The organism is Flavobacterium sp. CSZ (genome assembly GCF_015350725.1).
Taxonomy (GTDB): Bacteria; Bacteroidota; Bacteroidia; order Flavobacteriales; family Flavobacteriaceae; genus Flavobacterium.
This window is the reverse complement of sequence record NZ_JADKPQ010000021.1, coordinates 57,672-115,342: the sequence shown is the minus strand read 5'-3', so window position 1 is coordinate 115,342 and position 57,671 is coordinate 57,672. Positions and strand designations below refer to the sequence as shown.

At 34.2% G+C, this 57,671-nt stretch carries 50 protein-coding genes (1 of these 50 only partly in view); 29 read left to right on the top strand and 21 right to left on the bottom strand.

Features of this window, described 5'->3' with window-relative positions; translation table 11 throughout:
- Together IRZ78_RS21280 and IRZ78_RS21275 are read right to left on the bottom strand one after the other, a co-directional pair.
- Positions 1–548, bottom strand: partial view of a glycosyltransferase gene (locus IRZ78_RS21280; protein WP_194618553.1) — the beginning only. Its footprint begins 907 nt before the window's first position; the window shows 548 of its 1,455 coding nt (coding positions 1–548); it begins with the start codon at positions 546–548; its stop codon lies beyond the left edge, outside the window.
- A 569-nt stretch (positions 549–1,117) separates the two neighbouring features.
- The gene (locus IRZ78_RS21275) at positions 1,118–2,719 is read right to left on the bottom strand and encodes a Na+/H+ antiporter (RefSeq protein WP_194618551.1); all 1,602 of its coding nucleotides are present in this window, start codon (positions 2,717–2,719) and stop codon (positions 1,118–1,120) included.
- Positions 2,720–3,280: 561 nt separating this feature from the next.
- Between IRZ78_RS21275 and IRZ78_RS21270 the strand changes: the two genes are divergently transcribed.
- The 3 genes from IRZ78_RS21270 (at position 3,281) to IRZ78_RS21260 (ending at position 10,520) form a co-directional block, all read left to right on the top strand.
- Entirely contained in the window at positions 3,281–5,671 is a 2,391-nt protein-coding gene (locus tag IRZ78_RS21270; protein WP_194618549.1) for a mechanosensitive ion channel domain-containing protein, read from the top strand.
- A gap of 406 nt (positions 5,672–6,077) precedes the next feature.
- A complete protein-coding gene (locus tag IRZ78_RS21265; protein WP_194618540.1) occupies positions 6,078–6,527 on the top strand; it encodes a response regulator in 450 nt (149 codons plus the stop codon).
- 12 nt (positions 6,528–6,539) lie between these two features.
- On the top strand, positions 6,540–10,520 hold the full coding sequence (locus IRZ78_RS21260; RefSeq protein WP_194618538.1) for a PAS domain S-box protein: 3,981 nt from the start codon (positions 6,540–6,542) through the stop codon (positions 10,518–10,520).
- Between the two features lie 102 nt (positions 10,521–10,622).
- Here IRZ78_RS21260 and IRZ78_RS21255 read toward each other — a convergent pair whose 3' ends face one another.
- Entirely contained in the window at positions 10,623–11,039 is a 417-nt protein-coding gene (locus IRZ78_RS21255; protein WP_194618536.1) for a lipocalin family protein, read from the bottom strand.
- A gap of 217 nt (positions 11,040–11,256) precedes the next feature.
- Positions 11,257–12,285 carry a hypothetical protein gene (locus IRZ78_RS21250; protein ID WP_194618534.1) on the bottom strand — a complete coding sequence of 343 codons (1,029 nt, stop codon included), beginning with the start codon at positions 12,283–12,285 and terminating at the stop codon, positions 11,257–11,259.
- Between the two features lie 356 nt (positions 12,286–12,641).
- Here IRZ78_RS21250 and IRZ78_RS21245 point away from each other — a divergent pair, with 356 nt between their 5' ends.
- From IRZ78_RS21245 to IRZ78_RS21190, 11 genes are all read left to right on the top strand, one after another.
- Positions 12,642–12,815: a hypothetical protein gene (locus tag IRZ78_RS21245; protein ID WP_194618531.1), complete on the top strand. Its 174-nt coding sequence runs from the start codon at positions 12,642–12,644 to the stop codon at positions 12,813–12,815.
- 161 nt (positions 12,816–12,976) lie between these two features.
- Positions 12,977–14,569, top strand: coding sequence for an ATP-binding protein (locus IRZ78_RS21240; RefSeq protein ID WP_347349840.1), 1,593 nt, complete (start codon positions 12,977–12,979; stop codon positions 14,567–14,569).
- 6 nt (positions 14,570–14,575) lie between these two features.
- Positions 14,576–15,244 (top strand): response regulator, encoded by a 669-nt coding sequence (locus IRZ78_RS21235; RefSeq protein ID WP_194618527.1) that lies wholly within the window; start codon positions 14,576–14,578, stop codon positions 15,242–15,244.
- 162 nt (positions 15,245–15,406) lie between these two features.
- Entirely contained in the window at positions 15,407–15,613 is a 207-nt protein-coding gene (locus IRZ78_RS21230) for a hypothetical protein (protein WP_194618525.1), read from the top strand.
- A 238-nt stretch (positions 15,614–15,851) separates the two neighbouring features.
- Complete coding sequence (locus IRZ78_RS26260; RefSeq protein WP_228520554.1) at positions 15,852–16,178, top strand: excalibur calcium-binding domain-containing protein; 327 nt, start codon at positions 15,852–15,854, stop codon at positions 16,176–16,178.
- Positions 16,175–16,570: a hypothetical protein gene (locus tag IRZ78_RS21215; RefSeq protein WP_194618521.1), complete on the top strand. Its 396-nt coding sequence runs from the start codon at positions 16,175–16,177 to the stop codon at positions 16,568–16,570. Before IRZ78_RS26260 ends, IRZ78_RS21215 begins: the two co-directional genes overlap by 4 nt.
- 3 nt (positions 16,571–16,573) lie before the next feature.
- Positions 16,574–17,842 (top strand): ABC transporter permease, encoded by a 1,269-nt coding sequence (locus tag IRZ78_RS21210; RefSeq protein ID WP_194618519.1) that lies wholly within the window; start codon positions 16,574–16,576, stop codon positions 17,840–17,842.
- 5 nt (positions 17,843–17,847) lie between these two features.
- Positions 17,848–18,747 (top strand): hypothetical protein, encoded by a 900-nt coding sequence (locus IRZ78_RS21205; protein WP_194618517.1) that lies wholly within the window; start codon positions 17,848–17,850, stop codon positions 18,745–18,747.
- Between the two features lie 189 nt (positions 18,748–18,936).
- Positions 18,937–19,227: a DUF3892 domain-containing protein gene (locus IRZ78_RS21200; RefSeq protein WP_194618515.1), complete on the top strand. Its 291-nt coding sequence runs from the start codon at positions 18,937–18,939 to the stop codon at positions 19,225–19,227.
- A gap of 296 nt (positions 19,228–19,523) precedes the next feature.
- Positions 19,524–19,934, top strand: coding sequence for a hypothetical protein (locus tag IRZ78_RS21195; RefSeq protein ID WP_194618513.1), 411 nt, complete (start codon positions 19,524–19,526; stop codon positions 19,932–19,934).
- Positions 19,935–20,358: 424 nt separating this feature from the next.
- A complete protein-coding gene (locus IRZ78_RS21190) occupies positions 20,359–21,711 on the top strand; it encodes a GH1 family beta-glucosidase (protein ID WP_194618511.1) in 1,353 nt (450 codons plus the stop codon).
- 75 nt (positions 21,712–21,786) lie between these two features.
- Here IRZ78_RS21190 and IRZ78_RS21185 read toward each other — a convergent pair whose 3' ends face one another.
- Positions 21,787–22,155, bottom strand: coding sequence for a hypothetical protein (locus tag IRZ78_RS21185; RefSeq protein WP_194618509.1), 369 nt, complete (start codon positions 22,153–22,155; stop codon positions 21,787–21,789).
- 1,096 nt (positions 22,156–23,251) lie between these two features.
- Between IRZ78_RS21185 and IRZ78_RS21180 the strand changes: the two genes are divergently transcribed.
- Positions 23,252–23,440: a hypothetical protein gene (locus IRZ78_RS21180; protein WP_194618507.1), complete on the top strand. Its 189-nt coding sequence runs from the start codon at positions 23,252–23,254 to the stop codon at positions 23,438–23,440.
- A gap of 143 nt (positions 23,441–23,583) precedes the next feature.
- The gene (locus tag IRZ78_RS21175; RefSeq protein ID WP_347349839.1) at positions 23,584–25,221 is read left to right on the top strand and encodes an ATP-binding protein; all 1,638 of its coding nucleotides are present in this window, start codon (positions 23,584–23,586) and stop codon (positions 25,219–25,221) included.
- Between the two features lie 89 nt (positions 25,222–25,310).
- Here IRZ78_RS21175 and IRZ78_RS21170 read toward each other — a convergent pair whose 3' ends face one another.
- The 5 genes from IRZ78_RS21170 to IRZ78_RS21150 all read right to left on the bottom strand — a co-directional run bounded on the left by IRZ78_RS21170 (position 25,311) and on the right by IRZ78_RS21150 (position 32,253).
- On the bottom strand, positions 25,311–26,762 hold the full coding sequence (locus IRZ78_RS21170) for a TolC family protein (protein ID WP_194618502.1): 1,452 nt from the start codon (positions 26,760–26,762) through the stop codon (positions 25,311–25,313).
- Positions 26,755–29,922, bottom strand: a complete 3,168-nt coding sequence (locus IRZ78_RS21165; RefSeq protein ID WP_194618500.1) for an efflux RND transporter permease subunit — start codon at positions 29,920–29,922, stop codon at positions 26,755–26,757. Before IRZ78_RS21165 ends, IRZ78_RS21170 begins: the two co-directional genes overlap by 8 nt.
- 25 nt (positions 29,923–29,947) lie before the next feature.
- Positions 29,948–31,030 carry an efflux RND transporter periplasmic adaptor subunit gene (locus IRZ78_RS21160; protein WP_194618498.1) on the bottom strand — a complete coding sequence of 361 codons (1,083 nt, stop codon included), beginning with the start codon at positions 31,028–31,030 and terminating at the stop codon, positions 29,948–29,950.
- Positions 31,031–31,206: 176 nt separating this feature from the next.
- Entirely contained in the window at positions 31,207–31,590 is a 384-nt protein-coding gene (locus IRZ78_RS21155; protein WP_228520553.1) for a hypothetical protein, read from the bottom strand.
- A gap of 258 nt (positions 31,591–31,848) precedes the next feature.
- Positions 31,849–32,253, bottom strand: coding sequence for a GNAT family N-acetyltransferase (locus IRZ78_RS21150; protein WP_194618496.1), 405 nt, complete (start codon positions 32,251–32,253; stop codon positions 31,849–31,851).
- A 177-nt stretch (positions 32,254–32,430) separates the two neighbouring features.
- Here IRZ78_RS21150 and IRZ78_RS21145 point away from each other — a divergent pair, with 177 nt between their 5' ends.
- Together IRZ78_RS21145 and IRZ78_RS21140 are read left to right on the top strand one after the other, a co-directional pair.
- Positions 32,431–32,598, top strand: coding sequence for a hypothetical protein (locus tag IRZ78_RS21145; RefSeq protein WP_194618494.1), 168 nt, complete (start codon positions 32,431–32,433; stop codon positions 32,596–32,598).
- A gap of 156 nt (positions 32,599–32,754) precedes the next feature.
- Positions 32,755–32,994 carry a hypothetical protein gene (locus tag IRZ78_RS21140; RefSeq protein WP_194618492.1) on the top strand — a complete coding sequence of 80 codons (240 nt, stop codon included), beginning with the start codon at positions 32,755–32,757 and terminating at the stop codon, positions 32,992–32,994.
- 171 nt (positions 32,995–33,165) lie between these two features.
- On the opposite strand, the gene IRZ78_RS21135 is transcribed toward IRZ78_RS21140, so the two are convergent.
- From IRZ78_RS21135 to IRZ78_RS21115, 5 genes are all read right to left on the bottom strand, one after another.
- A complete protein-coding gene (locus IRZ78_RS21135; protein WP_228520552.1) occupies positions 33,166–34,416 on the bottom strand; it encodes an alpha/beta hydrolase-fold protein in 1,251 nt (416 codons plus the stop codon).
- A 90-nt stretch (positions 34,417–34,506) separates the two neighbouring features.
- Positions 34,507–36,378: a M1 family metallopeptidase gene (locus IRZ78_RS21130; protein ID WP_194618490.1), complete on the bottom strand. Its 1,872-nt coding sequence runs from the start codon at positions 36,376–36,378 to the stop codon at positions 34,507–34,509.
- Between the two features lie 362 nt (positions 36,379–36,740).
- Complete coding sequence (locus IRZ78_RS21125; protein ID WP_194618488.1) at positions 36,741–37,061, bottom strand: hypothetical protein; 321 nt, start codon at positions 37,059–37,061, stop codon at positions 36,741–36,743.
- Between the two features lie 248 nt (positions 37,062–37,309).
- Positions 37,310–38,890, bottom strand: coding sequence for an NADP-dependent glyceraldehyde-3-phosphate dehydrogenase (locus IRZ78_RS21120; protein WP_194618486.1), 1,581 nt, complete (start codon positions 38,888–38,890; stop codon positions 37,310–37,312).
- A gap of 78 nt (positions 38,891–38,968) precedes the next feature.
- The gene (locus tag IRZ78_RS21115; protein WP_072963814.1) at positions 38,969–39,280 is read right to left on the bottom strand and encodes a rhodanese-like domain-containing protein; all 312 of its coding nucleotides are present in this window, start codon (positions 39,278–39,280) and stop codon (positions 38,969–38,971) included.
- A 727-nt stretch (positions 39,281–40,007) separates the two neighbouring features.
- Here IRZ78_RS21115 and IRZ78_RS21110 point away from each other — a divergent pair.
- Positions 40,008–40,640, top strand: a complete 633-nt coding sequence (locus IRZ78_RS21110) for a Crp/Fnr family transcriptional regulator (protein ID WP_194618484.1) — start codon at positions 40,008–40,010, stop codon at positions 40,638–40,640.
- 417 nt (positions 40,641–41,057) lie between these two features.
- The gene (locus tag IRZ78_RS21105; RefSeq protein ID WP_194618482.1) at positions 41,058–41,843 is read left to right on the top strand and encodes a sulfite exporter TauE/SafE family protein; all 786 of its coding nucleotides are present in this window, start codon (positions 41,058–41,060) and stop codon (positions 41,841–41,843) included.
- Positions 41,844–41,955: 112 nt separating this feature from the next.
- On the opposite strand, the gene IRZ78_RS21100 is transcribed toward IRZ78_RS21105, so the two are convergent.
- The 5 genes from IRZ78_RS21100 to IRZ78_RS21080 form a co-directional block, all read right to left on the bottom strand.
- Complete coding sequence (locus IRZ78_RS21100; protein WP_194618480.1) at positions 41,956–42,402, bottom strand: GNAT family N-acetyltransferase; 447 nt, start codon at positions 42,400–42,402, stop codon at positions 41,956–41,958.
- A 381-nt stretch (positions 42,403–42,783) separates the two neighbouring features.
- On the bottom strand, positions 42,784–43,767 hold the full coding sequence (locus IRZ78_RS21095) for a DUF6438 domain-containing protein (RefSeq protein WP_194618478.1): 984 nt from the start codon (positions 43,765–43,767) through the stop codon (positions 42,784–42,786).
- A gap of 47 nt (positions 43,768–43,814) precedes the next feature.
- Positions 43,815–44,891: a cytochrome d ubiquinol oxidase subunit II gene (gene cydB / locus IRZ78_RS21090; protein WP_194618476.1), complete on the bottom strand. Its 1,077-nt coding sequence runs from the start codon at positions 44,889–44,891 to the stop codon at positions 43,815–43,817.
- A 2-nt stretch (positions 44,892–44,893) separates the two neighbouring features.
- Entirely contained in the window at positions 44,894–46,240 is a 1,347-nt protein-coding gene (locus IRZ78_RS21085) for a cytochrome ubiquinol oxidase subunit I (RefSeq protein ID WP_194618474.1), read from the bottom strand.
- Positions 46,241–46,505: 265 nt separating this feature from the next.
- Positions 46,506–47,099 (bottom strand): HD domain-containing protein, encoded by a 594-nt coding sequence (locus IRZ78_RS21080; RefSeq protein ID WP_194618472.1) that lies wholly within the window; start codon positions 47,097–47,099, stop codon positions 46,506–46,508.
- A 310-nt stretch (positions 47,100–47,409) separates the two neighbouring features.
- On the opposite strand from IRZ78_RS21080, the gene IRZ78_RS21075 reads away from it, so the two are divergent.
- From IRZ78_RS21075 to IRZ78_RS21055, 5 genes are all read left to right on the top strand, one after another.
- Entirely contained in the window at positions 47,410–48,828 is a 1,419-nt protein-coding gene (locus tag IRZ78_RS21075) for an MBL fold metallo-hydrolase (protein WP_194618470.1), read from the top strand.
- 175 nt (positions 48,829–49,003) lie between these two features.
- On the top strand, positions 49,004–49,573 hold the full coding sequence (locus tag IRZ78_RS21070; protein ID WP_194618444.1) for a YeeE/YedE thiosulfate transporter family protein: 570 nt from the start codon (positions 49,004–49,006) through the stop codon (positions 49,571–49,573).
- Between the two features lie 10 nt (positions 49,574–49,583).
- Positions 49,584–50,063: a DUF6691 family protein gene (locus IRZ78_RS21065; protein WP_194618441.1), complete on the top strand. Its 480-nt coding sequence runs from the start codon at positions 49,584–49,586 to the stop codon at positions 50,061–50,063.
- 17 nt (positions 50,064–50,080) lie between these two features.
- The gene (locus IRZ78_RS21060) at positions 50,081–50,602 is read left to right on the top strand and encodes a GNAT family N-acetyltransferase (RefSeq protein ID WP_194618439.1); all 522 of its coding nucleotides are present in this window, start codon (positions 50,081–50,083) and stop codon (positions 50,600–50,602) included.
- An 85-nt stretch (positions 50,603–50,687) separates the two neighbouring features.
- On the top strand, positions 50,688–51,461 hold the full coding sequence (locus tag IRZ78_RS21055) for an alpha/beta hydrolase (protein ID WP_194618437.1): 774 nt from the start codon (positions 50,688–50,690) through the stop codon (positions 51,459–51,461).
- A gap of 203 nt (positions 51,462–51,664) precedes the next feature.
- On the opposite strand, the gene IRZ78_RS21050 is transcribed toward IRZ78_RS21055, so the two are convergent.
- Entirely contained in the window at positions 51,665–52,435 is a 771-nt protein-coding gene (locus IRZ78_RS21050) for a DeoR/GlpR family DNA-binding transcription regulator (protein WP_194618435.1), read from the bottom strand.
- A 155-nt stretch (positions 52,436–52,590) separates the two neighbouring features.
- On the opposite strand from IRZ78_RS21050, the gene IRZ78_RS21045 reads away from it, so the two are divergent.
- From IRZ78_RS21045 to IRZ78_RS21030, 4 genes are read left to right on the top strand one after another with little or no spacing between them, the layout of a single operon-like run.
- Positions 52,591–54,168 (top strand): glycerol-3-phosphate dehydrogenase/oxidase, encoded by a 1,578-nt coding sequence (locus IRZ78_RS21045; RefSeq protein ID WP_194618433.1) that lies wholly within the window; start codon positions 52,591–52,593, stop codon positions 54,166–54,168.
- Between the two features lie 52 nt (positions 54,169–54,220).
- Entirely contained in the window at positions 54,221–55,717 is a 1,497-nt protein-coding gene (gene glpK, locus IRZ78_RS21040; protein WP_194618431.1) for a glycerol kinase GlpK, read from the top strand.
- 12 nt (positions 55,718–55,729) lie between these two features.
- Positions 55,730–56,461, top strand: a complete 732-nt coding sequence (locus IRZ78_RS21035; RefSeq protein WP_194618428.1) for an MIP/aquaporin family protein — start codon at positions 55,730–55,732, stop codon at positions 56,459–56,461.
- Between the two features lie 28 nt (positions 56,462–56,489).
- The gene (locus IRZ78_RS21030) at positions 56,490–57,257 is read left to right on the top strand and encodes a hypothetical protein (RefSeq protein ID WP_194618426.1); all 768 of its coding nucleotides are present in this window, start codon (positions 56,490–56,492) and stop codon (positions 57,255–57,257) included.
- The last annotated feature ends 414 nt before the right edge of the window (positions 57,258–57,671 follow it).

The following is a 57,671-nucleotide window of genomic DNA, read 5'->3' as shown; positions in this document are numbered from 1 at the left end:
TTTATTTTGGCTTGTTGCATCCAGTACCAGGTATCATCTTTACTTCCGTCATCTACGGCTAGTATTTCAAGTTTATGTGCCGGGAAATCACTGTCGGCTAAACTTAATAAAGTATCCCAAACCAGTTTTCCTTCGTTATACGCAGGAACGATTACAGTAACGGTTGGCAACATTTCATCCGAAACGGATTCGATTGGCTTGTATTTAAAAAACAAGTATAAATTGTACAGGAAAACTCCTGTCTGAAAGAAAAATAATAATCCGGCAACAATCAGGAATGGTAATCCCCAGGAAGAGTTTAATCGCTCAATTTGAAACTGATCGAAGTCGTCCTGCAAATGATATACAGAATACGCTCCCACAAACATTAAGATAAAAGTACTCACTAGCACAAATAACCCAAACTTACTTTTGGTGCGCTCGCTTACTTTTTTTGTTGCTGCATTTGAATTGTTAATACGAAAAATGGAACTGTTTAAAGCTTGTTCGTTGTTAAGATCCGGGTTCGAGGTATAAAATCGTTCTGTTGTTAAGGTTTCACTTTTCATATGACACTACTTTTGATTTGCTTTATATGGCTTTTATTTTATTTACTTTCCTCCCGATTCGTTATTTTCATTTATCGACAGGAATTTACATTATCCCATTTTGCAAGCGTTGTGCCATTATCAGTTTTTACTGGTTTTGAGTTGTTTAGGTGTTTTCATTGCTTTTGACGTGTGTAATTATTATACGGTTTTAGGATACAGTATACAGTTTTACAGCGGTTTTGGGAGGTTTTTTGAGTTGAGGTTTTGTGATCTTTGAAGATGACGAAGTTTAATAAAACGCTTTTTGGAATTTATTATTGTTATGCTGAGAGAAGTCGGAATTTTTGAATTTTAAAAATTTTGGATTTTAATTTTCAGGAACTCTTTCCTGCTGTCCGATTCTAATTCCGACACGGGTAGTAGCGAAATTGATGTTTTTTTAATTAGAAAACAGATCATTTCCCAATTAAAATTAGCTCTTCCTAATTTATTGAAAAATAAACCGCAATTTCTAAATTCCTTTGTATCTCTCATATGACATCATCATCGCATATCGCAATATGCGATGTTAAATACAAACAACTTAATTACTCCTCATACATCTCCATCCACAACCTGGTCTCCTCCAAATCCAGTTCTTTCTCAATCTTCCTGAAAATCTCTTCATTGACAGAACCGGATTTATGCATCGATTCTAGTTTTGCGCGTTCTACGTTTAGGAGATCGATTTGAAGTTTGGTGAAGTCGTTGAAGATCTCGCCGCCCATTAGATTTCCTTTTCCAAAGAAGTTGGCCGGGAGTTCGGTTTTTTGGAGGCGATTGAATTTTACTTCATACTTGCTCTTTATGTTATGAAGTAAGTCGTCGTTGAGTAACGAGAAATTATCTTCGATGTGGGTAATGGTTTGCGAAACAATTACGTTTCTTATTTCGTATTCTTCGGCCAGGATCGAATATTTTTCTATTTTTAGTTTTTTGATTAACCATGGTAATGTCAATCCCTGAATGACCAAAGTCGAAAGAATTACGCAAAATACGAGGTAAATGATGAGGTTTCGTAACGGAAAAGCCTCTGTTTCGTTCATCATTAGCGGAAGCGCCAGAGCCGCAGCCATCGACACTACGCCACGCATTCCGGACCAGCCGAAAACAATCATGTTTCGGAAATCGAATTCTTCCTGCAAACGGATTTTTTTACTGATATATCTTGGCAGTAAAGTCGCGGGAATCACCCATAAAAAACGCACCAGAATCACGACAATACTTACCGAAGCGCCCCAAATAAACAAAGACCAACCCGAGTAATCCCCAATTCCTTCGATAATTTGTCGCAACTGCAATCCGATTAAGATAAAGATCAATCCGTTTAGGATATTGGTCAGAACACTCCAGATGGTTCCCGTCATGATTCGGCTTTCGTGGGTGAAAATCGTTCCTGACCTTGCCGAAAGAAAAAGTCCGGTTGCCACTACGGCCAAAACTCCCGAAGCTTCAAAATGTTCGGCAATTAAGTACGAAGCAAAAGGCGTTAGTAAAGTTAAGGTCGCTTCAATCACCTCATCGCAGACAAACTTTTTATGAATAAAACTCATGATATATCCTACTCCTAAACCAATGGCGATTCCTAAAACCGACATGATAACAAAGTTCAGTCCGGCTTGCCAGAGGACAAAATTTCCTGCGGTAATGGCAGTCAAAGCATATTTGTAAGCGACCAGACCACTGGCATCATTTACCAGACTTTCGCCTTCGAGAATCGCAATTAACCTTGGGTGCAACCCCAAACCTTTTGTAATAGAAGTTGCCGAAACCGCATCAGGCGGCGAAACAATCGCGCCCAGTAAAAAAGCTAACGGCCAGGAGATATCATCTATCAGCATATGTGCGGCAACAGCTACGGCCACGGTGGTAAAAAGTACCAAACCTACAGCGGCCAAAGTAATTGGTCTTATAGTCTGTTTAAAATCTGACCAGCTGGTATACCACGCCGCGTGATATAAAAGTGGCGGCAAGAAGACAATAAATACCACTTCGGGACTTAACGCAATAACCGGAAGCCCCGGAATTACACTAATAATGACTCCGCAAAGCACCAGCACAATCGGAATGGGGAAATTGTACTTTTTACTGATAAGGCTCAAAAAAGCAACCCCGAAAAGTAACATGATAATTACTGTAATATTTTCCATTTTATGATTGTTTTTGTAATTCTGGTATTTAGAGTACGAATATAATAGTTTTTAAACTTTCTTGTAGCTATGCTTTTTATGTGTTCTTTTTTTTGACACTGATTAAAAGTATTAAAAAAGATTTGAAGTAAATGTTTTAACACAAAGTAACCAAGATCATTGTCATTCACAAGGGATGACAAAAATCAGCATAATCGTTGAACGCAAATATTAGGCAAAGTGCTGATGTTCTCATTCGAAAACGACAAACTAGACAAAAATACTATTATAAAAACAATTGCCCTAGCCCCGATAGAAGTGGAAATCCTTTTGTGGTGGGGTTCGCCAGTTCGCACTTTCAGGCTCGGGTGCGGGATTAGCTCCTAAAGAAACTTAGTTTTATCATTTTACCCAAAAATCATAATCATTCTAATCCTTTTAATCATTGGCAAAAAAAATTACACACATAACACAATTAAACTCAAGCCCGCAAAACCTCTTTTAACCAAATTTTATCATACTTTCCATCATAAATAGCCTAAAAAAAATTACATTTGACCCTTAAATTCATTGCCTTACATTATGATTCAGAAAAGAAATTTTATTGGTTTACTGACCTTATTAGCCGTCTTTTTTTACGCGCCGTTAACCTATTCACAAACCAAAGCAGCTACAACTGAAACTGCACCGGTTAAAGCTGATACTACTCCGCCTAAAACCCAAACCAAATCAAAACTTTTTGAAGAAAGTGCTACCGACAGCGATTATTTGATGGCTATCGAAAAAGCGGGTGAGGTTTTGGAATCTGCTCATAATGACACTGAGTTTGATGGAAACAGCCATCATTTGTTTGGAGAAATTAAACGAACGCAAGGCAAACTCGATCTTATTCTGGCGAGTTTAAAAGGGGCGAATCCTAATGTGCGCAACCAGCAAATGTATCGTATTGTCCTGAAAGAAATCGAACAGGAACTGGATGAACAAAACACGGCCATTAATTCCCGAAATCTGGAGCTTGAAAAAATCAAAGGCAGGGTAATTGAGCTGCGCAAGGACAAAACCCTAATGGGTCTTTTGACAGATACCATTAAACGCAAACAATTTAAAAAAGAATTTGCCAACCTAAAAAACAGATACCTGAGTACGGACAGTTTAATGACCAAAAATCAGGGGATTTTAAATACAAATAAAAGACTAACCGTAGAACGAAAAATTGCCGTTTCGAATGCTTTAATTACTGTAGAAAGTAAACTAGAACAGTCCGGAATAAGCATGCTGAAAAAAGAATATCCGGCTTTATGGAGCACCAGCGATTCTACGGCTAAAAAAATAGTCGGAAAAAATATCAAGGCCAAAATCATCATCGAGGAAAATGTGGCTTCCTACTATTTGAGTTATAAAGCAGGCGCATTAATCTTTTTGGTGTTATTAATGGGATTATTGGGCTGGTACATTTTACGCAATTTAAAATACCTTAAAAATAATGGTCATGAAGAACATTTATCTGAGTTTAACTTTAAATATTTAAATCGCGGCATTATCGTTCCGGTAGCTGTAGTGGGCCTTAACATTGCCGTGGTGAGTAATTTATATGCTCCGGCGATGTTTATAGAACTGATTCAGCTGGCTCTTTTGGGACTTATTACTCTACTGTTCAAAAATAATTGGTCAAAAGTGGCGATGCGCAACTGGCTGCTTCTTTTAGTTTTATTTTTTGTATTGTGTTTCCTTGACTTATTTATTGCCGTTGGTTTTATACAACGCTGCGCCTTTATTATCATCAATATTTTGGGCGTTCGTTATGGATTTGTTCAGATTAAAACCCTGAAAGACCAGCTTTACTACAAAGGTTTTTTTAAATGGGCTACGATCATTTTTATTGGTCTGAATGTTCTGGCGATTCTTAATAATCTCTTCGGAAGGGTGTCGCTGGCCAACATGTTAAGTATAACTGCTTTTATATCGCTTACACAAATTGTTGCCTTAAGCGTTCTTTTAAAAATAATTTTAGAGATTATTCTTTTACAAATTTATACCACTCGTGTAAAGCGCGGTATCGAAAAGATTTTTGATTACGAAAGCCTGTCTGAAACACTCAAAAAACCTTTCATCATCGTAATTAGTTATATGTGGATTGTGGTAATCGCCGCCAATTTAAACATATGGGAATCTTTGCGTACCAGTTTAAATTCATTATTAAGTCATCCTAATACCATAGGAAGCATCACTTTTACGTTAGGAAACATCGTTCTGTTTTTTATCATTATCTGGCTTGCGCATTTATTACAGAATTATGTGGCATATTTCTTTGGTGAAGTTGATGATGAAAACGAAGAAAACATCAACAAAAAACAACATTCTAAATTACTGATCACAAGATTGGTGGTTTTAATTTGTGGTTACCTTTTGGCCGTTGCCGCATCCGGAATGCCATTGGATAAACTAAGCATTTTATTAGGAGCGTTGGGTGTTGGTGTTGGACTTGGTCTTCAGAGTGTGGTGAACAATTTCGTTTCGGGTATTATCCTGATTTTTGATAAACCGATACAAATTGGGGACGTAATCAATATTGCTTCAGAATCTGGTCGTGTAAAATCGATGGGATTGCGTACGACGAAAATCAACTCGGCAAACGGTGCCGAAATCATTATACCAAATGGTAATTTATTATCGCAAAACATTACCAACTGGACCTATACAGACAATTATAAACTGGTAGAAACTGCTGTAGAAGTTAGCGGAGATATCATGCCCGACGAGATTAATACCTTAATCTTAGAATCTCTTGAAAGCATGGATTTAGTCAATAACACTAAACCTCCACAAATCTATTACACTGCAATTGCCGATGGAAAATTCAAACTGCAAATAAAATTCTGGTGCAGTATTTACCGTACCGAAGAAACCATTAGTAGTGCGCGTCAGGTACTTTTTAGTAATTTTAAAGCGAAGGGTTTAACCTTATCAACATAAAAAAATATTAGATTATATCTTAAAATCCGTCAAATCAAGTTTTGGCGGATTTTTTTTTGAAGTTGATTTCAGAAATAAAAAAGACATTAACAATTGTTCTAGAAAGCGAAACCAATTTTTTATTTTTAAAATTCATTAAAAAAGAACCCTTTAAAAAACTCTAAACCGTTAATTTTAAAAACAATAACTCCAAATTACAAATTATTGAATTAGAATCTAAAGCGTTAAATTTATCCGTATATTACTGATTAATAGTAATAAAATTAGTTCTATCTTAGCAGAATCAAATCGATTTTGAATTAAATATCAACTTTAATAAAGAGAAAATCAATTCAAAACAGATACAATTAGGAAATCTAAAGGCGAATTTAATTGCTAAAAAAGTAAAAAATTTATAATACTCAAAATGATTAAACAGAATTACAATTTATTGCTGGCAGATGACGATGAAGATGATTGCGATTTTTTTAAAGAAGTACTGGATGAATTATCGCTTCCCGTATCTCTTGTGACTGTTAATGATGGCGTACAGCTTATGGATTTTTTAGCAGATCATTCCGGAGACAATTTACCGGACCTGCTTTTTCTGGATCTTAATATGCCCCGCAAAAATGGTTCTGAATGCCTGAAAGAAATAAAAGAAAGCGAAGCACTCAAAAACCTTCCTGTTATTATTTTTTCGACTTCGCTCGACAATGAGATTGTTGACCTGATGTATGCAAAAGGGGCAACGTATTATATTCGTAAACCGGGCGAATTTTCTAAATTAAAAAAAGTAATCGAAAATGCTCTTACAGCAGTATCCGAAAATAATTTTAAGCAACCTATAAGAGCGCAATTTATCCTCCAACCCTAATTCGTTTCCAGAATGAGCTTTACAGATCATAAACATTATTTTCTATCCGATGGTGGCGAAATGGGCAAATTGATACGCTCAAAAGATTGGAGTAAAACACCTTTAGGCGATCCTGACAACTGGCCTCAAAGTCTTAAAACCATTGTTGCCCTAATGCTCAACAACCCCTTTGGAATGTTAGTGGTATGGGGTAACGATTATACGCAAATATACAACGATACTTACAGCCAGATTCTGGGTTCCAAACATCCTAAAGCCTTAGGAATTAGTTCTCAAATTACATTTTCAGAAGTTTGGGATATCCTTGCTCCTATGTTTCATGATGTTATGAAAGGAAGCTCAGTGAGTTTTCCGGATTTTAAATTAACATTAGACCGAAATGGATATGATGAGGATTGTTATTTCGATTTCTCGTACAGCCACATAAAAAAAGAAGATGGCGTAGTTGGCGGGCTTTTGGTTACGGTGATCGAAACCACAGAAAAAGTGCGGGCAACTGCAGCGCTAAAAGAAAGTAATCTAAGATTTAGAAATAACATCATGCAGGCTCCTGTGGCGATGTGCGTTATGAGAGGAAAAGATCATGTTGTAGAAATTGCCAACGATCAAATGATTCAGTTATGGGGAGTCGAAGCCAGCGAAATTCTTAATAAACCCGTTTTTGATGCTTTACCGGAAACAAGAAATCAATATCTTGAAGATGTACTCAATAATGTATACAAAACCGGTATAAAGTTTGTTGCCAACGAACAGCTGGTTAAGCTGCCTCGTAACGGTAAAATAGAAGATACGTATTTAAATTTTGTTTACGAAGCCCTGAGAGAAACTGATGGTACTATTTCAGGAGTGGTAGGAATTGCTATAGAAGTAACTTCACAGGTACTTTCGCGTTCGAAAGTGGTAGAAAGTGAGCAAAAAGTAAGAGAGTTGGTCGAAAATGCGCCTTTCCCGATTGCATTGTATGCCGGAAAGGAAATGATCGTTGAACTGGCCAATGATTCTATTATAAAAATATGGGGAAAAGGTAATGATGTTATCGGAAAATCATTCAAAGATGTCGTTCCGGAGCTCGATAACCAATTGGTTTTTGAGCAAATTAGTGAAGTCTTAAACAGCGGAAAATCTTTTCATACCCAAAATACGCCTCTTGATCTTACTGTTAATGGAAAATTAGGCACGTATTATTTTAATTACAGCCTAACTCCAATATATGACATAAACGGTAATATATATGGTGTAATGAATACAGGAGTCGATTTGACTGATCTGAATTTAGCCAAGAAAAAAATAGAGGAAAGCGAACAGAATTTGCGCAGTATGGTATCGCAATCTCCCATTGGTATTTGCGTATTGGATGCAGAAACTTTAATAACGGAAATCGTAAATGACAGTTTTATTGAAGTTGCAGGAAAAAAATATGAGGAAATTGCAGGAAAAAACTATTGGGATGCTTTTGCCGAGGTACGATCTGCTTACGAAGTTCCGCTGCAAAGAGTAATCTCCGAAGGAAATCCGTTTTATGCTAATGAGGTCGAAATGCCGCTCATCAGACACGGAAAAAAAGAAACAATTTATGTGACTTTTGTTTATGCTCCGCTAAAAAATATAGAAGGAAAAGTAACCAAAATTGCTATTTGGGTGCTGGACAATACACCGCAGGTAAATGCAAGACGAAAAATTGAGGAGGCCGATAAACGTTTCAGAAACACAGTGAAACAAGCTCCTGTTGGAATTACTATTTTGCGTGGACCTAACCATGTAGCAGAAATGGCCAATGAAGCTTATTTAAAATTGGTAGGCAGAGAAGAAAGTACCTTTATTGGTAAACCTTTGTTCGATTCTTTGCCTGAAGTAAGAGGAACAGTTGGCGAACTTTTGGATACTGTTTACTCCACCGGTGTTGCGTATCACGGAAACGAATTGCCTGTACCCATAAATAGATTTGGAAATCCGGAAATCTTCTATTTTGATTTCTTATACCATCCTTTAAAAGAAGAAAATGGAGAAATTTCAGGTATTATTGTCACCGTAACTGAAGTTACTGAAAAAGTGGAAGCCAGAAAGAAAACAGAACTCAACGAAGAAAGGCTTAATATTATAGTCGAAGCGAGTGAATTGGGTACCTGGGAATTGTATGTAAAGGCAAAAGATCTTCAATATTCTAACCGATATCTGGAAATTGTTACAGGTTATAAAGATGCAGAACATTTAACGCATGCCCAGCTTCTTAGCCATGTTCATCCTGATGACCTGCACATTCGCGAAAAAGCCTTTAAAGAAGCAATTTCTTTAGGAAACATTCATTATGAGGCCAGGGTAATATGGGACGATCAGTCGATTCATTGGGTCGAAGCCAAAGGAAAAGTATTTTACGATTCAGAAAACAATCCTGAAAGATTGTTAGGAACTGTAAGAGATATTACCGACGAAAAAAATCACCAGCAGGAACTTGAAGCAAGCGAAAAAAGATTCCGTAAACTAGTGATGGAATCTCCTGTTCCTAAAGCGATTCTAAAAGGCAAAGACATGGTGATTGAAATGGTCAATGCTGCCATGTTAAAAAATATATGGAGAAAAAATGAAAGTGATGTTCAGGGTAAAAGTATACTAGAAGTATTCCCGGAGCTTAAAAAACAAAAATATGCCAGACTTTTAAATGAAGTCTACAGTACCGGAAACGTACATTCAGAATCTGAATCTTTATTTTATATCATGATCAATAGTATCGAGCATAAAATGTATATTGATTTTGAATTTGCACCTCAACGTGAGTTAGACGATACTATTTCAGGAATAAAAATCACCATGATTGATGTTACCGAAAAAGTAGAAGCAAGAAAAAAAATAGAAGAAAGCGAAAAAAGATTTCGTTCCCTGACCGAAAGTATTCCGCAGCTTATTTGGGAAACAGACGATAAAGGCAATGCATTGTTTACCTCAGGCAAATGGTTCGAATATACTGGAGTAGTTCCTAACGGCGAAGCAGCTTGGAAAGCCATGATTCATCCTGACGATTTTGATGAAAACTCCAGAATATGGAACAAAAGCCTGACAACCGGCACAATATACAAAGCCGATGTGAGGGTTTTAAGAAAAGACGGAACCTATAGATGGCATTCTGTTATTGGTGAACCCGTTTTGAATAAAGACAATAAAATCATTAAATGGGTAGGTGCTTTTACCGATATCCAGACAGAAAAAGCTTTTACCCAGGAATTAGAGAAACAGGTTACAGCACGTACCAAAGAACTGGAGCAAAAAAATGTAGAGCTGGAGCAAATGAACAAAGAGCTTCAGTCGTTTGCTTATATTTCGAGCCATGATTTGCAGGAACCGCTGCGAAAAATTCAAACTTTTGCAACGCAGATTATCGAGAAAGAATCTGAGAATTTATCAGATTCCGGAAAAGATAAATTTCAGCGCATGCAAAATGCAGCACAGCGCATGCAAACGCTTATCAATGATCTGCTCTCTTACTCTAGAACGAATATTCAGGAAAGAAAATTTGAAAAAATTAATCTTTCTAAAATTATCGATGAGGTAAAAGAAGACCTGAAGGAAGAACTGGAGCAAAAAGGAGCCATAATAGAAATTGACAATACCTGCGAAGCGAGTATTATTCCGTTTCAGTTCAGACAATTATTGTATAATCTGGCTAGTAATTCACTAAAATTTGCCAATCCGGATATTCCTACTATCATAAAAATAAACTGTGAATTTACCAAAGGCGAAAATTTAAATAATGAGTCTTTGGCTAAAGAAGCAAATTATTGCCACATTAGTATATCTGATAACGGTATTGGTTTTGAACCACAGTACAGCAAAAAGATATTCGAAGTTTTTCAGCGTTTACACGGAAAACTCGAATACACCGGAACAGGAATTGGACTTGCGATCGTGAAAAAAATTGTAGAAAACCACAACGGAACGATTACCGCAAAAGGCGAAAAAAATAAGGGAGCTACTTTTGATATTTATATCCCGGTAGTTTAAGTTTAAATCTAAAACAATAAAAAACGGAAATAACTTTTAGAAAGTCATTTCCGTTTTCGTTTTTAATCCGTTTAAGGAATTAAAAAATTTACTTCTGATTGATTATCTTGTATAAACAGTAATAATACCAGTAGTTTTGTTTTTAATTTTCAACTCTTTATTAGTAAGATTCATGATATCACTAGTTGAACTTAAAGCACCAATAGTAAGCGTTAAATCATTATGAGATCTTACGTAAGTTCCTGTAGTTTCTACTAAGGCACAATCACTTCCATCATAATCCCCAATAACTGCTGTATTACTTAATCTTAGATCTAAATAATCTCTACTGCATCCAGCTTGGTTTTGTGGAGCATCAAATAAGACCTCTTTCCCATCAACAATTGATCCTGTTTGGCTTAAATTGTATTTACCTTGGATAGGAACGATTGTTTCCCCATCATTGTCATCGCTGCTACAAGATGCTGCAAATAAACCGATGCTCAATAATAATCCGAATAATATTCTTTTAGTTTTCATGTTTGATTTCTTTAAAATTATTTTATGCTAAATTAGTTTTAAAGTCCTCCAACCATGTTCTATAATTTTCGGTTTGATTTACATAATTTCATTTCAGTTTAAAGAATTTATTTACGGGATATTATTTTCGAAACAAATACAGCAGTATTTATCTTATAAAAACATCATACAAACTATTTTTAACGATACATATATAGCTAATTATCTTTACTATGTACTACTCACAAGATTTACCTTTTAAATATCTTTTAAAAATATATTGACTAACTGGTCGCAGCGATTTTTTACATTCCGGATGTCTTCCATTTCCATTATCATTAAAAAAATCTATTCCGTTAGACGTTTTGGCATACCAAACAAAAGCCTCTCCATTTTTCTTAAAACAAGTAGTTGTATCACAAGCATTCAACTTTTTAAAATCAAGAAGATTTTTATCTAATGGGATAATGTCATTTGTGTTTCCATTTTCTGAAGAACAATCTACTACTTCATAATGATCTTGTGACCACTGCATACAATGATTCTTAAAAAAGGCAAAATAGATTACTGCACTAATTAACCCAAAAACAAATACAGTAGCAATTACAGTATTTTTTAATCTATTTAGAAAATTGTGTAAAACTTTTTCTTTAATTTTTTTAAATAAGCTCAATCGCTGTTGCTCTGGGATGTCAGGTGTTATTTCAGAATTACCGAATGTTTTTCCTTTTTCTCCTTCATCCAAATTTGCTGTCTGCGTTGTAAAACTTCCTTTTTCTATTCCTTTTTCTCTTTCCTTTTCATCCAAAAAACCCCCTAAATCTCCTGAACTTTCACTTTGTCTTCTTGGTTGATTTTCTAAGATTATGTCATCATCACTTTTAATTTGATCGGGGTATAAATTGTGAATTCTAAATTTATTAAAAGGTCGTGATTCAAAACCTACTAAAATTGCAGCCATATCTACTACTTCAATACTTAATGGTTCTGTCTCTCCTTTTAAAAAAGTTTCAATTGGTCTAAATTCATTACTATGCTTTTTAAAATTATTTTTTGCATTAATATCAAAAGGAAATCCAAGTAAAGAATTAAAAACAATCAAATCATCAGAACGCATATTTTGTGTTTCAAATAACTCCCAACACAAAGTGCGGAGTTTTCCTCTAGTAGGAGAATTCAAAAAATTAAAATTCACCCCATTTTTAACTTCTTCATATTTTTTTCTAACAGCTTTTTTATAATAATCTTCTACAGTATTGTTACACATAGGCATATTTTTTTTTTTGGAATTTCAAGGAATTTCAAGGACATCAAAGGAAGACTAAGGATTGTAAAAAACTAAATCGGAATTCCCGGAATTCCCTCTCTATTCAGGCTCAAAGCCGTTGTTACTTTGCCTCAGAATTAGTTCTTATTCGATATCGGATTAAAACAAAAATACAAAACTAGTTCAATTAAAAGTACGGAAAACCGTAAGACAAGATTTATCCGGGAAGTATAAATCAACCTCTTACAGTTCTACGCACTTCACTTCCCAAAAAAACAATTTGGTATTGCATTAAATCAACCTCCGGAAAAGTTCCGGACAGCAATACCCATGTCCAATTTTTAATTCATAAAATCATGAAAAAAATATTTATTTTGGGTGCGTTTGCACTATTGACAACGACTGTAATTTCTTGCACTTCTGACGATTTCGAAGATACTAAAGCAAATATTAAACCCGAAGTACCAGCGTACGCTGAAGGTCCTGGAGATCTACCAATAACAGTTCCACCACCACCAATAAAAAATTAATTCTAGTAAATATCTATAATTAATTAGTAAATTCGGGGAAAGTATCTTTTATGTTACGGTCCCCGTTTTTTTTATTTATTATATTCCTTTTTTTTGTTTCGTGTAAAGAAACAACAACTCCTTCTATAAAGTCTAAATCGACTTCAAATGAAGCTGGTGTTTTGAGATCTAAAGGAATAAACCACTTTCAATCAAAAAACTTTAATAGTGCTTTTTACTACTTTAACAAATCCAAAATAGCATTTGAGTTCACAAAAGACAGCAGTAATATTGTATACAATCTTATTCAAATGGCCTCTATTCAGCAAATAAACGGCGATTATTATGGAAGTAAAGAAACACTAACAGAAGCTTTGCCTTATCTTAAAAAGAAAGATATATACAGCGCTGCTATAAATAACTTCTTTGGAATTGCGGATAAAGAACTTTCTCTGTATAATGATGCGATCTATTATTACAACGAAGCTATCGCAGATTGTACCGATGAAGTATCAAAACAATCTCCTTTAAATAACATTGCAACTGTTTTTATTCATCAAAAAAAATACGATGAAGCCATTCAAATTTTAGAATCTATACTTGATAAAAAACTTCTTGATAAAGACCTGCAAAAAAAAGCGGGGATATTTGACAACCTAGGTTTTGCTTATTTTAAAAAGGGACAGATTGAAAAGGGACTTTCATTAATGAACGAAGGTTATCAATTAAGAAAACAAATAGATGATTTTTACGGAAGCATCGAAAGCAATTTACACCTCGCAGAATATTTTTTAAAAACCGATTCTAAAAAATCGAATCAATATGCACAATCAGCCTATGAAATCGCTACAAGATTTAATAGTGTTGATGAACGCTTGAAAGCTTTGTCATTTTTAATTTCGAATGATTCGGGAAATAAGAATGTACAATATGCTCAAAAGTATATTACTATAAATGATAGTATTATAAAGGTTCGCAACAACTTTAAAAACAAGTTTGCCAAAATTAAATACGATTCTAAAAAAGAAAAAGACGAAAACCAAAAACTGCGTTTACAAAAAGCGGAGAATGAATTATCGCTGCAGGAAGCAAGATATCAAAGGTTATTTTTTATAATTGGTATCGTTTCATTGTTTCTTTTATTACTGTATTTGAGAAAGTTTTATCAAAATAGAAATCGGATCGAAAAAATAAAAACTGCCTACGATACCGAAACCAGAATTGCCAAAGACATTCATGATGAACTGGCAAATGACGTTTTTTATGCCATAACTTATACACAAACGCAATCTTTGACTAAAGAAGAGGTAAAAGAAAATTTATTACAAAAACTGAATCATATTTATACCCGAGTTCGCGGAATTTCGAGAGAAAACAATAGTATCGATACCGGAATAAATTATGCCGCTAATCTAAAGGAAATGCTTTCGACCTATAATAGTAATGAAACCAATGTTAGTATTACCAACATCGATAAAGTAAATTGGGAAAGCATCGACGAAATTAAAAAAGTGACTATCCAGAGAGTATTACAGGAATTAATGGTCAACATGAAAAAACACAGTAGTGCACACGTAGTGGTTTTAAAGTTCGAAAGTACCACAAATACTATCATAATCAATTATTCAGATAACGGAAAAGGATGTAAAATAGATCAAATTGTAAAAAATGGCTTGCAAAGTATGGAAAACCGTATTTTATCTATAAAAGGAACTATTACTTTTGACTCTGAACCGGAAAAAAGTTTCAAAGTAAAAATAACGCTGCCTAAATAAAAGCCTATGTTTAAAAAAATAATAATAGCCGAAGATCTTGATGCTATCAGTTTAGGAATTGAACAAGTTTTAAAAGATTTAAATATTGTCGATTTTCAACATTCAAAATATTGTGATGATGCGTTTTTAAAAATACGTGCTGCTATTCATAAAAATGAACCGTATGATTTATTAATTAGTGATCTCTCATTCAAAACAGATCATCGGGAAGTAAAAATTGCCAGTGGTGATGAGCTGGTTCAAAAAGTTAGAGAATTACAGCCTGATATTAAAATTATAGCGTATTCTGTAGAAGATAAAAGTTACCGCATAAAATCTCTTTTTGATAATGCTGATATTGATGGTTTTGTATTAAAAGGTTTGACCAGCATTGAAGAATTAAAAAAAGCAATACATCTTATTTCGACCTCTGAAGGAAAATATATTTCTCCTGAAGTTGCTTCGGCATTGCAGGAAAAAAACAATTACGAGATTGACGATATCGATATTAAAATCTTAAAACATTTGTCTGACGGTACTTCGCAGGATGAGATTGTAGAGATTTTTAAAAACTCCGATGTCAAAGCCAACAGCAAAAGTGCAATGGAAAAAAGACTTTCTAAACTAAAAGATTTTTTTAAAGCAAACAATACTGTTCATCTCGTTTCTATTGCAAAAGATATGGGTATTATTTAAAGTTTCGTTATAATATTATTAATTCTATAAAGCTCCTTCGGGGGCTTTTTTTATGGCTTAAAATTAAAAAAAGGTGATTATGGATTTCCGTAAAATACTGATTTCAAATAGGTTTAAGTTTGAATTGTTAAAAATCATAATGTAACATTAAAACTTAAAATCATGAAAAATTATTATGTAAACAACACTGCACAATCAAGTGGAGATCATGAAGTTCATACTGATGTATGCCAATATTTTCAAAGCATCATAAGTAAGAAATTCTTAGGGAGTTTTGCAAGCTGTGAACCTGCAGTCGAAGAAGCAAAAAAAACATACTCTAAATCAGATGGTTGCAAAAATTGTTGCAACGAATGCCATAAAAGCTAAAATTAATGGGCTTTCGATTTCAAAAAAGAATAAAACTCGGAGGAGGACTTGGATTTAATATCAGTAAATCAGGGATTTCTCCGAGTTTACGAACAAAGATGGGTTCATTTAGTAAAAACGGCTATTCTGTAAAAACTGGTATATCAGGAGTACGATATCAAAATAGCGGCTGTCTTGTACTATTTGGATTTATAGGAATCACCGCATTCTTAATCTTTACAATAAAACATTTATAATCATGGGATACAGAAAAGGATACTTTAAAAAAGACGGAACATATGTTCAACCACATTTTACCAAAACCGGATCTAAATCGTATTCAGGCAAGAATAACGGATGCTTGGTACTGATACTAATAACAATGACAATCGGTTTCGCTATTTCCTGCTCAGACTCATCAGATTCATCCAATTCAAATTGTCCAACTAAAACTTGTGGCGATTTTAAAACACAGGGACAAGTTCAGTCAACGTTTGACAGTAATAGAAGCTGTTACAAAAATCTGGACAATGATAATGACGGAATCGCATGCGAAAATTTACCTAAAAATAACCAAAACCAATGATAACACTAGAACTAAAAAGCCATTTTTTAAGATTATATCAAATGGCATTATCTGATGATCAATTTGATGTTTTAGAACTTCAAATGCTGTATCACTTTGCAGATGAGCGCGGAATTCCGAGAGAGGAACTCGATAAACTTTTTCTGAATCCTATAAATACGGAATTGATTATACCGGAAAACTTAACTATCAAAATCGAATACCTGTACGATTTTACAAGAATTATTTGGGCAGATGGTAAAATTACCGATGACGAAGAAAATATGCTGAAAAAGTATTGCAGGAAATTTAATTTTCTGGATGAAAACATCAATGATTTATCCAGTTATCTTATTGATTGCGTTCAGAAAAATGTTCAGAAAGAAGAAATTATTAGTCAATTAAATTCCTAAGTTATGAAACCACTAGCACATCTATTTAGTTTAAAGAAAACGGAGGATTCTCACATCAAAACTTTAGACGAGAATGAAGATGACAGAGAACAAATCAGAATAACCTATTATCAAAGCGGTTTTGCTGCATCGATAAAAGCAACCGGAAAACCTATTGTTTTAAAAGCCTGTCTGCAAAATTTATACATGAGTTTTGAAGATCAATGCCGAAAACAAAAGTTAGAGCAAGACCGACTCAAACAACCTTATAAAGAAGAGCAGGAAAAAAACAGAACTGAACTTAAAAAATCTGAAGCTGCCATAGGTATTTATGAAAAGAAAGAACAGGATATTAATACTGAAATCGACGAGATTAAAAACGAAATCATCGAAGTAAAACGCAATCCTGATAAGTACGGCATCGAAGATGGTAAAGGTTTAAAAGCGCAGTTTTATATTGGTTTGTTCTTATTATTACCAATAACGCTTTATGTCTTAGTGTTTTATATTTCAGCATCTTATTCAGCATTTTTCAAAGAGTTTGCGAATGACAGTTTAACTGCTGCCATTTTTGATGCCAATGCATTAACGAATTCTTTTAAGGCAAGCTGGCTTGAAGGCGTTTTGGTAACGACGATTCCGTTTGTATTTATGGGACTAGGTTATGTCATTCATATGGTGCAAAAAGGAAAAGGAGTTAAAAATGTTTTCAGGATGATTGCTCTTTTTGTAACCACCTTTTTATTCGATGCTTTATTGGCCTATCAAATCGAAAAGAAAATATATGAGTTTAATAAAACTACAGATTCTGCACCTTACAACTTAAATATTGCTTTAGGCGAAGCTGAATTTTGGATGATTATTTTCGCCGGATTTGTAGTCTATATTATTTGGGGACTTGTTTTTGATTTTGTGATGAAAGAGTTTGAAAACATCGATAAAATAAGAGCATTTATAAGAGGCAAAAGAGAAAACCTCATCGATTTAGAAAAACTAAAAACAGATTATGTAAATAAAGTCAATGATTTCAAACAACAAATAGTTACCATAAACGGAAAGATCTCTGAGCTTCAGTCTAAAATTGATGGTTTTGTATTTCCTGTAAAAGAATATCTGCATTATCATCATCAATATAAAGAAGGATGGTTTCAGGCTATTAATACAGAAATCGCTCTGCCCTACACAGAAAAAACCGAATTACTGGAAAGTTGTGATCTTTCGTCAGAAGAACATTTAAGTAAATTAAACCTGGTTGATCCTGATTTTCAACATTTAGTATATTCTAAAAATTAATGGCTATGAAAAATATTTTTACCATAATGGCGATGTCTTTCTTAGTCGTCTCTACTTTTTCATGCAAGAAAGAATCTTATAAAGAAGAAACAGAAGTTCCTGTAAAAAGTACTGTTTCTGAAGATTATAACATTAGTATACTCCTTGATTTGTCGGATCGAATTAGCCTTGAAAAAAATCCGAACCCCACTATGGAATATTACCAAAGGGATTTAGGCTATATAAAATCAGTTTCTGAAGCTTTTACCCAACATCTAAAATCAAAAAGAATCCGACAGATCAATGATAAGATGCAATTGTTTTTTAACCCGGAACCTCTTGATGCCGCAATTAATACAATTGCACAGAATTTGAGAATTAGTATCGATAAAAATAATGCTTCAAAAGAATTATTAAATTCTATAAATTCAGATTATGCTTCGCAGACATCCAAAATTTATGAGTCGGCCATAAAAGATAATAAATATGTAGGATCAGACATTTGGAGTTTTTTTGACAGTAAAGTAAAGGATCAATGTATTGAAAACAAATACAGAAATATTCTTATCATATTGACTGATGGTTATATGTTTTATGAGACTACTGTAATGAAAGAAGGAAACCGAACCACTTATATTACTCCTGAACTTATTCGAAAAAACGGCTTAAATACAAAAGATTGGGATAAAAAATTTGATGAGCAGGATTTTGGTTTTATTAAAGCCAATGATGATTTATCGAATCTCGAAGTTTTAGTTTTAGGAATAAATCCGGACAAAAAAAATCCATACGAAGAAAAAGTAATCAGAGCGTATTGGTCGAAATGGTTTACTGAAATGAAAATAACCAATTTTGAAATTAAAAATGCTGATTTGCCATCCAATATGGAGAAAATTATTAAAGATTTTATTCTAAATAAAGAATAAGCGCTACCCAAAACTAACGAATTGAAAGAGGAATTTTATTGTCCTCTTTTTTCTATTTATAAAATCTTCAAAAATTATTTCCAAATCTTATCTGATTACGGATTTCCATAAAATACTGGTTTTTATTGGTTTTACATTTGTATAAAAGTTTGATACATAAATAAATTAACTAATTAAAATTAAGAAAAAATGGCAGATTTACATGAAATAAAGTGTATAAATAAATCAGATAGATATAATATACATGAACGTATTTTAAGCATTGGAGGAATAAATTTTAATGGAACAAGATGGAAATTATCTTTAACTGATGCAATTGTGGGCATAGAAAATAATAAGTGGGCATTTTATGTCAACAATTCTTATGGCCAAAAGGTAAATGTGATAATTTCAAAAACTGCAGCTGGTAATAAATACCTCAGGACTGAAGCAGATACTACTGAGAAAAATAATTTATTAGAATTGCCTGAATGTAATTAATAAACAAACGGCTTTTGATTTCAAAAATAATCAAGCTTTGAGGAATTTTGGATTTTACTATTAATAAATCTAAAATCCCTTCTAATTTAAACCATCGACAACATTTATCAATTCGAAAAAGAACTCCTGGAAACAGTTGCACTTTACGAAACTGATAAAGGCTAAAAATCAAGTACTAATACGCATTTTAAACAAAGTATTTCTAACTAGATTTAGCACCACAAAGTATCTGCTATTTTTAGATTTCAGATACGGAAAATATTGGTTATATATTTAATTTTTTATCTAAAACGCCTATGCAAAAAAACTACCTTATTTTATTTCTATTACTTGTTACGCTTTCGTGTAGAAAAGCTTCCGCTCCTCCTCCACCGCAAATTAATTCGTTTTTAAAACAAGTAATTACGCCCGATGACCGAAAAACAATTACAGCTGAAGAAGCAAAAACGTATCATGTAAACGACACTTACCAATACAAATACAGAACAGGAGATCCGGGACAATACGAATATAATTACGATGTAAAAGGAATAAATATTGATGGCGATTCGGTTTTTGGGAATATCAATGTTCAGGAAAAATATGGCGCAGGAATTTTACTTGGCGATACTATTCCTGATATTGAAATTAACACCGAATGGGTTTCATACGGAAAACTAGTTGCCACCGATTTAAAAGGAAATAAATACCAATTAATTGTCAAATAAAACCCTGATGAAATATACTTTACTCTTACTATTTATTTTTTTCACCTCTTTTAGACCTCCTGAAGCGGCGGTATATATTTGTGGCCCAACCGGTGCAAAAAAATACCATTATAACCAAACGTGCCGCGGTTTGTCATCCTGTAATCACGGAACTGTAAAAACATCCTTAAAACAGGCACAAGGTTTAGGCCTCACCCTTTGCGGATGGGAAGATTAAAGGATCTTCCCTTTCAAACATTTAATCATTTGATAATAATCACTTTAAGTTAAATTCACATTAGTTTTATTAATTTGATTAAAACTAAACGTTATGAAATTCTTCAACCTAAATTTTCTGGTTTCATTCAAAGAATGGCTGTTTTTAAGAGCTATGCAATCGTCTTTCCTTCATTAATAAATTACAATAAAGGAAATACTTATTTGAATGAATAAAATAGAGAACTCATTTTTAAACAAAGACCAATTTGGAGATGATTTCTTGTGGGGTGTTTCAACCGCCGCCTTCCAAATTGAGGGAGCACATGATGCCGATGGAAAAGGTTCTTCGATCTGGGATGTTTTTACGTCTCAAAAAGGGAAAATAAAAAACGGACATCATGCTCTAACGGCCTGCGATTTCTACAATTCGTACCAAAACGATATAGACTTAATCCGGGAATTAAATATTCCGAATTTTAGGTTTTCTATCAGCTGGCCCCGAATCATGCCTACAGGAATTCATCCTGTAAATCAAGCCGGTATCGAATATTACAATAAAATCATTGACTCTTTACTTGCGTCCGGAATAGAACCCTGGATAACGCTTTATCATTGGGATCTGCCACATTCTTTAGAGACAAAAGGGGGCTGGACCAATAGAGAATCGGTTTCATGGTTTTCAGAGTACGTAGAAGTTTGTGCACAATATTTTGGAGATCGTGTAAAAAACTGGATGGTGATCAACGAACCATCTGTTTTTACCGGAGCGGGATATTTTCTGGGCATTCATGCTCCGGGCAAAAAAGGGATCACCAATTATCTTAAAGCCATGCATCACGTAACATTAGCTACTGCTGCCGGCGCAAAAATATTGAGAAACAGAATTCCCGAAGCCAATATTGGTACAACTTTCTCCTGCACGCATATCGAACCTGCAACAGAAAGCGCGAAAGATATCGAAGCCGCAAAACGTGTCGATACTTTACTGAACAGAACTTTTATAGAACCTATTTTAGGATTGGGTTATCCGCAAACTGATTTGCCGGTATTAAAAAAACTCAATAATTATATTTTAGAAGACGATCTCGACAATTTATTTTTCGATTTTGATTTTATAGGCCTGCAATGTTATACTCGTGAAGTTGTAAAATCATCCATGTTGATTCCTTATATAGGCGCTGAACTAATAAGTGCCGAAAAAAGAAACGTAATCTCAACCGAAATGGGCTGGGAAGTTTATCCTCCGGCCTTATATCACGTCCTGAAAAAATTCAACGAATATAAAGGCATTAAAAAGATTATCATTACAGAAAACGGTGCCGCTTTCCCGGACACTTTAAGCAACGGAAAAGTATACGACATCAAACGTACGCATTATATTCAGGATCACTTAGAACAAATTCTTAAAGCCAGAAAAGACGGCCTAAACGTCGAAGGTTATTTCGTATGGAGCCTTACCGATAACTTCGAATGGGCCGAAGGTTATAATGCCCGATTCGGCTTAATTCATGTCGATTTCGACACGCAGCAACGAACCATTAAACATTCAGGATTATGGTTTAAAGATTTTTTATCTTAAAACTGATACTTAAAAATATAAAAAGCCTTTCGCAAGATGAATGTGAAAGGCTTTTTTCGTTTCAAATAAAATCATTTATCGTTGAATTCTAAAAGGATATTGTTGTTTTAAGATTCCAATAGTAATCTTGCCATTATTTTTTAAATGAGCTGTAGCAAGAATATATCTTTCTTCGGGGTACTTTATATCAAAACTAAAGATTGTATCTCTTACTTTTACCTGAAGCAGGTGTTTTCCTGCATCTGAGACCGGCAGTTCTGCTGTTTCATAACCTGGCATTGCATTGGTTGCTTTTAAATTAATATCCTGAACTTTCTTTTTATCCAGAAGTACTTCCAGTTTTAAGTTATCAAGTTTCATCTCTGTTGGCTGTTCAAACGAAACCACGTATTTTTTACAACCAAAAGTGCATAAAACAATTAATAGTAACAGAAGCTTTTTCATAAAAGATGTTTTTAAACTGACGGTGAATAGAAATCAAACCTATTGTAATATTTTATAAATATAGATAATTTTATTACAATCCAACCGCCAAAAAAGTACATTTTATGGCTGCAAAAATTAGTAATTAGCAGGAGAGAAAATTGGTGAAATTATTTGATAAAAAAAGCAAAAAAAACACTTATTTTCCTTGTATTTATTAGGTTTAACGGTTATTTTTTCTTATCTTTATAGTATAAATAACAGATAATATATGCCAAAAAACAAACTATTTAAGCGCCCGGATTACTCCTCAAAAAATTATTTTTTTTACCCTTTTACGCATTTTATTTTTCAAAATGCTTTTAAATTTCATTTCGAAGTTTTTCCATTTAATCTTTTTTCTGCACAAAGTATAAACACGCAGAATACACCGGAGCGATCGCTCCAAATGCAACCATAATTATTTTTCCCCGATATATCTTCTAAGCTGTTTTTTTTTAGAAAATATATTCCTCAAATTAAAGAAAAGATTTCCTTTTTCAGGATCTTCTTTCGACTCTTCATGTTCATTTTTCATTAAACTAAATTTAATTTCTATGATTCATTTTTCGTTTTTTCAACAATTAGAAGTTTTATAATATTAATCTCAATGTATTGATTCTTCAATACTACATTTTTTTATCTTTTTTTGATAGTCTAATCCAACCTTTTTACAACTTTTTGCCTCTATCTAATAAAGGGCAGATTGTTTTTATATTCCATTAACACGTTCTAAAAAACCTAAATTTATTATGCATTGTATTTTGTTTTTAGGAATTCCTGGGAATCTCAGGAAAATGCGGGAATTCTGGGAATCCCTTATCTACAAAGGCCTCAAAGTGCCTTTCCTTTGCCATAGAAATTAGTTCAGGTTTTGTCTGCAGACTAAAACGAAAATAAAAACTATTTCGAACTAACAGTGTAAAAACCGTAAGACCGAGTTTATTCAGGAAGTATAAATAACGTCTTACTGTTCTACACGATTTACTTCCTAAAAATCAATTTGGTATTGCTCCAAACAAGCTCTGGATAAAGTCCGGACAGCAATACCTATGTCTAATTTCTAAATTAAATCAAAATGAAAAAACTAATACTATTTATCGCTTTTGCGCTATTGTTCACTATATTTTCTTGTACTCCTGATGAATATGAGAGCCAACCAAAAAAGGATACAGAAAAAGCTGTTAATCATATAAAAGCAACTTATGCAGATGGCCCTGGTGATGGAACAACACCACCTCCACCTCCACCAGCTCCAAAAGATTAATAAATATATATTTTTAGTATCTAATTAATTACTATTTTCGGGGAAAGTAAATTTGTATGTTACGGTCCCCGTTTTTTTATTTTATTATACTTCTTTTTCTTTTTTCCTGCGAAGAAAAAAAGACCGTTAATACTAACACAGAATTGATTCGAAAAGAGGCACTTAACTTAAGAAATAAAGGCCTTGAAAATTATGATAAACAAAACTTTAATACCGCTTTTGATGAGTTTTATAAATCAAAACAACTTTATGAAACTTTAAAATACGGTGTAAAAAAAGACAGTGCTAATATTGGCTACATACTTATTATGATGGCAACAATTCAGCAAGTCAACGGTGATTATTACGGTAGTAAAGAAACCGTTACCGAAGCATTAGCTTATGTGAAAAAAAATAGCGTTTATACTGCTTCTATATATAATAGATTAGGCGTTGCCGATAAAGAACTTTCTCTTTATGATGACGCTATTTTTTACTACAAAGAAGCTGCAAAAGATTTCACAGACCCTGTTGAGAGGCAAATCCCTTTAAGCAATATAGCCGCAGTTTATATCCAGCAAAAAAAATACGATAACGCGATCGCTCTTTTAGAATCACTTTTAAACAAAAAATTATTAAACAAAAAAGATTGGGCAATATACGAAGCCATACTTATAGATAATCTGGGTTATGCTTATTTTAAAAAAGGAATGGATGAAAAAGGATTCGGTTTAATGAATGAAGCGCTCCAGACAAGAAATGAATTTGAGGATACATACAGAAGCATTGAAAGTTATCTGCATCTCGCCGATTATTATACTCAAAAAGACATTAAAAGATCGAATAAAAATGCTCTCACTGCTTACAATATTGCCACAAAGCTAAATAGTGTTGACGAAAGATTAGAAGCATTACAAATTTTAATTTCAAATGATCATAGTGCCCAAAACAACCAATATGTACAGAAATATTTTACTTTAAACGACAGCATTATTAAGGTTAGAAATAACTTCAAAAATAAGTTTGCTAAAATTAAGTACGATGCAAAAAAAGAAAAAGATGAAAACGCAAAACTTCGTTTAGAAAAAGCAGAAAACTTATTATCGCTTCAAAAAGCAACCTATCTACGAATTGTTTTTATAATCGTTTTTATTTTTCTGGTCATTTTAATAGCAATCTTAATACGCTATTATAAAAATAAAAACAGGGCGATAGAATTTAAGACTTCCTATAACACCGAAACCCGAATTGCCAAAAAAATTCATGACGAATTGGCCAACGATGTATTTCATGTGATTGCTTTTGCCGAATCTCAGCCTTTATCTACAGAAAGTACAAAAGAGAATCTACTACAAAAATTAGATGACATTTACGGACGCGTGAGAGGAATTTCAAGAGAAAACAATAAAATTGATACCGGAACAGATTTTATCAAAAGCTTAAAAGATATGCTTTCGACTTATAATACCAGCGAAAGAAATATCATGGTTACTAATTTAGAAAGTATACACTGGGAAAGTATCGATGAAATAAAAAAGATTACCATTAGCAGAGTTTTACAGGAACTAATGGTGAATATGAAAAAACACAGCGAGGCAAATCTGGTGGTTATAAAATTTGAAAGTGATACAAAATCAATTGTAATAAATTATAATGATAATGGTAAAGGCTGCGAAAAAACCCTGATGATAAAAAATGGACTCCAAAACATGGAAACCCGTATTCAGGCTGTTAAAGGAACTATCGATTTTGATACCGAACCTGGCAAAGGCTTTAGAGCAAAAATAGTAATGCCCAAATAGTCAAATTAAATTTAGGCATGATAATTACAAAAAAGCCTTTCAAAATTTTACTCTTGAAAGGCCTTTTCTCTACAAATTAACAGGCAATATTATTTCCATCCGCCACCTAAGTCTCTATAAACATGGACAGCAGCATTTAGTTGTTCTTTTTTGGTATCAACCAATTCTAATTTTGCTTCTAATGCATCACGCTGTGTCATTAAAACTTCGAAATAATCTACTCTCGCTGATTTAAACAAATCATTAGAAACATCAATAGAAGTATTTAAAGCGTCTACTTGTTTCGATTTAAGATCGTAACCTTTTTGTAAATTCTCAATTTTAGAAAGCTGGTTTGAAACTTCTAAATAAGCATTCAAAACCGTACGATCGTAGTTATACAACGCCTGAAGTTGTCTTGCATTGGCACTTGCAAACTCTGCTTTTATCGCATTTCTGTTGATCAGTGGCGCAGCAAGATCTCCTGCTAAAGAATACAAAATTGATTCAGGAAACGTAAACAAATAAGATGGTTTAAAAGCCTGAACCCCTACTGCAGCAGAAATATCCAACGATGGATAAAACTCAGCTCTAGCTACTTTTACATCTAATTTTGAAGCTACTAGTTCTAATTCAGCTTGTTTTACATCAGGGCGATTCGCTAATAATTGAGACGGAATTCCTGAACTTACAGCAGCTGGTAATAAACTCAAGAAATTAGTACTGTTTGTTCTCTTGATTTCCTGCGGATATCTACCCAGTAAAAAGTTGATTTTATTCTCTGCTTCTTTGATTTGCTGCAAAATATCAAACTCCATACTTTGAGAAGTCAGCACCTCTGCTTCAAATTTCTTAACCCCAAGTTCTGTTGCTCTTGCAGCCTGCTTTTGAATTTTTACAATTTCTAGAGCATTAGTCTGCAATTTGATCGTTTGTTTTACAATATCCAACTGATTGTCTAAAGCCAGTAACTCATAATAAGAATCGGCAACTTCAGCAATAAGATTGGTAATCACAAAGTTTTTACCTTCAACTGTAGCCAAATATCGGTTTAATGCCGCTTTTTTAGAATTGCGCAGTTTTTTCCAGATATCCACTTCCCAATTGGCGTAAGCCGAAATGGTAAAATCTCCCAACGGATCAGGAGTTTCTACTCCCGGTTTAATTTCGGTAGTAGCATCACCCGCACCCTGGCTGGTATATCTACCCACTTTTTCTACTCCAGCTCCGGCACGAACACCAACTGTTGGCAATAAAAGTCCTTTTTTTACACGAATATCATTCTTAGCAATTTCGATTTCCTGTAAAGTGATATTTAATTCCTGATTGTTTTTCAGGGCAACATCGATCAAATCAACCAGATTTTGATCTTTAAAGTAATCTTTCCAGACTAAAGCTGAGGTATTATTGTTTGTGTCCTGAGTTTGTGTTGTTATACCAAACGATTCAGGAACTGGTGTACTGGTTGTAGGTGCTGCCTCAGGCGCAGGGGCTTTACACCCTGCAATCGTAAGACATATACCTAACGCAATACCATATTGATATGATTTAAATTTATACATGATTATCATCAATTTCTTCTGTTAATGGATTTTCTTCTTCATTTTTTACCAGTTTATACTTTTCTGCAATTTTGGCAAAAATGAAATACAAGCCCGGAATTACAAATACCCCACAAATAGTACCTATAAGCATACCTCCGGCAGCCGCAGTACCAATAGTTCTGTTTCCAATTTTACCCGGACCAGTAGCAAAAGCAAGTGGCAATAATCCCGCAATAAAAGCAAAAGAAGTCATCAAAATAGGACGGAACCTTGCTTTTGCTCCCTCCATTGCGGCTTCAAGTACTGATCTTCCTGCTGCATGTCGCTGTATGGCAAACTCTACAATCAGTACGGCATTTTTACCTAGTAAACCAATAAGCATTACCATCGCTACCTGAGCGTAGATGTTGTTTTCTAATCCTGTTAACTTCAACAATAAGAAAGCTCCAAAAATACCTGCCGGTAAAGAAAGAATTACTGATAATGGTAAAATAAAACTCTCATATTGAGCGGCTAATACTAAATACACGAATCCTAAACAGATCATGAATACCCAAATTGCCTGATTACCCTGAGCCACCTCATCTGCAGAAATACCTGCCCAGTCAATATCATATCCTCTAGGTAATTTTTTAGCCGCAACTTCCTGAATTACTTTAATTGCTGTACCAGAACTATACCCTGATGCAGCAGAACCACTAATTTGTGTAGAAGTGTACATGTTATGTCTTGTAATTTCAGAAAGTCCGTATACTTTTTCTAATCTCATGAAAGCAGAAAAAGGGACCATTTCATCACGATTGTTTTTAACATAAAGCTTTAAAATATCATCCGGCTGAGCGCGATATTCCGGAGAAGCCTGAACAATTACTTTATAGTTAATTCCGTATTTAATAAAACTAATTTCGTAGTTACTACCCACAAGAGTTGACAAAGTATTCATGGCGTTTTCGATAGAAACTCCTTTTTGCTGTGCCATATCATTGTCTACTTTCATCATGTACTGAGGGAAACTAGAGCTATAGAAACTAAATACGTTAGATAATTCCGGATGAGTATTTAACTCCTTAACAAAATCGTTATTTACCTGCTCCATTTTTTTGTAATCATTAGAACCTGTTTTGTCTAACAAACGAAGCTCAAATCCTCCGGCAGCACCATATCCTGGTACAGCAGGCGGTTGAAAGAATTCAATATTAGCTCCCGCAATATCTTTAGATTTTTCTTCTAATTCGGCCATAATCTCAAGAACAGAATGCTTCCTGTCACTCCAGTCTTTAAGGTTAACCAAACAAGTTCCTGAGTTGGATCCCGTACCTTCAGACAGAATTTCATAACCTGCTAATGAAGAAACGGATTTTACTCCATCAATTTTTTCAGCGATTTTCTGTAATCTTTCTGCAATATTATTGGTTCTTTCTAATGATGAACCTGGTGGTGTCTGAATTACAGCATAAAACATACCCTGATCTTCATTCGGGATAAACCCGGAAGGAACGGTACTACTAATCAACCATGTTCCGGCGCAAAACACAAGAAGTGCAATAATAGTCACAGCTCTTCTGTTTACAATTTTACCTAATAGATTTTGGTATTTGCCTTGCGCTAAATTGAATTTATTATTAAAACCATCTATAAATACATTTACAGGGGTTTTCTTTTTAACCTCACCGTGATTGTTTTTTAACATCATCGCACAAAGCGCCGGTGTCAAAGTCAAAGCCACAATACCAGAAAGGATAATAGCCGTTGCCATAGTTACAGAGAACTGTCTGTAAAAGACCCCAACAGGACCAGACATAAATGCAACCGGAATAAATACCGCTGCCATTAAGAATGTAATCGCAATAATTGCTCCTGCAATCTCGTGCATTGCTTTTTTAGTTGCTTTAAGTGGCGAGAGATGCTCTTCCTCCATCTTGGCGTGAACCGCTTCGATTACTACAATCGCATCATCGACGACGACCCCAATTGCTAAAACTAAAGCAAATAAGGTGATTAAGTTTAATGAGATATCAAAGAAAGTCATGAAAACAAACGTACCTATCAAGGATACCGGTACCGCAATTGCCGGAATAACCGTCGAACGCCAATCTCCTAAGAAAAGGAATACCACGATACCTACCAGAATAAAAGCTTCAACAAGTGTATGAATTACTTTTTCGATAGAAGCATCAAGGAATTTAGAAACGTCATACGAAATTTCATAATCCATTCCTTTAGGGAATCTTTGCTTAATTTTTTCCAATTTAGCTTTTACCTCCTCAATAACCTGATTGGCATTACTACCAAAAGACTGTTTTAATACAATCGCTGCCGATGGTCTACCGTTTAAGTTCGAATAAATATCATACATCGAGCTTCCAAATTCTACTTTGGCAACATCTTTCAAACGTAAAAGTTCCCCGTTAGCGTTTGATTTTACCACAATATTCTCATATTGCTCTTTGGTTGTAAAACGTCCTGAATATTTTAATACATATTCAAATGCCTGAGAACGCTTACCAGAACTTTCTCCCGTTTTACCAGGCGAAGCTTCTAAACTCTGACTTGATAAAGCCTCCATGATCTCATCTGCAGAAATTTTATAAGCCAACATACGATCTGGTTTTAACCAGATACGCATAGCATATTCACGTGTTCCTAAGATATCTCCAGAACCAATACCATTTACCCTTTTCAATTCTGAAAGTACGTTGATATCAGCATAATTGTACAAGAACTTCATGTCGGTATTTTTGTCTGTACTGTAAAGATTCACATACATCAACATACTCGGCACTTCTCGTGTAATTTTAATACCTTCCCTAATTACCAAAGGAGGTAATTTATTGGTTACTGAAGCCACACGGTTCTGAACGTTAATCGCAGCCTGATTAGGATCTGTTCCTAAGTTAAACACTACTTTTATAGTAGCCTCACCATCATTTCCCGCATCAGAAGCCATATATTTCATTCCGGGAACCCCATTTAAGGCTCTTTCCAGAGGAATTACAACAGCTTTGATCATCAATTCGCCATTAGATCCTGGATAATCTGCTGTAACATTTACCATTGGTGGTGAGATGGTAGGGAACTGTGTAATAGGTAAACTTAATACCGACAATACCCCTAAAAAGACAATTATAAGCGATATTACTATCGACAATACAGGTCTTTGAATAAATTTATTAAACATTTTTATATTTTTTTAATGATTAAACCTATTCTGCTTTTACGCGCAAATGATTGATAACCGTTTGAGGAGCTTGGTATTCGAATTTAATTTTGTCGTTTTCTTTTACTTTCTGAACTCCTTCAAGTAAAATCTTATCATTTTCAGTAAGTCCGGTTTTAATCACATACAAATCAGGAATTTCGCCTGTAATTGTAATTTCTCTTGAATTTACTTTATTGTTTTTATCAACAACAAAAACATATTTTTTATCCTGAATTTCGTAAGTCGCTTTCTGCGGAATTACGATTGCATTTTTAAGAGGAACTAACATCTGAACTTGTCCGGTTTCGCCATTTCTAAGTAATTTTGCTGAGTTAGGGAATCTTGCTCTAAAAGCAATATTTCCGGTTTCATTATTAAATTCACTTTCGATAACTTCTACGTTTCCTTTTTCTTTAAAAATATCTCCATTCGCTAAAACAAGGCTCACTTTATTATCAGCACGATCTTTTACGTCTGTTTGGTATTGTAGATATTCAGGTTCTGATACGTTGAAGTAGGCAAACATCTGACTGTTGTCTGAAAGACTTGTCAATAATTCGCCTTCATCGATAAGACTTCCTAATTTTAAAGGGATACGGTCGATAGTTCCGTCAAACGGAGCTCTGATTTCAGTGAAAGATAAATGAAGTTTTGCCAAAGCAACTTCAGCTTTTGCTGATTGCAATTTTGCCTGAGCGACACTTAATTCGTTTTTAGAAACGATATTTTTATCTGCCAGTAATTTTGAATTTTGCAATTCAATTTCTACTGATTTTTGTTCAGCCTGTGCTTTAAGCAATTCCGCCTGATACATGTTTGGCATAATTTTAAACAACAGCTGTCCTTTTTTCACAAACTGTCCCTCATCAACATAAATATTTTGTAAAAACCCTTTTTCCTGGGCGCGAAGTTCGATGTTTCGAACAGATTTAATTTGCGAAACATATTCCTTTGTAAACGAAGTATCAATTCTAACCGGATTGGTCACGGTGAATTTTTCTGCTTCTTCTTTTTCTTCTTTTTTAGTTGTACAACTAGTAAGGCACACAAGGGCAAATAAGCCTGTGAACAAGATAATTCTTTTCATGATTTTAATGGAAATTAAGCGATTGAATGCTTGGAATACAGTGATTCCTTTAGATGAAAAAATGCATCAGGCAGCCTTAGTTATAACTTAACTTTCATACAAGAAGAAGTAGAAAAAAATATACATCAACAAGATATGCAGGATTACAACTTAGGTAACCGATGTATACTGTTGAATCAAATTCTTAAAACCTGTTGGGTAATGTAAATAGGATTTGACTGGCCACAGAATGGCGCGAAGATTTTAAAACGATTGTAATCATTTACAATAGTCTGACTTGAAAAGGAAAGGTACCAATTGTCAAGTAAACTATAGTTTGTTGCAAAAAGCTTGTTTGTAAGTCCATCTTTAAGATCATCACTTCCAACATATTCTTCTTCAAGATCTACATCGGCATCTTCAATGATTGAACTGCCCTGATCCTGATTGGTGAATTTCACTCGGTGCTTTTTCTCAAGAGTATGATGGTGAAAGTTTTTAGGAGTACCCGCATTAAGATATTGCCCTCCGCCAAGCAGAAGCAAATTCATGAATACTAAAAATACTATTAACTTTCTCATTTGGGTGCGAAAGTAAGCAAAGTATCTAAACAAAAAAAGATTTTTTTATAAGCTTTAACATTTAACAAAAACGAAAACGTTTTCATTGATTTTTTATTTACGAAATATATTAAATCACTATTTTTTTATGTCCAATTATCTTAAAAATCCTTAATAAAAATAAGTCCCACACGAAAGAAAAGGATTACTTATTTAAAACCATCAAAAACATAATTATTTGATATTGTTTATTTTAAATCAACAATTTCACTTATATTTTTATATTAAAATTTCCATTATTGTAAATTCCTGATTTGCTTTAACAAAAGTTTTACGAGTATCATTCATTCCAAATTTCTCATAAAAAGTTTTTTTACTGGTTCTGGCATTACACCACATTTTGTTCAAATTCTTTTCTTTTGCAAGCTTCAAAATATAGTTTAGAAGCTGAGAAGCAATTCCTTTTCCCTGAAATTCTTCTAAAGTAGCTAATTTTCTAAATTGCATTTCATCATCAACAATAAAGCATGAAACGATCGAAACCAGTTTTTCCTGCTCGAAAACACCAAAATGTAAACCAAAATTGTCTTCTTCCAGCTTAACAAAATCAAAAGGCTGATCCGGCCACATTACTTCATGCCTGATTTGCCAGGTTTGCGAAGCTTTAATTGCTTTAATTTCCATACATTATCATTTTTTCAAGTATACAAATTTACAGGTTTTACAAATCGATTCTTTTAATTAACAACACGCAAACTCTATTCATTATCAAAAAACATACATCAAACAAATAAGATAAATCATTTTTTTCTAATTAATAATATTTATTCTTATGCTATCTAAAAATAAATATATCCAGTTATGAAAAAATTCATTTTAGCAGCATTATTATGTATTAGTGCGAATGGTTTTGCTCAATTGATACAATTTGGACCTCAATTTTCTTATAATATACTTCTCCGCTTACAGATGATTTCAGCTCAAAAAGCTCCAGAACTGGATATGGCGTTGCAGGGTTTGCGCGGGTAAATTTATTGCTTTTTTAGGGACAGGAAGAATTTGGTTATGCTTAATCGGAATTTAGTCTTTCGCAAACCGGAATTGGAGAAACTGAATATAAATTATCAGGAACTGATGCAACTCTCCTTGTTAGTTTTAAAGTTGTGCCTTTAGGAAAATTAGGAAATGTTCGAATTTTTACCGGATATAACTGGAAAAGTTACTCTGATATCAAAGCAAATAATAGCCTTAATTATATTGCCTTCGAAAAAAAATAACAGCAGCATTCTTGGCGGAGTTGGTGTCGATTTATGGAAACTGAATTTAGATTACAGGTATCTGGCAGGAGTTACAGATCTTGATCCTTCGGGCAGAAATGTAAAAACTGTGGTCTTTAATATCTCATTGGGTTTTAAATCTTTATAAAAACGTCTTGCTATATATAAAAAAAAGGTCTTCAAAATCACTTAAGTTTACATTTTCTAAAGTTTCGACTTACAAAAAACATAATGGCCCAAAATATGTTCAGGCTTCATACTTTTAAGCAATTGTTATAAATTTTTCTCTCCGCACATTGTATAAGTTGTATTAAATAAATTATTTAAGTTTTTCTAATTTAGCTTTTGTTTCAGGAAATTTTTTGTCCAGTGTCAGTACTTTTTCATAACTGGCAATGGCATTTTTCTTATCGCCCTTAGCCTCATAAAAATCTCCCAGTGAGTCATATACATTTGGACTTTGAGGATAATTGGCAACATTTAGTTTAAACAAATAACCTGCTAAATCCATATCTTTTTTACCAAGAGACTGGTATCCATAAGCATTTACCATATTTTCCGGGGCGCTTACTTTATATCCCAAATGCTTTGAAACGTTATCATAATGCTTTTCTATTTTTGCAAAAACAGCTTTATCAAAATTGATTTGATCTGGTATAGAAAGTTTTAACTGATTAAATTGAAATATAAAACGAATTGCATCATAAGTAGCAATTAGCGGCACAGAACCGTGACTATCATCTTGATAATATTTGTATCCATACTTTAGATTACTGCTTTGATTCTTATCAAAAAAATCATTTAAGTCTAAAATTGATCTGATATGTCTGGTAAAAACCGTAGTATCCTTTCTAACCTTTACAAGATTCATACTATCATCCATAGTATTTGCAGCTCCCATAAACAATGAAACATTAGACAGTTTCTTTCCTGCTAATTTCTTTGTTGTTTCTGCTAAAAATTTCTGATTCCCCCACCACATACTTGGATCGATGGCAACATATGAATTGAATAAATGAGTATGATTGGTCAGAATATTTATGGTTGTTAATCCTCCAAAAGAATGACCTATCAGGGTTTTATAAGGTGCTGTTGGATATTTACTATCAATATATGGCATTAGTTCTTTTTCGAGAAACTCTACAAATTTTTCTCCTCCTCCGGATTGTTCGCTTAATTCTTTCGGCACAAATGGTAAATCAACTTCTGAATAAGTAGGAGTCAGATCTCTATTACGATTGGTGTTTGTAATACCAACAACAATCATTTCAGGACAATTGGTGTTTCCGTTTACTTCGCTTAGTTCTTCTATTATACCTACAACTGAACTAAAATGTCCCTCTGCGTCTAATAAATACACTACCGGATATTTTTGTTTTGCAAAACCTGTATTTTGAGCACTTTTAGGAAGATGTATCCAGATTTTTCTTTTCTCATTCAAGATTTTAGACGAAATACTATCTATAGTTCCAATCACAATTTTGGTTTTACTTTGTGCAAATCCAAAACCGGTAAGCATTATAAAAAAACAAAAAAGAATTATTTTTTCTCTGAAAATTTCTTTGATCATACTCCTTGAAGTTTTACTATTTATTAATAAAAGAAAAATTTGAAATTAAAAAAGACGTCTTTCTCCATAGAAAAAAGACGTCTTCACTTTTTATTTAGAAGACCAGCTATTATTGTTCGGCGTTGCATCCATAAAAATTCCGCCATCAAGTACTAGTTGTTTGATTTCTTTTTTATTTTTTAAAGCTATTGTTGTACGTTTTTGATTCGTTTGCCAAACGGCCGGAGTTTGGTGCAGCGTTTCTATTGTATTGTCTTTGTACGTAACAACTACATCAAACGGAATAGCGAAACCTCCATCATTCTCTACCGAGACTATATTTTTGGCAACATTTTTAACAGATAAATCAATATAGTTATTAGTGAAAAACCAGTTATTAAAAAACCAATTCAGGTTTTGTCCAGAAGCTGTATTTATAGAATTAAAATAATCCCACGGAATTGGGTGCTTACCATTCCAATTATCCATATAGGCATGCAATGATTTTTTGAACAATTCATCACCCAGCATATCTTTTAAAGCCAGGTATGAGAGGGAGGCTTTTCCGTATGAATTATTACCATAACCTGAATCTGACAACTGTGTAGACATGGTAATAATTGGCTGATCTTCTTCTGTTGAGGAATCATTGATGTATTGTTGCACCCTAAACTCTTTGTAAAATTTATCAGCTGCTTCTTTTCCGTGTTCGGCAATTCCAATTAAATATTCAAAAGTTGTCGCCCAGCCTTCGTCCATAAAAGCATAACGCGTTTCGTTGATTCCCATATAAAAAGGAAAATAAGTATGTGCTACTTCATGATCCTGAACCAATTGTGCAAAAATAGGATCGCCCATTTGAGAATCATTGCACATCATAGGATATTCCATATCGGCAAAACCCTGAAAAGCTGTCATTTTAGAAAACGGGTATGGAATTCCCGGCCAATTATTAGAAAACCAATCTAATGCATATTGATTGTTCTTAATCGAATTTACAAAATCAGTTCCTTTTACATCATAAGCCGCCTGTATACTTGCACGTCGATTTGTTTTTTTATCGACTACAACACTGCTGGCATCCCATAAATAATGATCACTTAATCCAAAACAAACATCTGAGATATTCTTCGCTTCGAATTTCCAAACGTTCCAATCGTTCTGTTTCGTTACAAGACCACTTTTCATTTCCTGCTCATTAGCAATGTGCAAAACTTCATCAGTTGTGTATGATTTTTTTAAACGTGAAGAAAATTCAGGTTGTAAAACCTCATCCGGATTTAATAAATCTCCTGTTCCGTAAACCACATAATTTTTTGGGGCTTTTACTGAATAAGTATAATCATTAAAATCATTATAAAACTCCTGACCTGAAGTATGTGGTAGTTGGTCCCAGCCATTGTAATCATCAAAAACAGATACACGTGGATAACTGTAGGCTACAAAAAAAGTGCTTTCATCTATTTGACCTTCTCTTCCGCTGACTTTTGATAGTGGATAATTCCAGTCAATATTAATTTTAGCTTTAGAATGAGGAGGAATACCTTTTTTCATTTTTACAACTCCTACTGTGCCCCATTCCCTGCCATCTTCTTTATAAACTTCCCCTCCAATTTTCAAAGTTGTAATTGTTAAGCCATCAGTAAAAAAACCTTCACTATTTGATACCGCTCTTGGTGAGTTTTTTTTATGAATATTATTTACAAATCTGATTCGTAAATTTTTCAAAGTATCATTACTATTGTTTTCATAAAGGATAGTTTCTGTTCCGCTAACGATTTTGCTAACAGCATCTACACTTAAGTCAATGGTATATTTACCATGATTTTGCCAATAGTTCTTTCCGGGTTTTCCATCCATAGAACGAATACCACTCGCATAAGACTCTTTAATGTTTCTTGGCATGTAAAGTTTTTGTGCAAAACTATTTTGCACTAAAAATAAAAAAGCTATTAATAGCAATTGGGGTGATTTTTTTTTCATAATTCATTTTAAGATTGATGATTAATACTGATTATGATATTAGTGGCTGGTTTTGTTTTAAAGTTACAATTCACTATAAAATTATACTAATTCAAATAAAAAACATCTAACTCTTAAAAAGAAAAAGATGTTTTCAAATAGTAACACAAGATTATTAAACCCACTTCTATTTAATTCTACTATAATACGCTTTCTTATTATCTATATCAATCATTTCCCTTCCTGAAGAAGTTACATTACCGGTATGAATTATACGAAGACCATTTAAAGATTCATCTACCATATAAGTCCATAATTCATTCTCTGGATGTACCATTTCTGTTACCGAATTATTAGTATCAAACCCATCATAGAATTCAATTTTATCTGTTTGTAGTAATCTTCTTTCCTTTGTTTTTTATATTTTTCACATAATAAGTAATTTCCTGATTGGTAACTACCATCAAAGTATCATTGCGTTTGGTCTTTTCTAAATCTTTACGAATCCAAATTGGTTCATTACCATTTAGATTCCATGTTCCGATTATTTTATTGATGAGGTTTTCTCTAACAATGGGTTTAAGTAAATCGATTTTATTTTTAGACTTTTTTCCAATTTCTGATTCGGGACTAATTTTATAGGCAAATAAAAGAGGCTCAATAGCTTTGTTATATTGTTTTTTTTGAAAGTAAGATAACCCCAAATTATATTTATTTTGCTGAAGCTATATTTTTTGATCATTTTGAGACCAAGAGTTTAGGGCAAATAAGAAAAGAAAGGCAATTGTAATTTTTTTCATTTTAAACTTCATTTTTTATTAATTAAAAATATAGTAAAAACAATACAATAAATTTATTCAGCAAGAAAATACCTTAATATATTAAAAAGAAAAACCGCCTGATTCTAAAATAGAAAGAGACGGTACCTACAATTAATATATAACCTTGATTACTACAAAATATAATCGGTATTAATAAAATTAGATTCTTTACTGTTAAGCAATTCCTGCAAAATTTCATTATTATAATCGATATCTTTTGAAGCTACAAACGTACGGATTGAGAATGAACGTAAAGCATCAGGAATACTCAAAGTTCCTACAGCCGAATCTTTACGACCTGTGAACGGGAATGCATCCGGACCTCTCTGGCAAGAACTGTTAAGATTTACTCTACACACTAAATTTACCAAAGCATCGATAAGCGGTGCTAAAGTTTTGATATCTTTCCCGAATAAACTTACTTGTTGACCGTAGTTTGATTCGGCCATATCTTCTAGTGGCTCATCAATATCTTTAAAAGAAATAATTGGCACTACGGGTCCAAATTGTTCTTCGTGATACACGCGCATATCTTTATTTACAGGATACAAAACTGCAGGGAAAATATAATTCTCTGTATGTTTTCCTCCTTTTTCGTTCAATATTTTTGCACCTTTACTTGTTGCATCATCAATTAATCCCTGAATATAATTTGGTTTTTCAGTCTCAGGAAGCGGTGTTAAAGAAGCTCCTTTTTCCCAAGGATTTCCAAATACTAAACCATCAACTTTTTCAGAAAAACGTTTATTGAATTCTTCTACAATAGACTCATGCACGTACAATACTTTTAAAGCTGTACAACGTTGTCCGTTGAAAGACAAAGATCCTGCAATACACTCCTGAATAGCTAGATCTAAATCGGCATCCGGTAAAATAATAGCCGGGTTTTTAGCTTCTAAACCTAAAATCAAACGCAATCTGTTTTTATTTGGGTGTTGGTCCTGCAACGCAATCGCAGATTTACTGTTTCCGATTAACGCCAAAACATCAATCTTTCCTGATTTCATGATTGGAGAAGCTACTTCACGGCCTCTTCCATAAACAATATTGATCACCCCTTTTGGGAAACTGCTTCTAAAGGCTTCCAACAATGGCGAAATACATAAAACACCATGTTTAGCTGGTTTGAAGATTACCGTGTTACCCATAATCAAAGCCGGGATAAGTAATGAAAAAGTTTCATTTAAAGGATAATTGTATGGTCCAAGACACAATACAACCCCTAGAGGTCCACGGCGAATCATTGCATTTACACCTTGTACTTTTTCAAAATGCGAACTGCGTCCGTTTAATTCTTTATAACTGGCAATAGTATCATAAATATATTCAACGGTTCTGTCAAATTCTTTTTCAGAATCTCCCAGGTTTTTTCCAATCTCCCACATCAAAAGTTTCACTACTTCCTGACGGGTTTCTTTCATTTGCTTTACGAAATTCTCCATGCATTTGATACGGTCCACCACTTTCATGGTTGGCCATAATCCCTGACCTTTATTATAAGAAGCATTGGCAGCTTCAACCACTTCGGCAGCTTCTTTTTCTGCCATAAACGGAATAGATCCTAATAATGTTGGTGTATATTTTTCTGTAGATGAAATGGTCGAAAACACAGGAGTAGTTTGTCCTGTCCATTGTTTTAGTTCGCCATTTACAAGATAAGTATCTTGGTTTATAAGGGTTTTAATCTGATACTCTTCTGGTATTAAACTCATAATCTGGTAATTTTATGTTTGGTTATTAATAGTTTATTAAAAGAAAAAAGAGGCTTTTTGCGCCTCTTTTTTTTGTTTTTATGGATTTATGGTTTCGCCTTCCCAATCCAGTATACCACCAAGCAAGTTGTAGGCATTATTGATACCTAACTCGTTCATAATCTGACATGCTTTAGCGCTTCTGGCTCCAGAACGGCAATACACATAATAATTTTTATTTTTATCCAGTTCTTCGATTTCGTAAATAAAACCTTGTCCTTTATTGATATCAATGTTTACGGCATTCTCGATATAGCCGTCATTAAATTCGTCTTCAGTTCTTACGTCCAGTATAACTGCATTCTCGTCAGCAGCAAGCTGATTAACCCAATCTTCTTGTGATAAATTCATAGTATCTGTTTTTTGTAAAATTACGACGTTTCTATTAATTAAAAACGTGCTCAATGCGATTTCGATTATTATTCTCAGAAAACGTTTTAGAGAAAGTATTATAATCAGTGAAACACAAATTTACTTACTATTTTTAAAATTACAGTCTATAAAATCGATAGAAAATAGGATTTTTGCATTTTCAAAAAATGCATCTTAAAAATAGTTTTCTGACAATTAATCTGATTTCAATCTGCTATCTTTACATTAAAATACAGACTTAAATCTTAATTTGATAAAAAAAGTGCGTCACGAATATTTTTTTGCCACAGATTAAAATGATTAGAATGATTAAAATTGTTTGCCACGAATTGCACAAATTTTCACTAATTGATTTATGAAACTTGTAGCTAAAAATATTTTTAACCACAGATTAAAATGATTAAAAATGTTCGCCACAAATTGCACTAATTCTCACTCATTAATTCGGGAAAATTTGTGAAATTCGTGGCAAAAAATATAATTTAAACATATAGAGGCATATTTTTTTTAAGTTTAGAGCAAAATAAATAACACTTTATTTACACATAGATATGTGCATTCATGTCAAGTGAAACGCCTTTTTCGAGTAACTAAAAGCTATGTTTCTATGTGTTAAACCGTTTTAATGCTTGATTTTTAAAAATTATATCTGTAAAAACCAGTTCAATCCGTAAAATCCGTGGGCTATTATTACCACAATTCATCCATGCAAAACTCACTTAAAAATATATTTCCTAATTTCTCCAACGAACTTATTTCGACTATCGAAGAAAACGGAAGTCTTCAAGATTTTGAAGCCGGAACCATTTTAATGCGAACCGGACAATACATAAAAAACACGGTGCTAATAACCAAAGGAAAAATCAAGATCTATCGCGAGGGCGAAGATGGCGGCGAATTTCTTATGTATTATCTACAACCCGGACAAGCCTGCGCCATTTCGATGATTTGTACTGCCAAAAGCGAAAAAAGCCAAATCATGGCAAAGGTTGTCGAAGATGTTTCTGTCATGATGATTCCGCTGCAAATGATGGACAAATGGATGATGGAACACAGATCATGGTACGAATTTGTCATCGAAACTTATAGAAGCAGGTTCGAAGAAGTTCTGGAAGTGGTTGATAATATCGCGTTTAGATCTATGGATGAGCGTTTAGAATTTTATTTAAAAAGACATTCCGACGCCTGTGGTTGCTCTGAAGTAAAATTATCTCATCAGGAAATCGCAACTGAACTGAATACCTCAAGAGAAGTCGTGTCCAGATTACTCAAAAAAATGGAACAAAGAGGTTTGGTCAAACTCAACCGAAACCAAATTGAATTATTAAACACGAATTAACACTAAGTTTTTTTTTAACCATTACGAAATTAATTACCCACGGACTTTACAGATTAAACGGGTTTTCGCTGGTTTATTTTGGCTTGTGAAATTGAGCGAAGTCGAAATACTCTATGCGTTTTCTCCCGAAGCCTCGGGACGCTCAAACTTACAAACGTTGTGCTTAAATAGTTTTTTTACCATTAAGATATTAAGAAAGTTAAGTTTAGGCTTTTTTATCTTAATGTGTAATAAGGAAATTCAGCAGTTTGGCTTAATTTTTCTTAATCTCTTAATGGTTAATAAAAAGCAAACCTGCGAAAACCCGTTTAATCCGTAAAATCCGTGGGCAAAAAATCAGTAACAAAAATATCTTTATGTGATAAATGTTACTGTACATTTCTATTTATCAAAGCAACTTTGCATAAAACAAATGCAATGGAATATTTAGGTTATTTTGCTTCGATTATTATAGGGATTTCCCTCGGCTTAATTGGTGGAGGCGGATCTATCTTAACCATTCCTATTTTAGTGTATTTATTTAAGGTAAATCCGGAGCAAGCTACCTCCTATTCTTTGTTCATTGTTGGACTAACTGCTATGTTTGGTAGTTACAGCCATTACAAAATGGGAAATCTAAAACTCAAATCGGCATTGTACTTTGCGATTCCGTCTGTAATTTCGATTTTGATTATTCGTGAAGTGATCTTTCCTCAAATTGCTTCGACATTATTTTCTATCGCTTCGTATTCCGTTTCAAAAGATTTTCTGATCATGATTATTTTCTCCGTACTAATGATCACAGCAGCAATCTCGATGATCCGAAAAAACAAACCTAAAATAAAAGCAACCGAAACCAATTACACACAACTAAGCATAATAGGTTTCGTAGTCGGAATCATAACCGGATTTCTGGGTGCCGGTGGTGGATTTTTAATCATTCCTGCCCTGCTCTTTTTCGCCAATCTACCCATGAAACAAGCCGTAGGAACATCATTATTGATCATTACTATAAATTCGACCATAGGTTTTGGAGGCGATTTATACATTGGTACACCCATAAATTATCCGTTTTTATTAGGCGTTTCTTCCATGGCCCTTTTCGGAATGATTATAGGAAGTCAGCTTTCTAAAAAAATTGACGGTACCAAACTAAAACCCATTTTTGGCTGGTTTGTTTTGGTAATGGGATTTTATATTATTACTAAGGAGGTTTTGTTTTAAGATTTTGTTTTCTCGCAGATTTAGGAGATTCAGAAGATTTTTTTTATAACTTTAATTTGTAGATTAAAAGCAAAAATGGGGAAACGAATGCTGCTTCCCCATTATTTATTCTTTATTTCCACCAGTGATAATAATTATGTAAACCGTCATATTCAAATCCACAACGCGGATATAATGTATTGCCTATGTCATTTGTCTTTTCAGTTTCCAGCATCAAACCACAGGCATTTGTTTCCTCGCACCATTGTTTACTGCGATCAATCAGCGCTACCGAAAGTCCTTTGCCTCTATAATCCGGATGTACAAAAAGATCACTCAACAACCATTGTTTTTGTAATTTTGTGTAGTGAAATAATTTGTAAAGCTGTACAAAACCAACAGCCTTTCCGCCCATAATCGCTAAAAAAATATCAGATTCATGGTTCAGTAATCGTTCTTTAAGAAATACTTTTCCTTTTTCGACATCAGATTCCTGACGGTAAAAAACACGATAAAGGTTAAAAAGTTCCGCTGCTTCGTCAAGATCTTCAATACTTGCTTTTTTGATTTGGTAATTCATTGTTTTAGATATTTTGATTAAAAAAGCGAAAGTATAGCAAAGAGCCAACTCACTTATAGTCCAGTTTATATAAAACAAGATCATCCAGTATTTACAACGTCAAAAAGACCTTTTTGTAATGAACAAATCGACAAATGATTTTTCTGTAAATCAATTTCTATTTAAGTTTCGAACTTTGACAAACAGAAAAAATCCGTTTTCCTGAGAGTAAACGGATTTTTATATTTTCGGCGTTTTCGCCTTGGCGAACGGGCTATCCGCTAAATTCCCGATTAACAAAAACTACGGCTAAAAAGCCTTGTTTTTCTAAATCGGGAGATACCACTCCTGTCGCTAACGGACTCGGGTAAAAATAAATATTTTAGAATTTCATTAATAAATTTAATTCCATTTCTGATTCATTCTTAATTCAAATAATAATTCATACAATTTTCTCAAACTGTAACTTCCTACTATTCCATAATCCTCAATAATTTTCTCTTTACCATTGTCATATCTAATTTTCAGAATTGAACTACCACTATCTTCTTCATATAACATGTTTTCATTTTGAAAATTTGCAAAATTCATGTATTCTAATAGTGCCAAAATTTGGTTATAATTTTCTTCTGTAATTACAGTTTTGAAAGTACCTTCCCTATTGTTATTGAAAAAAGACGACATTTTCTTCATATTTTCTTCCTCTGTTCCAAAATTAAAACGTTCAGCAAAAAAAGTTGAATTTCTTTCTTTATCAATTACTAATGAAAATACTGGACAAGTTCCATAACAGCCAAAAGTTGAAAACTCTATTTTTTCGATAGAATGCTTTACAGGTCGCTTATTATAATCAATAAATCCATCACATTTATAAATTAATGTGTGCTGTTCTACATTATTGCCTTTAGCACTCAAAACTCCTCTTCTCCGGTTATAAATTTGTAATACCGTTTGATTATTTTTCTGTGCAATCTTTGGAACAAAACATCCGTCACCTAAATTAATATTATACATTTTTACCGAATCTTTTGGAAAACTCATCAAAACTAAAGAACAGAAGTTGCATCTAATACTTCTTGATTCATCACAATTATGGTCATCTCCTATTAGTAAAAAATCTAACAAACCATTATTATCAAAATCTGCTTTATAATAATATTCGTTGATTTTAAGAGAATCACCTATTCTTCTACAGATAGAATCTTGAGCATCGCTTTCAGGCGCAAAATCATGTATTTTTTTTAGCTCAAATTTTGCAAATCTTTTACTATTTACACGAACATAATTTTCTAATTCCGTTTTACTTTTTAATGTATTGCTTTCATTTTTCTGAGAATAGCAATTTATAAAAAGGATTTGTATGGTTATGAAAATTATTCTTTTCATGATTAAAATTTAAAATATAATTCGTCCTTTTTACACATCCCGAACAATCAATGTTCCCCATACCCCACATCATCCATCTTCCCGCTAAAAACTCTGTACTGAATAATAAAATAAATAATCACCAAAAACAAAGCGATAAAAAACCAACTCATTCCGGCATTCAGCCCGTATGCTCCGGCGGCAGTATTATAAATCGTTAATGACGGATTTACATTATTTGTAGAAGGCAAAACATTCGGGAAAATCGAAACGGCTGTTGAGGCAAAACCTCCAACTAAAAATAAAGTTGAAAACAAAAATCCCATTCCGTCTTTTTGCCAGGAACGAACTTTAAACAAACCTAAAATTCCAACAAAAGTCATTAGTGGAAAAAACCAAAGAATTGGATTCTCGACAAAATTATGAAATGGTTTTGGCTCAATAAAATGCCAGATTTGAAGTGAAATACAAACTAAAACCAGTAACACTATATTCAGTTTAAAAACTACATTTTTCAGTTTTGGGTTCAACGCCGAATTCGTTTTATAAATAATCCAGTTCGCACCATGAATTGTCAGGGCAACAACACTTACAATTCCTAAAAAGAGGGTGAACCAGTCTATAATTCCCAATTCATTTGCTTGCGGACTAAAAGTAGGATTCCATAAAGGCAAAAAGAAATAATGCGCCTCTTGCGTCGAAACGCCATTGGTTACCATTCCTAAGTTTACACCACGAACAATATTCCCCAAAGCAATCCCGAAGAATAAGGCCAAAAGTAAACTGGCGATCCCAAAAGCTTTATCCCAAATGGCTTCCCACATGGGGTGGTGCACTTGTCCGCGCATTTCCAGACCAATTGCACGAAAAATCAACAACCATAAAATCATGATCAACGGCAAATAAAATCCGCTAAAAGATGAAGCGTATAAAGTAGGGAAAGCAAAAAACAAAACACCTCCGGCGGCAATAATCCAAACCTCATTGGCATCCCAAAACGGACCAATGGCGCTTGTAATTGCTTTTTTATCTTTCTCTTCTTTAGCAAAAAATAAATGAATAATTCCTGCTCCAAAATCGTAACCGTCTAATACAATATAAACGGCCAGAATTCCCATTAAAACAACGTACCAAAAAAATTCCATAATTATATTTTTTCTGAATTCAGTTCAACATTATGAGGCCCTTTATTGATGATTTTTCCAATCAAAAGCAAAAACAACATTCCAAGTAAAAGATACAATCCTATAAAACCTAATAAAGTAAATAAGGTATTTCCCGATGAAACAGTTGGTGAAGCTCCCGCTGTTGTTCTCAATAAATTATAAACGAGCCACGGTTGTCTTCCTAATTCGGCCGTATACCAACCTGTGGTATTGGCGATGTACGGAAATGGCATCATAAACATCAAAGACCATAAAATCCATTTGGTTTCGAATAATTTCTTTCTAAAAAGCTGTACAAGCGCCAAAGTCATCAAACCTATAAATATGGTTCCGAGTCCTACCATAATATGATAGGCATAATACAAACCGGAAATATTAGTAGGATGCAGATCTTCTTCAAACTGATCCAGACCTTTTATTTCCTGATGCCAGCTTCCGTAAGTAAGGAAACTCAGGATATTAGGAACAGCGATTTTATTGTCCAGTTTTTTGTCTTTTACATCAGGCTGACCTATTAAAACAATCTCAGAACCTTTCTTTTCGGTATGAAAAATTCCTTCCATTGCAGCAAAAGTTACCGGCTGGTATTTTACGACATTTTTAGCCAGTAAATCTCCCGTAGGAACTGCCACAATAAGACTCGAAATCAATCCGAAGATTACGCCGGTTTTCACAAACATTCTTCCAAAAGAAACATTCTTTTTACTTAAAATATAAAATGCCCCAATTCCGGCTACTACAAATGAACTTGTTACCAAAGATGCAGCCTGATTGTGTAAATAAGAAGGCCATAACCAAGGGTTAAGGAATAAAGCTTTGAAATTCGTCAAAACAAATTTACCGTTTTCCAGAATTTCATAACCTACCGGATTTTGCATCCACGAATGTGTGGCTATAATAAGGTATCCGCTGGCCCAGGAACCAATCATAATTAATAATCCAGTTACAAAATGCCATTTATGTCCAATTATTTTTTCTCCAAACAAAAAGATTCCCAGAAAAGAGGATTCTAAGAAAAAGGAGAACATACCTTCCATCGCCAGAGTCTGCCCGATGATTCCACCAGTTAACTCAGAGAATTTTGCCCAATTGGTTCCAAACTGAAATTCCATTGGGATTCCGGTTACCACACCCATCGCAAAATTCAGAGCGAAAATTTTCATCCAAAAATGCGTGGCGTGATTGTATTGATCGTCTTTAGTTTTAAGATATTTCCATTTAAAATAAACAATGATCAGCGAAAGACCCATTGTAAGTTGCGGAAAAAGATAGTGAAAAGTAATGGTGAAGGCGAATTGCATTCGGTCATAAAAAAGCATTTCTTCCATAGCGGTATTTTATTTATGAAGTCTCCTCAAATTTACCTATTAAAACATGAATTCCCTGTCTTTAAAAGAAGTTTTTTCTTTTTCAAACCATATAAGTTATATAAGAAAAATAAGCTTAGCCTTAATTACAAAAGGTTAAACATAATGCAATAAAAAAAATCTTTTAATACATTTAATATAAATTTAAAATTCGCAAAACCTAAAACAAATCTGTATCACTTATATTCAAAATTGATATTTATTTACAAATCTATACTTTAGAAATTTACTCTTCTTTCAAAATTCCTTTTACTAGACTTTCGTTTATTAAACCTTCGGCATAATTCCATAAAGTTTTTGAACCTTCTTTTATGATGCTCTTTTTTTCATACACTTTTTTATAAGGTACATCAAACTCTTTCCAGGTTCCTCCGTTATTAGAGGTGTTTTGCAATAAAGGTTCTAATCTGTCCATCGACCTTGCAAATTTGGCTTCGTTGGTTTCTCCTGCTTCAAATTCTTCCCAAATGGCAATCATTTCCTGAGCTTGCTTTTCGGGCAATAATCCAAAAATACGATTGGCCGCTAGTCGTTCCTCATCGGTATTATCGTGGCTTTTTTGTGTATCATACATAAAGACATCTCCAGCATCGATTTCGACAATATCATGCATCAAAACCATTTTTACGACTCTTAAAACATCAATTGGCTCGTTTGAATGTTCAGCCAAAACAATCGCCATCAAAGCCAGATGCCAACTGTGTTCCGCATCGTTTTCGTTTCGGTCGCTATTAAACAATTTCGTTTTGCGCTGAATGTATTTGACCTTATCAATTTCTTTTATAAAAGCAATCTGATTCAATAAATCTTCTGTGTTCATGACAATGAATTTTATAGATGTAAAATTACGTAGATTATTTTTTTACCCTATAAGTTATATAAGTTCATTTTAGCATAAGACCAATTACGTGACTTAAATTTACTTATATCACTTATATGGTTAAATTCGTCAATCTTGTTTCAATCTTAAATCATTTTATATACGATTTTTTTTGAATTTCCTATGGGCTTTATATGGTAAAACCATCCAACGCTTTTTTGCATAAAAATCAAATTTGTGTAACATAAGTCACCCATTTTAAGCAAAAAGTAGGTTACCTTTGTATTCCCTTATTTTTAGAATACATATCATGAAAATAGAACAAATTTACACCGGATGTTTAGCACAAGGTGCTTATTATATAACTTCGAATGGCGAAGCTGCCATTATTGATCCACTTAGAGAAATTCAGCCTTATCTGGATCGTTTAGAACGTGATAACGTCAAATTGAAATACATTTTCGAAACGCATTTTCACGCTGATTTTGTTTCAGGTCATATCGATTTGAGCAAAGAAACTCAGGCGCCAATTGTTTACGGACCTAATGCGGCTTGTGAATTTGATTGCATTTCTGCGAAAGACGGACAAGAATTCAAAATTGGAAAAATTACGATTAAGGCGTTGCATACTCCTGGTCATACCATGGAAAGCACGACTTATTTATTGATTGAAGAAAACGGAAAAGATCACGCTATTTTCTCTGGAGACACTTTATTTATTGGTGATGTGGGTCGTCCCGATTTGGCTCAAAAAGCTGCAGAAATGACACAAGATCAATTGGCGGGAATTTTATTTCATTCGCTAAGAGATAAAATCATGACTCTGGCTGATGATGTGATTGTTTACCCTGCTCATGGTGCGGGAAGCGCTTGCGGAAAAAACATGAGTAAAGAAACAGTCTCAACAATAGGCAATCAAAAAGCAACGAATTATGCTTTGCGCGCCAATATGACCCAAGCCGAATTTATCGAAGAAGTTACCGATGGTTTATTGCCTCCTCCAGCTTATTTCAGTATGAATGTGGCCATGAACAAACAAGGTTACGAAAGTTTCGAATCGGTTTTACACAACGGAATGAAAGCCATTGATGTAAGAGAATTTGAGGCTGTAGCCAAAGAAACCGGAGCGTTAATTTTAGATACCAGAAAAAGTGCCGATTTCTATAAAGGATTTATTCCGCAATCGATCAATATCGGAATCAACGGTGATTTTGCGCCATGGGTTGGAACTCTAGTTGCCGATGTAAAACAACCTATTATATTAGTTACTGAGGTTGGTCTTGAAGAAGAAACCGTAACCCGTTTAAGCCGTGTTGGTTTCGATTCGATCATCGGACATCTGGACGGTGGTTTTGAAGCCTGGGAAAAAGCCGGTTTTGAAACTGATACCGTAAATAGAATTTCGGCAGAACAATTCGACAGTGAGTTTAAAATTGAAGAAGACAAAGTAATCGACATTCGTAAAGAAACCGAATACGAAGCTGAACATATCGAGGATGCTTATAGCAAACCTTTAGCTTATATCAACGACTGGGTAAAAGACATTGACCCTAACGAGCATTTTTATTTGCATTGCGCCGGAGGATATCGCAGTATGATCGCAGCTTCGATTTTGCAAGCCCGTGGTTTCAGAAACTTTACAGAAATCGAAGGTGGTTTTGGTGCAATCGCAAAAACAAGTATTCCAAAATCAGATTTTGTTTGTCAAAATAAGATTTTAAAAGCATAAGATTTTTTCTACCATTAAGATGTTAAGAGAATTAAGTTGGTAGCTTTTAAAAGTGAAGTTTAAAAAGCATAAATTAAACATAATTTCTTACCATTAAGTTTATTAATCAAGGTATTCTTAATCCCCCTAATATCTTAATGCTAAAAAAATAAAAATCTAATTTTTAAATTAAAACATGAGTCTAATCGAAATCATCAAAGAACCTTGGCCTTGGTACGTTTCAGGCCCGCTAATTGGATTAACAGTTCCTATTTTATTGATTATCGGAAACAAATCTTTCGGGATTAGTTCTTCCCTTCGTCATATTTGCGCGGCTTGTATTCCGGCCAATATTTCGTTTTTTAAATACGACTGGAAAAAAGAAAGCTGGAATTTATTTTTCGTTTTCGGAATTTTCCTTGGCGGAGTGATCGCTGCCTATTTTCTGGCCAATCCAAATCCGGTCGAAATCTCGCCCCAACTTTCGGAGCAATTAGCTACTTACGGGATCACCGATCATTCGGGATTATTGCCAAAACAACTTTTCTCTTGGGAAAGTCTATTCACGCTTCGCGGATTCATTATGATTGTTGTTGGAGGATTTTTAGTTGGTTTTGGAACGCGTTATGCCGGCGGTTGCACAAGCGGACATGCGATTATGGGAATTTCAAATTTGCAATGGCCTTCATTAATCGCTACGATCTGTTTTATGATTGGCGGTTTTATTATGGCCAATTTGATTTTGCCTTATATTCTTTCACTTTAAAATTTCAAAAATGAATAATTTAGAAAATAAAAATACCGATACAGAAGGAACCAACGGAAGTCAGATAAAAGATTCAGGATTCTCGAATCTTAAATACATGCTGGTAGGAATCGTTTTTGGAATCGTATTCGTAAAAGCCGAAATCATCAGCTGGTACCGAATTCAGGAAATGTTTCAATTGCAATCTTTCTTTATGTATGGCGTAATTGGCAGCGCGGTTGTCGTTGGAGTTATATCCGTTCAGATCATAAAAAGATTCAATATCAAAACCCTTCAGGGAGAAAAAATCGAAATCCAGCCTAAAACTTTCAACAAAGGACAAATTTATGGCGGATTATTATTCGGTTTCGGCTGGGCAATCACCGGAGCTTGTCCCGGACCACTTTTCGCTCAAATTGGGACTGGAGTTACTGTAATTGCAGTTACTTTAATAAGTGCCATTTTAGGAACCTGGGTTTACGGTTATTTCAAAGACAAACTTCCTCATTAAGATTTAATACATAAAAAATGAGCAACACAACAGAACAACTACTATTAAGAAAAGCGAATATTACAGACTTGCCAGTTATCTGGACCATCATACAAGATGCCATCGAACAAAGACGTCAGGAAGGAAGTTCACAATGGCAAGATGGTTATCCTAACGAACTTAGCATTACCAACGATATAAATAATGGTTACGGATATGTACTTACAGAAAACGAAACCATTTTATCTTATTCTGCCATTATATTCGACAAAGAACCCGCTTACGAAGACATAGAAGGCGAATGGCTTACCAATGGAGATTATGGCGTTGTACATCGCGTAGCCGTATCAAAATGGGCAAAAGGAAAAGGTATTGCAACAAAGCTTTTTAAAAACGTAGAAGGTTTATGCCTCGAAAAGAATATTCATAGCATAAAAGTAGACACCAACTTTGACAATGTGCCTATGCTTAAAATTTTAGAACGATTAGAATATACCTATTGTGGCGAAGTCTATTTTAGAGGAGCAGCCCGAAAAGCTTTCGAAAAAAAGCTAGCTTAAAAAATATACAATCTCATAATTACGAATCAAACCCGGCTGAATTCAAAAAACTGTCGGGTTTCTTATTAAAAGCGTATCAAAAAAAATGAACAAAATATATTTTCAGATTTTATTATCCTTATTTTTAATAAGTTGCTCCAATACTAAAAAATCAACAGTTCACACATCAAATAAAACCTATGATGTTCAGCTTGATAGTTTAGAGTTATTTGATAAATCCAGAAACCGCAAAATTCCGGTCGCAATGTATCATCCAAAATCTGACACGAAAATAAACAACCAGCAGGTAATAATTTTCAGTCACGGATACGGAGAAAATAAAGGTGGAGACAATAAAATTTATTCTTACTTAACAGAACATTTAGCATCGCAAGGATATTTCGTTATCAGCATTCAGCACGAATTACCTACAGATGATCTTTTGGCAATGGAAGGAGATCTAAAAGTTACAAGAAGACCAAATTGGGAACGAGGTACAGAAAACATTCTTTATGTTTTAAACGAATTCAAAACAATCAATCCCGAATTAGATTTCAAGCACCTAACACTAATTGGCCATTCGAACGGTGGAGACATGACAGCTTTATTTGCTACCAAATATCCTAAGCTGGTTTATAAAATAATCACAATGGACAATCGAAGAATGCCTCTTCCAAGATTTAAGCATCCTATAATATACACGTTGCGCTCTAAAAACTATGCTGCAGACCAAGGCGTGTTACCCAACGAGCAAGAACAGAAAAAATACGGAATGACGGTTCAGTTCACCCCGATCAACCATAGTGATATGGATAATGACGCAACAACCGAAGAACGAAAAACACTATTTACCCACATCGAAAAATACTTAAGCGAGTAAATTCAGAAATCTAAAATTAAACTGGGCGTGCCACCATCCCGATAAGAGGGCAAATATACTTTGCGCTTATACGCCCTCTTATCGGCATGCTGTCAGGCTATCCGCACTGCTTGGGCAGTCAGCTCTTATCCCTCACGCGAACGAGTAAACTAGAAATTTAAAAAAAACTAGACGTTTCTTTCTTTCTAATCTGTAGAAAAAAACTATTTTGAGGCAATTATAACCTCTACTCCCATTTCTTCTAGTTTCGTTTTGGTTTCGATATCGATCCCATCATCGGTAATCAAAACATCGATCTTATCCAAATTACATATTTTACCAAAACCTCTCACATTCATTTTTGTAGAATCGACCAAGATAATAACCTTTTCCGCGACCGAAATCATGGCTTGATTAAGATGCGCTTCTAATGCATTTGAAGTACTTAATCCAAAATCTAAATGAAGTCCGTCAGCTCCTAAAAACAATTTATTACAGGAAAACTGGCTCAAAATTGCTTCCGATATAGGTCCAACCGCCGAGTTTGAGCTCTTACGAACATCACCACCCAATTGAATTGTATCCACATTTGGCTCCTTACTCAATTCTAAAGATACCTTTAAAGAAGGCGTAATCACTGTTAATTTCTGAAATCCCGAAATAATTTGTGCCAGATAATGAACATTAGATCCTGAACCCAATATGATATAATCGAAATTATTAATATACTTTAAAGCTTCTTTTGCTATCTGTTTTTTTTGCTCTACCTGCAAACCTTCTTTATCACTTAAATCTCTTTCGAAAGCATAAATAGGCTGTTTACTGGCACCGCCATGGGTACGGTGGAGCAGTTTCTCATTTTCTAAAAAGTTCAAATCCTTTCGTATCGTTACGGTTGAAACATTTAGAATTTCACATAAATCGGCCACATTTACATGTCCGTTTTTATCCAGTTCTTTAAGTATTTCTTCTTGTCTTTTATTTATAATAACCATAATAGCCTGATAATATTAAGATTTTTGAAGGTATAAATGTACGATAAAAAAATAATTCAAAAAAAACCTTATTCTATTACTTTAGTTTCGTTTAGTTTCATTAATTTTGCTTTAAAGAAATAAAAAACAGAAAAAGAAACAAAAACAAACACTATATGAAACGTTCAGAACAGTTATCGAAACTAAAAGACACTGAAAAGTGGGATGTAATTGTAATAGGAGGCGGAGCAAGCGGTCTGGGAACAGCTCTTGATGCAGCAAGCAGAGGCTACAAAACAATTTTGGTCGAAGCAGTAGATTTCGCCAAAGGAACATCAAGCAGAAGTACAAAATTAGTGCATGGCGGCGTACGTTACTTAGAACAAGGAGACGTGCACTTAGTAAAAGAAGCTCTTAAAGAAAGAGGTTTAATGGCACAAAATGCCGGTCACCTGGTTAAAAACCAATCTTTTGTAATTCCAAATTACAATTGGTGGGGCGGTTATTTTTATACCATAGGTTTAACTATTTATGATTTACTGGCCGGACGTTTAAGTTTAGGCCGTTCAAAATACATTTCGAAAAGAAAAACAATCGAAATGCTTCCTAACGTAGAAAAAAAAGGTTTATCAAGCGGTGTTATTTATCATGACGGACAATTTGATGATTCACGTCTTGCCATAAATATTGCTCAGACTGCAGCAGAAAAAGGCGCTTGTATTATAAATTACTGTAAAGTTGTCAACTTATTAAAAGACGACAACAATCAAGTGACCGGTGTTCAGGTGCTGGATCAGGAAACTGGAGACAAATACGATTTAAAAGGATCTGCTATTATAAATGCAACGGGAGTTTTTACCAATGCGATAATGAAACTAAACGATACTGTTTATAAAAAATATATCGTTCCAAGTCAGGGAATTCACCTGGTGTTTGATAAATCATTTTTACCTGGCGACCATGCGTTAATGATTCCTAAAACAAGTGATGGAAGAGTTTTGTTTGCTGTGCCATGGCATAACCGAATCGTAGTAGGAACAACAGATACCTTAATCAAAAAACAAAGCTTAGAGCCTATTGCCTTAGAAACCGAAATTGAATTTGTACTGGAAACAGCACAACGCTTTTTAGCAAAAAAACCAACCAGAGCCGACGTTCTGTCTGTTTTTGCAGGTCTGCGTCCTTTAGCTGCTCCGGAAGAAGAAGGAAAAAGCACAAAAGAAGTATCAAGAAGCCATAAAATCATAGTTTCTGAAACTGGTTTAATCACGATAACAGGTGGAAAATGGACCACTTACAGAAAAATTGCGGAAGACATTATAGACAAAGCCATTAAAACAAGAAAAATTCCGGCAAAAGGATGTAATACAGAGCATCTTGCTATTCACGGAAATCAGCCTACCACAACTTTAGACAGAGAAAATCACTTATATATTTATGGTTCTGATATTCCTAAAATACGCCAATTGCAACAAAGCGAACCAGAATTAAAAGAAAAAGTACATCCTGATCATGAATTTACAATGGCAGAAGTAGCCTGGGCTATTCGATACGAAATGGCCAGAACTGTAGATGATATTCTGGCAAGACGTGTTCGTTTATTATTCTTAGATGCAAGAGCTGCAGTTCAGTCTTCGGAAAAAGTAGCAAGATTATTAGCTAAAGAATTAGGACATGACGAAGCCTGGATAACTCAGGAAATTGAAAATTTCAAAGATATTTCAAAAGGATTTTTTCTGTCAGAATTTCGATAAAACGATCTGAATCTCAATAGAACTTTATTAACTTAATTATATACTATCAATCATGGAGAACAAATTAATTTTAGCTCTTGACCAGGGGACAACTTCCTCCAGAGCTATTCTCTTTAATCATGGCGGAGAAATCGTAAGCCTTTCTCAAAAACCATTTCAACAAATTTTCCCAAAACCAGGATGGGTAGAACACGACCCAAACGAAATCTGGTCTTCGCAAATAAGCACAGCTGCCGAAGTAATTGCAAAAGTAGGTATCTCAGGTAGAGAAGTCGCAGCAATTGGAATTACCAATCAGCGTGAAACTACTATTGTATGGGACAGGGAAACAAGTGAACCTATTTATAATGCCATTGTTTGGCAAGATCGTAGAACAGCAAAATTTTGTGACGAACTAAAAGCACAAGGCCATGCTGATATGATTCAGAAAAAAACAGGCTTAATTCTGGATGCTTATTTCTCCGGAACAAAAGTAAAATGGATTTTGGATAATGTTCCCGGAGCACGTAAAAAAGCAGAAGAAGGAAAGCTTTGTTTTGGAACTGTTGATACGTGGCTAATCTGGAAACTTACCCGCAGTAAGTTGTTCATGACCGATGTTTCTAATGCCAGCAGAACTTTACTATTCAATATTCATACTTTAGAATGGGATAATGAACTATTAGAATTATTCGATATTCCAAGAGCGATGTTGCCTGAAGTAAAAGAAAGCAGTGAAATTTACGGAGAAACCTGCACTACTCTATTTGCAACAAAAATTCCTATTGCCGGAGTTGCCGGAGATCAGCAAGCTGCTCTTTTTGGTCAATTGTGTACCAGTTCTGGGATGGTAAAAAATACTTACGGAACAGGTTGTTTTATGCTAATGAATACCGGCGAAAAACCTATTCTTTCCAGAAATAATTTATTGACTACAGTAGCCTGGAAAATCAACGGGAAAACAACTTATGCTTTAGAAGGAAGTGTTTTTGTTGGCGGTGCAGCTGTACAATGGTTACGAGACGGAGCAAAAATGATTAACTCATCAGAAGAAATCGAATCTCTGGCAGCAAGCGTGCCGGACAACGGCGGAGTTTATTTTGTTCCAGCCTTAACTGGTTTAGGAGCTCCATACTGGGATCAATATGCGAGAGGTGCAATGTTTGGCATCACCAGAGGAACCACTAATGCGCATATTGCCAGAGCAACTTTGGAAGGAATTGCCTATCAGGTAAATGACTTAGTAAAAGCTATGGAAGCAGATTTTGGAGATGAAGGAAAAGAACTAAGAGTTGACGGAGGAGCTGCAACAAATAATTTATTGATGCAATTTCAATCAGATATTTTTGAAAAAACAGTTACAAGACCAAAAACACTTGAAACAACTGCTTTAGGAGCTGCTTATCTTGCAGGACTTGCTGTAGGTTACTGGGAGAATCTGGATGCCTTGAAAGAGCAATGGTCTATAGATAAGGTATTTTCTCCAGAAATGGAAAAACCAAAAGTAGACAATCTGGTAAAAAACTGGAACAAAGCGGTTGGACGCGCATCTCAATGGATTGAAGACTAAAAAATATACATTATGACTCCCTTTATAGCAGAAATTTTAGGTACAATGGTAATGATTTTATTAGGAAATGGCGTTGTTGCAAACGTCAATCTTAAAGGTACGAACGGAAACAGTTCAGGTTGGATTGTAATTACCAGCGCGTGGGCATTTGCCGTTTTTGTAGGTGTAACTATTGCAGGACCTACTAGCGGGGCACATTTAAATCCTGTGGTTACTCTTGGATTGGCACTGATAGGAAAATTTAGCTGGGATTTAGTTCCTACTTATATCCTTGGTGAAATGATTGGGGCAATGTTAGGTGCTTTTTTAGTGTGGTTATCACATAAAGACCATTTTGCTGCAACAGAAGATGAAGGCGCAAAACTTTCTTGTTTTTCTACAGGACCAGCCATTAAAAACAATTTTTCTAATTTGTTAAGTGAAGCAATTGCAACTTTCGTTTTGATTTTTTCAATATTCTATATTGCAGGACCCAGCTTACAAATTGCAGCTGATACCAAAGCAACAATTGGTCTAGGAACTATAGGCGCACTTCCTGTTGCTATAGTCGTATGGGCCATTGGTCTTTCATTAGGAGGCACGACTGGATACGCTATAAACCCTGCAAGGGATTTAGGACCAAGAATAATGCATGCTATTTTACCTATAAAAGGAACTAGCAACTGGGGATACGCCTGGATACCTATCGTAGGCCCAATAATTGGAGCTTCGTTGGCTGCTGCATTATACCTCACGCTTAATTAACAACATCTTCTTTTAATCTAAAAATTTCATGAAAAATATTTTTCTTTCTATGGTATTAATCATAGGACTAGCTGGCTATGCTCAGGAAACAAAGCCTGAAAGCACGATAAGTAAAGAGCCAAGCCGATTAAATTTTAATGTTACTCTTGCAACCAGTCATCTCTGGAGAGGATTAATCATTAGCCCAAGCATGACCGCTATGGGAGATCTTCATTATACCTTTGATAAAAACCGAAACTTTTCGGTTGGAGTTTGGGGTGGTAATAGTTTTGATGGTAAATATACTGAGGTCGATTATTACGTTCAATACAAAAATAAAGGGCTGACAATTGGTCTTTGGGATTTGTTCAATACTACAAATGTTGAACATCCGGAAGTTTTTAATTATGACAAAAACACCACAACGCACCTTATCGATTTGAGAACTTCGTATCGTTTTTCTCAGGAATTTCCTTTACGAATTGAAGCTGATATTATTCTTTATGGAAATGATAAGGAATTACAACCTGATCTTGATTATAAAAACAGATATTCCACTTATGTAGAGTTAGGATATCCGTTGATAAAAAATGATCAAATTACATTAGATACTTATATAGGTGCAGGATTTTCGCTTGACGGAAAATCAAATCTATATTCTTCGAATACAGATCATAATTTCAACATAGTCAATGCAGGCTTTAAAGCTTCTAAGGATATTTCGATATTTCAATATAAACTTCCTGTTTTTGCAGGCATTATGTGGAATCCGGCTGAAAAATATACCCGTATGCAATTAGGAGTTTCATTATTCTAAAAACCGGAACTCATTATTTTTATCAAACCCGACACGTCTTTATGACCTGTCGGGTTTCTTGCATACGGGATTCGCATGAGGGATAGAAGTAAACTGCCGAAGCAGTGCGGATAGCCCGACAGCATCCCCTCATAATTTTAAATTTCTGATTTTAAATTTTAGATTCCTGATAAACCCGACAGATTCTATTGAATAATTATCAAAGCTCTATTTTAGCAAAACCAACACTGTTATTAAACAATCGTTAAATATTTACCAGACAGTATTTTAAGTAAAAAATTATATTATTTTTATACTAATTATATAGAGTTTATGTAGCTAGTTATTTCGCCTTTTTTGAATTAACAAAAATTTAACACGACATTTGTATATACAACTATTAAAAGATATACATTTGTATATACAAATTATACA

Bases quoted from the DNA above. Each gene is read 5' to 3' on its own strand.
- IRZ78_RS21275 (WP_194618551.1), bottom strand. From the start codon at position 2,719: ATGGAAAATATTACAGTAATTATCATGTTACTTTTCGGGGTTGCTTTT.
- IRZ78_RS21270 (WP_194618549.1), top strand. From the start codon at position 3,281: ATGATTCAGAAAAGAAATTTTATTGGTTTACTGACCTTATTAGCCGTC.
- IRZ78_RS21265 (WP_194618540.1), top strand. From the start codon at position 6,078: ATGATTAAACAGAATTACAATTTATTGCTGGCAGATGACGATGAAGAT.
- IRZ78_RS21260 (WP_194618538.1), top strand. From the start codon at position 6,540: ATGAGCTTTACAGATCATAAACATTATTTTCTATCCGATGGTGGCGAA.
- IRZ78_RS21255 (WP_194618536.1), bottom strand. From the start codon at position 11,039: ATGAAAACTAAAAGAATATTATTCGGATTATTATTGAGCATCGGTTTA.
- IRZ78_RS21250 (WP_194618534.1), bottom strand. From the start codon at position 12,285: ATGTGTAACAATACTGTAGAAGATTATTATAAAAAAGCTGTTAGAAAA.
- IRZ78_RS21245 (WP_194618531.1), top strand. From the start codon at position 12,642: ATGAAAAAAATATTTATTTTGGGTGCGTTTGCACTATTGACAACGACT.
- IRZ78_RS21235 (WP_194618527.1), top strand. From the start codon at position 14,576: ATGTTTAAAAAAATAATAATAGCCGAAGATCTTGATGCTATCAGTTTA.
- IRZ78_RS21230 (WP_194618525.1), top strand. From the start codon at position 15,407: ATGAAAAATTATTATGTAAACAACACTGCACAATCAAGTGGAGATCAT.
- IRZ78_RS26260 (WP_228520554.1), top strand. From the start codon at position 15,852: ATGGGATACAGAAAAGGATACTTTAAAAAAGACGGAACATATGTTCAA.
- IRZ78_RS21215 (WP_194618521.1), top strand. From the start codon at position 16,175: ATGATAACACTAGAACTAAAAAGCCATTTTTTAAGATTATATCAAATG.
- IRZ78_RS21210 (WP_194618519.1), top strand. From the start codon at position 16,574: ATGAAACCACTAGCACATCTATTTAGTTTAAAGAAAACGGAGGATTCT.
- IRZ78_RS21205 (WP_194618517.1), top strand. From the start codon at position 17,848: ATGAAAAATATTTTTACCATAATGGCGATGTCTTTCTTAGTCGTCTCT.
- IRZ78_RS21200 (WP_194618515.1), top strand. From the start codon at position 18,937: ATGGCAGATTTACATGAAATAAAGTGTATAAATAAATCAGATAGATAT.
- IRZ78_RS21195 (WP_194618513.1), top strand. From the start codon at position 19,524: ATGCAAAAAAACTACCTTATTTTATTTCTATTACTTGTTACGCTTTCG.
- IRZ78_RS21190 (WP_194618511.1), top strand. From the start codon at position 20,359: ATGAATAAAATAGAGAACTCATTTTTAAACAAAGACCAATTTGGAGAT.
- IRZ78_RS21185 (WP_194618509.1), bottom strand. From the start codon at position 22,155: ATGAAAAAGCTTCTGTTACTATTAATTGTTTTATGCACTTTTGGTTGT.
- IRZ78_RS21180 (WP_194618507.1), top strand. From the start codon at position 23,252: ATGAAAAAACTAATACTATTTATCGCTTTTGCGCTATTGTTCACTATA.
- IRZ78_RS21170 (WP_194618502.1), bottom strand. From the start codon at position 26,762: ATGTATAAATTTAAATCATATCAATATGGTATTGCGTTAGGTATATGT.
- IRZ78_RS21165 (WP_194618500.1), bottom strand. From the start codon at position 29,922: ATGTTTAATAAATTTATTCAAAGACCTGTATTGTCGATAGTAATATCG.
- IRZ78_RS21160 (WP_194618498.1), bottom strand. From the start codon at position 31,030: ATGAAAAGAATTATCTTGTTCACAGGCTTATTTGCCCTTGTGTGCCTT.
- IRZ78_RS21155 (WP_228520553.1), bottom strand. From the start codon at position 31,590: ATGAGAAAGTTAATAGTATTTTTAGTATTCATGAATTTGCTTCTGCTT.
- IRZ78_RS21150 (WP_194618496.1), bottom strand. From the start codon at position 32,253: ATGGAAATTAAAGCAATTAAAGCTTCGCAAACCTGGCAAATCAGGCAT.
- IRZ78_RS21145 (WP_194618494.1), top strand. From the start codon at position 32,431: ATGAAAAAATTCATTTTAGCAGCATTATTATGTATTAGTGCGAATGGT.
- IRZ78_RS21140 (WP_194618492.1), top strand. From the start codon at position 32,755: ATGTTCGAATTTTTACCGGATATAACTGGAAAAGTTACTCTGATATCA.
- IRZ78_RS21135 (WP_228520552.1), bottom strand. From the start codon at position 34,416: ATGATCAAAGAAATTTTCAGAGAAAAAATAATTCTTTTTTGTTTTTTT.
- IRZ78_RS21130 (WP_194618490.1), bottom strand. From the start codon at position 36,378: ATGAAAAAAAAATCACCCCAATTGCTATTAATAGCTTTTTTATTTTTA.
- IRZ78_RS21120 (WP_194618486.1), bottom strand. From the start codon at position 38,890: ATGAGTTTAATACCAGAAGAGTATCAGATTAAAACCCTTATAAACCAA.
- IRZ78_RS21115 (WP_072963814.1), bottom strand. From the start codon at position 39,280: ATGAATTTATCACAAGAAGATTGGGTTAATCAGCTTGCTGCTGACGAG.
- IRZ78_RS21110 (WP_194618484.1), top strand. From the start codon at position 40,008: ATGCAAAACTCACTTAAAAATATATTTCCTAATTTCTCCAACGAACTT.
- IRZ78_RS21105 (WP_194618482.1), top strand. From the start codon at position 41,058: ATGGAATATTTAGGTTATTTTGCTTCGATTATTATAGGGATTTCCCTC.
- IRZ78_RS21100 (WP_194618480.1), bottom strand. From the start codon at position 42,402: ATGAATTACCAAATCAAAAAAGCAAGTATTGAAGATCTTGACGAAGCA.
- IRZ78_RS21095 (WP_194618478.1), bottom strand. From the start codon at position 43,767: ATGAAAAGAATAATTTTCATAACCATACAAATCCTTTTTATAAATTGC.
- cydB (WP_194618476.1), bottom strand. From the start codon at position 44,891: ATGGAATTTTTTTGGTACGTTGTTTTAATGGGAATTCTGGCCGTTTAT.
- IRZ78_RS21085 (WP_194618474.1), bottom strand. From the start codon at position 46,240: ATGGAAGAAATGCTTTTTTATGACCGAATGCAATTCGCCTTCACCATT.
- IRZ78_RS21080 (WP_194618472.1), bottom strand. From the start codon at position 47,099: ATGAACACAGAAGATTTATTGAATCAGATTGCTTTTATAAAAGAAATT.
- IRZ78_RS21075 (WP_194618470.1), top strand. From the start codon at position 47,410: ATGAAAATAGAACAAATTTACACCGGATGTTTAGCACAAGGTGCTTAT.
- IRZ78_RS21070 (WP_194618444.1), top strand. From the start codon at position 49,004: ATGAGTCTAATCGAAATCATCAAAGAACCTTGGCCTTGGTACGTTTCA.
- IRZ78_RS21065 (WP_194618441.1), top strand. From the start codon at position 49,584: ATGAATAATTTAGAAAATAAAAATACCGATACAGAAGGAACCAACGGA.
- IRZ78_RS21060 (WP_194618439.1), top strand. From the start codon at position 50,081: ATGAGCAACACAACAGAACAACTACTATTAAGAAAAGCGAATATTACA.
- IRZ78_RS21055 (WP_194618437.1), top strand. From the start codon at position 50,688: ATGAACAAAATATATTTTCAGATTTTATTATCCTTATTTTTAATAAGT.
- IRZ78_RS21050 (WP_194618435.1), bottom strand. From the start codon at position 52,435: ATGGTTATTATAAATAAAAGACAAGAAGAAATACTTAAAGAACTGGAT.
- IRZ78_RS21045 (WP_194618433.1), top strand. From the start codon at position 52,591: ATGAAACGTTCAGAACAGTTATCGAAACTAAAAGACACTGAAAAGTGG.
- glpK (WP_194618431.1), top strand. From the start codon at position 54,221: ATGGAGAACAAATTAATTTTAGCTCTTGACCAGGGGACAACTTCCTCC.
- IRZ78_RS21035 (WP_194618428.1), top strand. From the start codon at position 55,730: ATGACTCCCTTTATAGCAGAAATTTTAGGTACAATGGTAATGATTTTA.
- IRZ78_RS21030 (WP_194618426.1), top strand. From the start codon at position 56,490: ATGAAAAATATTTTTCTTTCTATGGTATTAATCATAGGACTAGCTGGC.